This window comes from Paraeggerthella sp. Marseille-Q4926, from assembly GCF_916618935.1.
GTDB lineage: Bacteria > Actinomycetota > Coriobacteriia > Coriobacteriales > Eggerthellaceae > Paraeggerthella > Paraeggerthella hominis.
In genome coordinates, this window is record NZ_CAKAKF010000004.1 from 56,870 (window position 1) to 114,540 (window position 57,671).

A 57,671-nucleotide genomic window follows, 5' to 3' on the forward strand; every position below is an offset into this window, starting at 1 on the left:
AAGTGCAGATGCCTTTCGCCAAATACGGTACTGCTTTTTACAAAGGTAAGCGTTTGGTTTCCGTTTCCGGCCCCGAACGCAAGGCGGCCGGCGTTTCGCCGGCCAACCAGGTGATGCTCATCAAGCGCGTTATTCCGCGATGTTCAGGCGAATCTCGCTGGTCACGCCCGGGTCGATAGCCTGTGCGGGCGCAGGTACGGGACGCATGGGCGAAGACCCGGCAGCGCTGGCGTTCAGCTGGCGCTGCGCAGACGATTGCAGCAGCGCGGTGCGCAGGATCTGGTCGTTTTCCATGCGCGCCATAAGCTCCGGCCACACGAACTGGAACTCGAAGTACTTCGCGCAATTGCGCTGAGCGTACGTGGTGGCTTCGCCGGTCGCGGCACGAGCGGCCTTGCGATACGCGCGCTTGTCGGGCCGAGCAAGGCTGCGCAGAAACGCCGTCAGGCGAATGCGATTCGTGATGCCCGGCTCCAGGAAGGGACCCGGATACGGCTCGAGCGACGAAGGCTTCACTTGCAGCAGGTCGATCTGCGTGCGGCTGTACTCCATCTTGCGATACTCGTAAAGCCAACGGAAGATGTCCTGGCGAAAACGCGTGCCCTCGCTTTCGGTCTCAGGGGGAAGGTGACGCAAACTCCACTGGTTGTCGAACCAGATGTCCGACCCGTACATGCGCAGGTTCAGCATGTAATCCAGGTCTTCGCCGCGCGCGATCCACGGATCGAACGACAAGCGGCGAAACGCCTCTTTATGCAGCGCCAGGCACCCGCCGCACACATGGTTCGAGCGCGACAAGCGAGGACCGCGCATGGCTTTGGTAATCCACTTGTTGAACGCCTTGCCCTGCTGCCAGAAATGGTTGTACCACTTGTCCTGGCTCTTGGACAGGTACGACCCTTCGGAATTGAAGTAGAAACCGGTTTTGGCCAAAATGGGAATGCCCTTTTTCGTAAGCTTGCCCAGGCCGTACATGGCTTTTTGGAGGAAGTCGGCGTCGTCGACCACTTCGTCATCGTCTAGGAACACAACCGAATCGTAGCCGAGCACGTTGGCCATCACCAAGCCGAGGTTGCGCATAGCACCGTAACCCGCAAGCCCAATTTCCTTTTGCAGCTTGCCCAAGCCCAACTGCTCCATGCGCTGCTGGATAAGCGCCAGCTCAGGCGCGCCGATGACCACGATGTTAAGGGACGAGAAGCGCGAAGCCGTGGCCTGCACTTTTTCGGCAGCTTGGTTTTCGATGGACGGCTCGCTAACAACCAGCAAGACGATCTGCCCAAGACCGCGCACCTTTTGAAGCGAAGCAAGCAGGCGAGGCAGCTCGCCAGGCGCCGAAACCGGCGTCGCGTGATCGTACGTGGTAAGCACGCTGCCGCCGTCTTTTCGGCGGCGGGCTGATATGAAAACTGGAACGACGATAACGGGATTCATGCACGTCCTTCATTCGACCGACACTTTGCAGATTCGCACGCGCACCTCCAAAAGCGTCCGAGGGCACGTTCGTTGCGAGTCTAACCTCCCTATTGTAGCTATTTTCAACCAACCCGCTGTCCAATTCACCGAAACAGTGAAGCGCCTGGTGAGCACCTATAGAACATACAGAAAGGACGCCGATAGTCCGACGCCCCCGTAAGCTGAAACATAGTATGCGATGCGAAGATCCGCGCCCGGCACGCCGCAGGCTCGCCGGAGTGCGAACTCGCCAGATGCGCTTACGCGTCGGGCTGCTTCACCACGCCAAAGCGCCTGAGCGCCGTCAACAGAGGAAGACCCAGCACATACATGACCAGCGCCTCGCCCAAACCGGTCGCCACCACGCCGAACAGGTACATGGGAAGATACATGCCATCAAGCGCAATGCTGGTGAACGGAATGGTATAGTAACCCAAACCCTGCAGGATCAAGGGCAGGTACGCCGGCACGATGAGCGCGTTCGCTATCACCGGGCCAAGCAGCGCCAGCTTCGGCTTTTCGCGCATCTTCCAACACCAGAGCGCCCCTACAAACGTGGCCAAACTGCCGAACACCACGTCAAGCATGCCGAGCGCGCCCGTACCGTTGACGGCCAGCGCAATCAGGTTCGCAATGATGCAGCCGACGGTCAAACCGGGAACGGCCGCAGGCGTGAGCACCGCCAGCACGCACACCGCTTCCGAGATGCGAAACTGCACCGGGCCCCAAGCTAAGCCTTGCAGCAGCATGAGGGTCACCAGCGTCGCCGCAGCATACACGGCTGCGATCATGCCCGCTTGGGCGACATACGTCGTCTTCTTGTTCATGGATATCTCCTTGTCTCCGCACGGCAAGCGCCGCGGGCTTTGGGCAACTATAGGTCGCAAGTGCAGGGCCCAACGATGCAAATGCGAGACCTTCCGATGCGGGCGTGAAATCCGCAGCGCAAAGCCAGAAGGCAGTATAGCAGAGAAGCGGGCCTTGAGCGCGCCGCGCGACACGGCGCACAGCAAAGCCGAGGGCGCCAGGGGCGAGGGCGCTGTTCGCTTGGCGCTCGTTCGCACGCGGGCGTCTGCGCCGTCGTTCTGCGCGCAAGGACGCAGGAGGTTGAACGCGCAGGGAACCGATGACCGAACGCGCGGCTCGGTGCCTTTCCTGCGATTTTTTGGGCACGAAATCGCGGGCCTGCGCTCCTTGCGCGGCTTGTCGAGCGCGGTCGTTTTGTGCGCCCGCATCAACGAACCAGCTCACCGAGACGCAGCGGATTCGACGGCTGTCGAGAGCCCTTGTCCAGCAGCGCAGACCGGGGATTTTGCGCCACGAACGGATCGAACGATCCCACCAACAGATCTTCGCCCTGCCGCCAGACCATCGGGCTGGGAGCGCAACGCGCGCAGCCCAGCCGCAACTCGTCGGGTAGAATACGACAGAAAGAACATCGCGCGTCCGCGCCCGAAGAGAAAGCCGGAACTGCATGAAAACCTTGCAAGCGATACAGCAGCGCAGAAGCGTGCGCGCCTTCACAGACGAGCCGGTGGAAACCAGCGTGCTTGAAGAACTGGTGGAAGCGGGAGCTTGGGCGCCGTCGGGCAGCAACGTGCAGGCATGGAAATTCGGCATCTTGACCGATCCGCAGCTAGTGCGCAAAATCGACCTGTTCTCGCCGGGCATGAGCGGCAACCCGCCTGCGCTCATCGTCGCGTGCTCCGACCGCGCGTACGCGCAAAGGCGGGGTGGCGCGAAAGGCGCGGACGAGTTCGCAACGCTTGACTGTGCGTACGCCTCGCAGAACATCATGCTGGCGGCAGCCGATCGGGGGCTGGGCACCTGCGCTATCAAGTCCTACAACGACACGGCGCTGCGACGCATCCTCAACCTGCCCGACAACATAGTCATCGAGCTGGTAATCGCGATAGGCCATCCAGCACACAAGCCGAAAGCGCCCGCGCGCAAGCCCCTGGCCGAGATCGCCTTCTACAACACCTGGAATTAGGAGCACAGCATGAACGCGAACAACGCAATGGAATTGCTAGTGTACATGGTAACGTCAGCTGCGGGATTGCAGGGAGAGCCGGAAGCTTACGGACCCTTGCGTTTGATCGAGGCGTCCAAGCGCCTTGCCCTCATGCTAGCCGAAGAGGACGCCGATCGCGCAGCAGCCTTGCAAGAGCTGGCCGAGCTCATCGACGCCCGGAAAAACGATTGCATGACCGACGAAGATTCGTTCTACGCCATGCTCAATGACGCAGCCGCCAAACTAGTGGAATGCGTGTAAGGAGAACTCGCCGCGCAATCGGATGCGTGTAAGGAGAACTCGCCGCGCAGCCGGATGCGCGGCGGACGGCAAGCAGGCGATTCCTCGGTGACGTGCCGGCGCGCTGCCCGCTTGTTGCCGCCGCTTCCCGCCGCCATAGGGGAAACATGCGCACGAAAAACCGCCCTGCGTGGCAGTTTCTTGCGGTTTGAGGTCGTCATGTTGAGCGCTCTCTTCGCCATGGCGCTGCCCGCGTTTAGTTTTGCCTGGTCACAGCTCTGGAGTGTCGTATCGCGCTTTCGAGGGCGCTCGTCCGGCCAAGCCAAACGACCCCTAAACGTGAAAACCTGCCAGCGAAGGCGATTTTTCGTGCGCGGATGCGCCAGCGGCGGGCCGCCGGCGCATCCGGCCCAGGCGCGCGCCCCGTCGACGGCTCGCCACCGCAGCCGACCCAGGCACAATCCGCCGGCCCAACCCGGTCGCGCTGCCGCTATGCGGCCTTTCGATCGATCATCGCGCGTCGAACGCGCAAAAGAGCATAAGCGGCAAACAACACCGAGTACACCGCCACGCTGACCTGCGCCGCTGCGCCTCCATGCAAGGCGGGCGGCAGCAACATGAGCATCAGATGCAGGTACACCAAACCGAAAAACGGGTACGCCAGCATCTGCACGCGCTTCCACGTGTCTTTCTTCATGCGCTTCTTGACCACGTTGAACGACGTGACCCCTAAGACCAGCAGAAGAGCGAACAGCACCAAGGCAACCACGAACGAGATCATCACGGCTCCCTTGTTCACGCCGCCCAATCGAGGCAGGTACGAGACAAGGTACACGGCCATGTGCCCCAACGACAGAATCCAGGCGATAATGGACAGCTCCGCGCGAATGGGACGAAGCCAACGGCCTGCTCGAGAATCGCGCGAGAACACGCCGATGAACATCACCACGGCGAACAAAGCCAAGGCCAGCATGCATTTTTGAACGAGCAGGAACAAAGCGCTCCACACTGCACGCGGCATTGGAAAAAACTCCGCCGCAATGAACAGCACGCTCACCGCCACGGCCAAAATATAGAAAGCCACCGGTGCCTTCTTTATGGGATTGCGCAACGCAAACGCCGCCGCAACGGCGCAAATAAAGACCAGCAGGAAATCCATACGTTCCCCTATTCTTCGTCAGGCAAGGACGTCAAGACGGCGGAAGCGTACAAGGCGAGCGCGGCGTACGGCCCGTCGGTCAAGTCGCAGGTTTGCTCCATGAATCGGGGGAGCCAGGCAAGCGCGTGGCTTCGAAGAAACGCTTGAGTTTGCTCGTTTAGACTGGTCAGCGTTTCTTTATTCTCGGTGCGAACAGCCTCGGCCTGCTGAGCGAACAGGTACGAAAGAAACTCGAACTCCTCCTGAACGCTGTCGCACGGCTCTTTGCGCCCGTTCTTCGCCATCACTCCGGCTTCGCGCATGCAGCGCTCGACGTCAAGCGTGACGGGCGTGCGGAACAACGAGGGAACACCCGGAGCGCCCATGGAAACATGCAGGAAAGCACTTTCGTAAGGGAAAATCGGCGTGTGCCCGCCCGGCGCAAGGTACAAGCGCGAGTACGTTTTCCTCATCTCCGACAAAACGTCCGCAACGGACGATTCCGCCCATGCCCGCAGCCCCGTTGCCAAATCATCAGCAACGGAAGCCGACATACCCATGTCCAACAGGCAAGACCGAGCATCGTCGGCCAGAGCACCTTCGACGAGCGCAGTTGCAAACACGTCGTCAGGATATGAAAACGCGCGCGAAAGAAGCTCACACGCGTCGGCCCTCCCCACGGCCCTTTTCAAAGCGTCGTATTGCTCCATGCTTCCTCCCCCTTTTTGAAAAGGGGCGGCGGTTGCTGCAAAAACCGCCGCCCCGCGTAAAGCTATTGCAGGTAGTACACGCTCGGCTCAGTGCCGGCATCTTCCTGCAAGAGCAGGACTTCGCGGCCCTCGATAGCCTTGGACACCGCGGACTCGGGGTCGTCCAGATCGCCCCAGTAGCGCGCACGGCCCGGGCACAGCTGCATGCAAGCGGGCACCTCGTCACGGTCGATGAGGTTCTTGCAGAACGTGCACTTCTCCACCGTACCGGCCTTATGAGGCGGCGCGTCATACTCGCCTACCACCACGTCAAGGTAGTACTCGGGACTCTTGATGAGCGTGCGCACGCCCTCGTACGGGCACGCCTTGATGCACGACTCGCACCCGATGCACAGCTCGCTGTCCACCGATACGATGCCGGTCTCCTCATCCTTGACGGTAGCGCCCGTCGGGCACACGTCGAGGCACGCAGGCTTCTTGCAGTGTTGGCACTGCATAGGGAAAAAGGACAGCACCGGGTCATCGTGCGTCCCGCCAGCACAGTCATTGGAAACGGCACCGGTCGCAACTGCCAGACCAAGCGTATCAAGACTCTTATCCGACTTGGTGTACACAATGTTGTAGTTAACATCCTTTGGCATATTGTTCGCGATCTTACACGCAGCGGCACACGCTTGGCAGCCGAAGCAACGATTCAGGTCGATCGCCATTCCGTAACGGGTCATTCCTCACCACTCCCTTACAGTTTCTCGATCATGACCGCAACATCATTGAAAGCCTGGTTTGCAATCATGGAGTTGTAGTCCTTCGAAGACAGGTTTGCAAAATGACCATCGATGAAATCGTCTTTCTGCCAGCTGCGTCCCGACGAGATCATCTTGCGCGGCAAACCAGCGCTGATAGCCGCCTTCATGACCACATACCCGTTATCGTTGGATAAGCGTACGGTATCGCCCTCTGCAATGCCCAGCTCAGCCGCGTCATCGGGGTTGATACGCACCACCGGCTCGCGCTCGAACTCGCGCACGTAGCCGCATTCCCACCATTGCGTATGGGTATGAGTGCGCATGTGCTCGGACAGCAAGCTAAACGGATACGTCTTCCGATACTCGCGGTCCTCGCCAACGTAGACGGGAGTCTCCCAATGCAAACCGCGCTCTTTCGAGATGTCGAAATCGGTCGTAGCAACGTTGTTGGGAACGGCAACCTCCTGGTACAGCTGAATGCGCCCAGTTTCCGTAGGCAGCGGATCGGCGGAGCCCAGCTTGTCGCCTTCCGGATAGATGCGAACAGCGCCCTTCGCCTTGATGTTCTCAAGCGTGCAGTCCAAAGACTTCCAATACTCGGAATCCAGAATGGTCTCGGCATACTCGTCTTCCGTGCACCAGAACTCGCCCAAACCAAGGCGATCCAGAATATCGCCAAAGATTTGGAAGTCAGGCTTCGATTCGCCCTGCGGCTCGACGCACTTTTCCTGCCACAAAAGATACGGGTGAGAAGAGAACAAGAAGCCGATGTCCTGCTGCTCGAACCAATGAGCGGCGGGCAGCACGATATCCGCGTACTTGCACGTTTCGGTCATGCACATGTCGGCCACCACGACGAACTCGAGAGCATCGATCCAGCGTGACGTATAATCGTTGCTGCACATGGTCACAAGCGGGTTCGAGCAATGGATGTACGCGCTTTTCACCACGTAGTCCTCGCCCTTGAACTTGCCCGTAGTGAACACCTCTTCGAACACCGTCGTATCCAGATGTCCCGAAATGCCCGGAGCCGCCTCTCCTGCGGAATTAACCGGATAGCAGGCACCTTTGATGTTGGAGAACAGCATCTGAGGCAGGTATTCCTCGCTCTGGCCGATCGCAGCACCAGGCTTGCCAGCATTGCCAGTCAGCAATCCGACCAAATATACCGGCCAACCAGTGTAGTGTGCGTTGCGATAATGGTTCAAGCCTTGCATGATTTCGGTCGTCACCGGACCGTCCTCGTGATACACGCGTGCCAGCTCTTGAATGTCCTCTACGGAAACGCCGCACACAGCAGATGCCGCTTCGGGCGTCCAAGCGGAAATGTAACTCATAGCATTCTCGTACACCGTTTGAACCACAATGCCCTCGATGGGAGCCACGTTCTTGAGCGCCGGATTCTGAGCCTCGCTGAACGCAACGGCCTTGCTCGCAGCTTCGTCCCATACGGCAGGCGGGCTGATAACCTTCGGCTTGCCCGTAAGCGGGTCAACGTCGCCCTCGGTCGGCTCAACGCCCAGATCGCTCATGCGTAGGTACATGCCATCTTCCTTGATGAGCAGGCCACAGTTGGTCTTGCTGCGCAGCGTATCCTCATCCACCCAACCGTTCCCGATCAGCACGTTCAAAACACCTAACGCGAGCGCACCGTCCGTACCGGGCTTGACGGGTATCCACCAATCGGCCTTGGCCGTGTTCGGGTTGTACACCGGATCGATCACGATAAGGCGCGTCCCGTTTTCCTTTGCCTCCATCATGAAGTGCAGGGTATGAGGGAGCGAAATAGCAGGGTTGTTGCCCCAAAGAATCTGCGTTTTTGCATTCTTACGATCAGTAAGCTCATTGCCCAGATCAGCTCCACCATGAGCACGCGACGCGCCGTATCCCGTTCCTACGTCAACATCTAGGCCGGCGTCGGTGCATCCAAGAATGTTCTCGAACCGCACAACCGCACCTGCCGCGTTGCAACTACCGCTATACAAAGCATAGTTTCCCGATCCGTAAAAAAACATGATGGACTTCGGGCCGAATTGCTCGCGATAGCTCTTCCACTTCTCAGCTATGGTATCGAGCGCCTCGTCCCAGCTAATGCGCTCAAAATCGTTCGAACCACGCTCTCCCACGCGTTTCATGGGATACAGCACGCGCTCCGAACTGTACATACGACCCACGTGCGTCAAGCCACGAGGACAGATGCGGTTGTACTCCGTGTTCGGCATATCGCGCGCCGACGTACGCACCACTTGCCCGTCGCGCACGTGCACATTCAAAAAGCAGCCGCCGCCGCAGTTACCACGGCAGACACCCGGGTAAAGCTGCGTCTCGGGGGCTTCCTGCTTCTTGTCCGTTTCCTCCAGATTCTTGGCCTGCGGGCTGCAGCCAACCAGCGCGCCCGTTGCAGTGAGCGCCGCCGCGCCCTTGATGAAGCTTCTGCGGGTGAAACCATGCGTTGCATTTTCAGCCATGCTTGCTCCTCTCGTTCTCTCCCCACGACCTCTCGGCCGCACCGTTCTTGTGCTGCGAACAGCAGGGAGGGAGGCCGTCCTCAGCACAAGATGGAAAGTCTCGCTTCCCCCGACTTTCCCTTGCTATGCACTCTACGGATCATTGAAAATTATTGCGATAAACCGAAAATAAGTTTTGCGTTAAGAAGATATTAACCGGATATTAATGACTAGATTAATAAGATTAAATGGTGCATCGAGGATGCGAAAAGGTGCCGGACAATCTCGCCAAGCAAGAAAATCCGCCTAAGACCTGGCCAGATCGTACTCATAGCCAGCGGGGCGGTAGACTTCGCAGAACTGCTGAGGGGTCATAGCGGCAACGGGAGATCCGACAAAGTCCCGCACGTTTCGAGTCACAATGAGATCGACTCCATGTCGAAAAGCAGCCCAGGCGACCATTGCATCTTCAAAATCGCCCAGAGGATCGACCAACGCGTGACGAAGGTCAACCTCCGTCACATCAAGGACGCTTACGACGTCAACTAAATTCTGGAGCGCCGAAATGGCTCCCGGCTTTGAAGCGTATTTACGAGCAGAAAGAACGTACTGAACCGTGGGCGCCATCGACGCGGTCATGAATGGCTCGAACCGCTTCAGCAACATCACGTCCAACGCCTGGAACGAATAAAGCACGTCTTCGGTCGCTCCTAAAATGTCAACTATGACATTAACGTCAAGAAGCACTTTCATGAGCGCAACCCCGGTCCGTGCTTTTCTACCAGGTAGTCGCGATATTCCTGCCGTGCGTCAACTCCACGAGGCAAGTCGACCACCCCCACCAGCGAACGAAGCTTCTCGCGGCGCTTGGACACTTCGTCGCATGCACCCGCATCGCCACGCATCCACTCAGGCACACGTTGCTCTCGCTCCAAATACTCATAGAGGCATCGAACGGCTTGCGTCGTCGACACCCCTTCGCGCGCCAAAACTTGACCTCCGCGACGCTTCAGGTCTTCCGGCAACCGCGCATTAATCGTTCCCGCAACAGCCATTTTCGCCTCCTTTGCTCTGCACGATCTTAACAAATTGCATTATGTAATGCAATTTGTTAAGACATAATGCCTTGCTTGATGCAGGAAACAAGCGGAGTAACGAATCTTTGGCTTCCCGCGAGCCCTTAACCCTCCACTCGATCAGCCATCTTGTAACCCACGCGCTGAACCGTTAGCAGGTACCGTGGCTCGGAAGGGTTCTCTTCGATCTTCTCGCGAATCTTGCGCACGAACACCGTTATGTTGTTGGTCGGTTTGCAGTTGGCATCGGACTCGCCCCAGATGTATTCCTGAATTTGACTGCGCGTGAACACCTTGCCCGGGTGCGCCGCCAAAAACGCCACGATCTCGAACTCCTTCGTGGTCAGTTGCACCGGCTTTCCCTTGATGCGCACCTGGTACTCTCCAAAATGCACTTCAAGATCGCCAATCTGAGCAACCCCCTCCCGATTTCTCGAGCGCGCAAAATCTATCGTGTCCTTATGACGGCGGATGTTCGCCTCGATGCGCAGCAGCAACTCCATGGCATCGAACGGCTTGGTCACATAATCGTCCCCACCCGACCGAAAGCCGATACTCTTGTCGACAATATCGCATTTCGCAGAAAGGAAAATGACCGGAATGCGGCGGCCTTCTTCGCGGATGCGCGCACACAAATCGAACCCGTTCGTTCCCGGCAGCATCACGTCGAGCAACAGCAGGTCGGGCTTTTCATGCAGAAGCATCTCCATGCCCGATTCGGCGTCTTTCGCGCCACAGAATGCGTACCCGTTCGACGTTAGAAGCTGCTCGATCGCCTGTCGCAAATTATCCTCATCGTCGATGAGCATCACCTTATACATCGTCTTCCCCCACTATCAGCCTCTTCGGCACCGTAATAACGAAAGCGCTGCCCTTCCCCACTTCGCTCTCCACCGAAATGGCGAACCCTTGCATGTCAGCGTATTCGCGCACAAGGGCAAGGCCCAGGCCGCTGCCATTGTACTTTCGCGTCGACGTGCTATCCACCTGGAAGAACCGCTCGAAAATGCGCTCCTGATCTTCGGGGGCAATACCGATACCGGTATCGATCGTCGACAGCGTTACCACTTGGCGATTTTCGTCGTACGCCACGCGCAGCTCCACCGACCCGCCGTCGGGTGTGAACTTGATGGCGTTGCTGGCCAGGTTTTCAAGCATGCGCAACGTCTTCTCGTAATCGCCGTTCACCAGGGGCACGTCCGAAGCAACCCTCGTGCGGAACGAAACCTCGTACTTGCGCGCGAGCGGAGCCATGGTGCCCTTGACCGACGCCGCCACGTCGCCCAAATCCATCGGCTCGCATGTAGACTTGATGCTGCCCGCGTCGGATCGCGCGATGTCCAGCATGTTGTTGATCATGTTGAGCAAGATCTGGCTGTTCTTCTCGATTTCCTCCCAAGACCGTCGATCGCTTTCACGCCCTGGATCGCATGTTTCGCGCGAAATCTGCGCGAACGTAATGATGGACGTCAACGGAGTGCGCAGCTCGTGGTTCACCATAGACAAAAGATCGGACTTGAAACGAGTCTCCTGCTCAAGGCTTTCGTTCAGCTTTTCCAACTTGTCGCGCTGATGCTCGAGCAGCGCATTGGCTTCCTGCAAATCAATCGTGCGAGCCTCAACCTGCGACTCCAAGTGCTCGTACATATCGCGCAGATCGCCCGCCATGTCGTTGAACCCGCCAACAAGCTGCTGCACCTCTTTCGCCGCATGCCCGCCGCCCAGTTCTGCATCCATACGGCCGCGCTTCAGCTTTCCGAACGCCGCATGCAACCCCCCTATCGGGCGCAGCACGAAGAAGGTTGTCACCACGTAGATCACCGCGCCAATGAACACGGTGATCCCCAGGAAGAACACGACGTCGCGAATCACGTTGTCGCGCAGCGTTTGCTGTTGCTGATCGATGGGAATGACAATGCTGATAGCGCCCCCAACGGAATCGAGCGTCCATCCTTCTTTTTCCTTGCCGGTAACGTCAAGCTCGCCTGCCGGTTCGCCGTGACAGGACAGACAGCTGTTATCAACCTCAAGTGCTTGCAGGTACCGGAAACGCTCTTCCCCCTGATACTCGGCAATGCCGTAATGTTCTTTCACCGACGAGTTGGCGTTGAAGCGTTCGAGCGCTTCCGCCTCGAATTCATCGGGTATGTCCTGCTCGCTGCGCGGGTTGAAATTGGTGTAGCGAATAGCGTAGTCGCTGCCGGCCGAGAATAAGCGCCCGACGCTCTTTCCAACCAATGAGCAGTGCAAACCCTTGAATTCGTACGTCCCGTCAGAAGTGTTGTTGATCACGCTTTGCGAGTTGTCCATAAACTGCCACACGGCGTCCATTTCGCGAGCAAACGTGCGGGCCTCTTCCAGCAAAGCCGCCTCGGTCTGGCGCTGCTGCGAGTAGAAATCGAACACGGCAAACGCAAGAAACGACACGCCGAACACCGCCGTCAACGCAGTTAGATAAATAGTTTTCAGACTGAAAGAGTGCTTCCCCATGCGCGTCCCCGCCCCCGTATTCGCAACGCCCCCTCGCATTGCGATGTAAACCCTAGCACAAGACTAAGAGCCACGTAAAGCAGTGCGCATCGGGCGCATGGCCGAAAACGGAAGCAGGGGAACGTGCGAACGGCCCTCGCGCGATTCGCGGCGGCACCGCAATCGAACAGCCCCGTACGTTCGTCGACATCAGCGATAAGCAGGCGATTCCTCGGTGACGTGCCGGCGCGCTGCCCGCTTGCCGCCGCTTGCCGCCGCCGCAGGGGAAGCATGCGCACGAAAAACCGCCTTCGCTGGCAGGTTTTGACGGTTTGAGGTCGTCATGTTGAGCGCTCTCTTCGCCATGGCGCTGCCCGCGTTTAGTTTTGCCTGGTCACAGCTTTGGAGTGTCGCATCGCGCTTTCGAGGGCGCTCGTCCGGCCAAGCAAAACGACCCCTAAACGTGAAAACCTGCCAGCGAAGGCGGTTTTTCGTGCGCGGATGCGCCAGCGGCGGGCCGCCGGTGCAGCCGGCCCAGGCGCGACCCCCCGTCGGCGGCTCGTCGGCGCATCCGACCCTCACGTGCAACCCCTCCAGCGGCCACCGGCGCAGTCAACCCGCAGACGCGGCACTCGACGCTACCGCTTCCTGCGCGCGCGTCCCTTTCCGCCCTTGCGATCGGATGCCTTCTCGCCGCGCATGCGACGAGCCTCCTCGCGACGTTCGCGCAGGTCAGCGGTTTCCTGCTTGAGCACTCGATAGGACGCGAACCGCTCCTTGCTGATCTCGCCAGCCTCCACCGCAGCACGCACGGCGCACCCAGGCTCGTCAACATGGCGGCAATCGCGGAATCGGCAGCCCTCGGCAATCTCTTCCACGTCCGAGAACGCGGCGCCGATGCCCGCATCGGCCTCCCACAAGCCCAGGCCGCGCACGCCGGGCATGTCCACCATGAACCCGCCGCCGGGAATGGGGACCATCTCGCGACTCACCGTGGTATGACGGCCCTTCCCGTCGTCGCGCACGGGCGTCGTTTCTTGAATATCGCTTCCCACCAGCATGTTCACCAGACTCGACTTCCCCACGCCGCTCTTTCCCAGCAGCACGGCAGTCGTATTTCGGGGCACCAGATCACGCACGGCCTCCACACTGACGGGATCGTTTTCGGAAACCACCAGCGTCTGCACGTCGGGACCCACCAGCGCGCGCACGCGATCGCGCACCTCGGCCACATGCGCTTCGTCCTCGGCAAGATCCGCCTTAGTCAGCACAACGGTCACCAAGGCACCCGTTTCGTAAGCCAGCACCAGCTCGCGCTCAAGCCGACGAGCGTTCACGTCGGCAAGGGGCTGCGCCACGAACACGCGGTCGAAGTTCGCGGCAAGCACCTGCGGAAGCGCCCGTTCGGTCGGATCTTTGCGCACGAACGCGCGCGTGCGCGGAAGAATACTGGCTATGATGCCCTTGTCATGCCCCTCCGGCACGTCCACTTCAACGAAATCGCCGATCACGGCGCGCACTTCCTCGCCCTTGACCAGCGCCGTTGCATGTTCGCATCGCACAAGCGTCCCATCGTCGCATCGCACAAGCGGATATCCACGATCAAGCTTGACTACCTGGGCCCTTTGCAAGCGTCCTCCTCTGCTCCAATCGGCACAACCGCACCCTCACCATCAAAAAAGCGCTAGCGCTGGCGCTCCCTCAACCAATAGAATACGCCCGTCATGGCAAGGCCGATGGCCACGGCCACGATACCGGGGACGAACGTTCCGAACACGAACGGATCCTGCTTTCGCTCGCCGGGCTCGATAACGGTCACAACTTCGGCATGCAAGTCCGACAGACCCTCGTGCTCCGGGCACACCAGGTGAAACGTTCCTCGCACCTGCACGATGGAGCCTTTTCTGTCGTACGCGCCGAACGTGTCTATTTTCGCCGCCGCCTCGCTCGACATGTACACCGTAATGGTTGCCGAATCGCCCGGCGACGAAAGCGTGATCCAGCGATGCCTTCCATCCAAGCCCTCTTTGATGCTATCGCCAATGGCCTCGCCCGTTACTTGCACGGTTTGGTTATCGTAATACGCGTCGGCCTCGCTCAAGTCGGCAATGGACGTATCGTAGATGAACGAGCTATCGGGAAGCTGCTGCGGATTCACCGCATTCCCGCCTTCGGCCTCTTCGGCATACGCCGTTGCAGCGGCACCGCTCGACGCAAAGCTCCCGATCAGAATGCACGCCATCAAGACCGCCGCCATCGTCCACCACGTTCTTTTCCTGTTGCACCACGGCACGTTCACGACCGATGCACCAACCTTCGGGGATCAAGCGACACGACAATTTCAACGATAAGCGCCAGAAGCGTCACGAACTCAAGACGGCCGGCCCACATTTGAAGGATGTAGAACAGCTCGAGGGTGACCGGCATACCCGGAGCCGCAAGCCCCGAAGAAATGCCGCCGTTGCTGGCCATAGCCACCGATTCGAAAATAGCCTGCGTCGCGTCGTAACCATGGGCAATGCCCACCAGCGAGCCAATCGCATACGTGACCACGTACAGCACGAACACCGTCATAGCCTCTTTCACCACTTCGGGCGAGAGAATGCGGCGACCAACGTGATTGTAGTCAACCACCACGCGCGCGGAGTCGGGCGCAAGTGCTTCCTTGATAGTTGCCACCAACGATTTCATGATAACGCCCATGCGGCTGAACTTGAAACCGCCCGAAGTGGACCCGCCGCTGCCTCCGACGGCCATCAGAATGGCCACCACCAAAAACGCGCCCGACGAAAGGGCCGTGGTCAGCTGATTTGTAGTGACGTTCTGAAATCCCGTAGTCGAGAAGGCCGAGATCACCGTGAACAAGCCGCGCCGCAGCATGGCCGGCAGGTTGGAAAACTCGGCGCTCGCGCTCAACGAAGCTGCAAAAACACAGGTCATGACCGCAATCCACAAAACCATCGTGCGAATTTCCAAGTCTTTGAAGAACACTTCGACATGGCCCTTCCACACCTCGGAATGAAGCACGAAGTTGATGGATCCCAGCAGCATAAGCAGCATGAGCACCAGCTCGATGGGCAGGGAATGATAGTACATAACGCTTTGGCTCATGGGCGCGAATCCGCCGGTCATAAAGCCGGAAATCGACAGCCACAGCGACTGCAAAAGCGCGCGCGACGGCTCCATCCCTATGAACAGGCACATGCCCGTCAAGATAACCGTTGCAATGAGGATGATGCCGACGGCGATCTTCGCAATGAACTGCGTGGTTTGGACCACGTTGGGAACCACGTGCTCGCTTCGGCCCTCGGACATATACAGGCTGGCACCCGCGCGCTTGCCGAACAGGCCGAACGACAACGCCACAACGATGAGTCCCAAGCCTCCGATCAGGTGCATCATGAAGCGCCACATGTTGTCGGCGTTCGACAGGTGATCCAGATCGGTGATGATGCTTGCGCCGGTGGTGGTAATGCCCGACACGCCGTCGAACAACGCGTCAAGGTACGTTTCGTAGTGGCCCGACAGGTGGAGGGGAATCGTGGCAACCATAGCCAGCACGATCCAAGCCAGACCGGTGACAACAAGGGCTTGCTGGCGGTTGAGCCGTCCGGGCTCTATGCGCAAAAAGCGCAGGCCAGACCCTATGATAAGAGAAACGCCAATGGTCAGCAGATAGTTGGCCGCAGGAATCCATTCCTGAAACGCAAGAGCCGTCGCAAACGGCACCAGCAGCGCCAAGGACGAGAACAGCACGAGCACGCCCAGGTAGTGGCCGATGACCCGGACATCGTATAAGGTGAACCGCTGCCACATGGTGCGCTCTAACCTCGCTTTATTCCGCAGACGCGCGGTGTTATCTCGAAGCCGATCAATCCAGCACGACCCTTACGACAATGATAAGCGTCCACAGCGCAAGCAAAAAGCAAAGCAACGCCAACATCACAACGCCGAACCCCAGGGCTGGCGTCTCGATAGCTTGGCGGATGTCCTGTTTTCTTTTGCGCATGCAGGTATTCTAGTACAAATATGCGCAACACGACACGCCAGCTCGGCAACAGCGCACAACCCAGAAAAGACGCCGAAGCGCCAGCTTTGCATATTCGCAGCCCGTTCGCAAGGGCGTTCAGCAAAGAAATCGACACCTAATCGTTAAACTTTTCACCTGCGGGGCTTGCGCAAGGGGTGTCAAGGTATAATTTCCGAATCTTTTAATCGCCCGCACAAATTTACAACCATTCGTGCGGACATGGGGTTTCCCGTCGCAAAAGCGCGCGGGACGGAAAGGAACAGTAATGGCAACGGAAGAAGACATCGACTACTCGTTGTCGCGCGTTCCTGACGAAGCGAAACAGCCGTTTTGGCGGATTCTCTTCATCAGGATCGGCGCGATCTGCTGCGTGTCGCAGCTCATGTTGGGAGCCGCACTCGGCTTCGGCTTGACCTTTTGGGACGCGTTCCTGGCAACCATGCTGGGATCGGTGCTGCTGCAGGTAGTCAGCTGGGCGCTTGGCACCGCCGCTGCCCACGAGGGCTTGTCCACCAGCTTGCTTTCGCGCTGGGCGGGCTTCGGCAAGGGCGGCTCTGCCCTGTTCGGCGGCGTTGTGGCCATCTCGATGGTCGGCTGGTTCGGCGTGCAGAACTCCGTGTTCGGCGAAGGCATGGCCAGCATCGTCACGCTGACCGACTTCCTGGGCGGCATGGAGTACCCGATTTGGGCCATCGTCACCGGCCTGGGCATCACGCTCCTGGTCGTGTTCGGCATCAAGGCCATCGCGAACTTCGCGGCTATATTCGTGCCCTTGTTCGTGATCGTGGTCATTGTGGCCGCAGCCATCATCCTGCAGAACCACTCGCTCACCGAGCTTCTGACCACCGCGCCTCCGGGACCGGCCCTTACCCTGGGCGCCGCCACCACCATGGTTGCGGGCGGCTTCATTGCAGGCGCCATCTGCACCCCCGACTACGCGCGCTTCCTGAAGAACGGCAACCAGGTGTTCTGGATGACGCTCATCGGCACGTTCGTGGGCGAACTGGGCATGAACCTTCTGGCCGTTCTGCTGGCGCACGCCATGGGAACCGAGAACGTCGTCGACATCATGATGGGCACTTCGGGCATCATCGGCGTCATCATCGTTGTGGCCTCTACGGTCAAGCTCAACGACATCAACCTGTACTCGTCCAGCTTGGGCCTGGCCACCATGCTGAACGCCCTGTTCAACAAGAAGCTCAGCCGCAACGCGCTGGTGTGGATGCTGGGCATCGTGGGCACCGCGCTGTCGGTTATCGGCATCATCAACTACTTCACCGACTTCCTGGTGCTGCTGGGCGTGGCTATTCCGCCCGTCGCCGGCATCATGGTCATCGACTACTTCGTGCTGCGCCGCAGCCGCAAGACGCTCGACGAGTCGCGCGCCAAGGGCCAGCTGCCCGCGAAGGTTGAGAACTGGAACCCCATCGCAATCGTGTGCTGGATCGCCGGCTTCGCCGTGGGCGAAATCACCAGCATCATGGCAATCGGCATTTCGGGTCTGAACTCGCTTGTTCTGGCCGGTGTGCTGTACTGGGCCATCATGAAGGCTTACGCCAGCATCAAGAAGCAGGACGTGATCACGTTCGCGGAAACGGATCAGGTCCTGTAAGCAAAGAGCATACCTCCTTGCAGGTGAAAGCCCCGCTCGCGCGCACTGCGCCGGCGGGGCTTTTCGTTTGTGCGCAAATCAGCCTGCTTGCGCGAGTCAGCCTGGAAGCACATTGTCGCCCGAAACGTACGTTTTTCGGGCTGAAAACGTACGTTTCGGGCGACAATGCAGGCGGCGCTAGCTCTCGGCGCAATGGGAAATGCCGGCGATAGTGGCAGGCCCAGCGAAAGCGCAGTTCAACCAGACTTCCCCTTACGGCAGCAGCACCAAATCGTACAAGTCGGGACGGCGATCGCGCAGATAAGGGCTGCGCTCGCGGAAGCCGTCGATCTCGTTCAAATCGATATCCGCGTACAGCACGCCTTCGGCAGGATCCTCCAGCTGCGCCACCACATGGCCGCGCGGGTTGCACACCAGCGAACGACCTGGCATCGACAAGCCGTCCTCTTCGCCGAAGCGGTTCACAGCCGCCAAGAACACCGTGTTCTCCAATGCGCGGGCAGGGGCGTTCACGTCCCACACGTCCATGTCCTCGGCGCACCACGCACTGGGGCACACCACCAGGTCGGCGCCTTGCAAAGTCAACATGCGCGCCACCTCCGGGTAGCCCATGTCGTAGCAGATCATCACGCCAACGCGCCCGAAATCAGTCTCGAACACCGGGCAGTCGCAGCCGGAACGGAAGTAGAAACGCTCCAAAGCCCACAGGTGCTGCTTGTCGTACGTACCCATGAGGTTGCCGCCGCGGTCAATGAACACGGAGCTGTTGTACACCACGCCGGTCAAATCGTACGTCAGCGCAAGACCGGCAACCACGTAGCAATTCGCAGCGCGAGCAGCTTCGCACAAAGCCGTAACCGTAGGGCCTTCCACCGGTTCGGCGAGTTCGACAATGCGAGGTCCCACGATGTTCAGCTGGTACCCCGTAGAGAACAACTCGGGGAAAATCACCAGGTCGGCGCCTTGTGCCCCAGCCTCGGCTATCATGCGGCAAGCTTTTTCGGTATTGGCGGCCGGATCGCACAGGGCGCTTTCAAACTGGACGAGCGCCAAACGCGCCGTGCGCTTCGCTTCGGTCATGAACAACTCCTTTATTGGGTGCAGATTTCGTCTTGACGGCATTATCTCATGACGAACGCAGAACGCCAAAGAACAAGCAGCCGAATGTCGGGAAGATGGACGCAGCAGGGCGAAAGCCGCAGCAAACGCGCCGCGTTATCAGCAAAAAGCTCGGAACAGACCGTCAAACGCGCGTTGGACGGCCGTACGAATTCGCGAATTCCAACACCTTGTCGAGCGACGCCATAAGATCCTCGATCTCGTCCACGCCAATCGTGTTGCAGAATTCCGTGATAAGCGCGTGCATCTCGTACTGGCACCCTTCTGCCAGCTCCCATCCACGCTCCGTCAGCTCAATCGACACGGTTCTCGCATCATCGCGCAGCCGCTCCCGCTTCACGTACCCTTTGTCTTCAAGCGGCTTGAGCGCTTGCGACAGCGAACTGGCGGGCATGCGGAGCAATCGGGCGAGCGACCCGGGACGGATCGTCTCGCCTTTCTTCTGATGGCCTGACAAAACCATCAGGACATCGGCTTCGAGTTGCGAAAGGCCCATGCGCGCCATATACGGCTGCGAACACGTCCGGTTGACCTCTTTCACCAACCGGAAAAGTTCGGTCACGATCGCTATTTCTTGAAGGGAAGCCTTCATCGGGGCCTTTCGCTTGCTCGAATCCACATACTTTGTCTAGGATAGCGGAATCCTAGCCGAAGCGGTACTCCACGCCCATGGTGGGCTGGGGGTTCTCCCACTTCTTGACGATGGTCGACCCGCAGGCTATGCGGCAGGTGCCGCACTCCAGGCAGCCGGCGTAGTCGAACGACTTCGCGCCCGACTCGTCGACCTTGTAGAGGGCCGCCGGGCACACGCGCACCAGCTTGAGGAATTCCTCGTCGTCCGGGTCGTCCACCAGCTCGATGTGGGCGCTCTCCTCGTCCACCTCGTACTTGTCCAACGCCAGGAACTCGTCGACGTTGACCGTGATCTCGCATACCTTGCTCACAGCGCCTTCACCGCCTTTCGCACCTCGCCTGCGAGCTTGAACAGCCCGCGCTTCTTCACGATGGGCATCATGCGCTTCGCGAGCGGCTTCTGGGGCTGCCCGTCCACGCTGAACATGGCGTTGAAGATCTCCCTCGCCATGGCGGGGTACTCGCCGAACATGCGGTCCCAGCCTTCCATGACGTGGGGCCACTTGCGGAAGGTCTCGAGGTCCTTGATGACGAACGAGTCCTCCATGGCCTGCTTGTACGAAGCCAGGCCCGCCGCGCTCGTGTCGCCCGCGTCCAGCGCCTTGACGGCCGCCTGCCCCGCCATCTGGCCCGACGCCACGGCGAAGTCCATGCCGCGCACCTGGTAGCCCATGTTCATGCACAGGCCCGCCGTCTCGCCGGCGATGACGCAGCCGTCGAAGACGTACTGCGGGATCATGTCGTAGCCGCCCTCGGGCACCATGTGGCCGGAGTGCTCCACCAGCTTCGCGCCGCGGATGATGGGCGCCACGGCCGGGTGGCTCTTGAAGTCCTCGAGCATCTGGTACACCGGGTACGGGTTCGACGCGTCGGCCGCCGTGGAGACGGTGGCCACGAGGCCGAGCGAGATCGAGTCCTTGTTGGTGTACAGGAAGCCGCCGCCCACATTTCCGTGCGTGCAGTCGCCCACGAACAGCATCGCCGCGCCCTCGCCCTCCGGGCACAGGAAGCGGTCCTCGATCTGGGAGGCCGGCAGCTCGAGCACCTGCTTGATGCCCACGGCCATCTGCGAGGCCTTGGGGCGCGGGTTGCCCAGGCAGCGCTCGGCGAGCACGGTGTTGCAGCCCTCGGCCAGGACGACCACCTGCGCGGTGATCTCGTCCTCGCCCGCGCGCACGCCACAGACCTTGCCGGAATCATCCTTCAAGAGCTCCTCCACGGCGATGCCGCAGATGTACTCGGCGCCCGCGTCCTCGGCCTTCGAGGCGAGCCACTGGTCGAACGGCGCGCGCAGGACGCTGTAGGAGTCCTTGCCCTCCTCCGCCAGCTCGGGGCTCGAGAAGTCCACCGCCAGCTGCGCAGAGGGATCCATGAACGCCATGCGCTCGTGGGTTATCTTGCGCTCGAGGGGTGCTTCCTGCTCGAAGTCCGGGAACACCTTCTTGAGCGAATGCGAGTAGATCCGTCCGCCCGTCATGTTCTTGGCGCCGGCGAAGTTGCCGCGCTCGACCACGAGGACCGACTTGCCGGCGCGCGCCAGCTCGTAGGCCGCCACGGCCCCAGCGCAGCCGGACCCGACGACGATCGCGTCGAAATCAGCCATGTCCTATCCTTTCTCGTCTCAGGGGGAAGGGGCCGCTTCCCGCAGCCCCTTTCGCGCCGGCTCCCTACAGGGCTGCCGCCAGCGCGGGGAGGACCGTTTTGAGGTCGCCCACGATGCCGTAATCGCACTGCTTGAAGATGGGAGCGTTCTTGTCCTTGTTGATGGCGAACATGGTTCCGGCGCGGTTCACGCCCACCATGTGCTGCATCTGACCAGAAATGCCCACGCCCACGTACACCTTCGGCGCCAGCATCACGCCGGACACGCCGATGTAGGCTTCCTTCGGCATCCAGTCCACGCCCTCGGCCAAGGGGCGCGAGCATCCGCACTCGCCCCCGATCTTGGCGGCCAGGGCGCGCATGAGCTCGAGGTCGGCCTCCTCGGCGAAGCCGCGGCCGCCGGCCACGACCACGTCGGCGGCAGGCAGGTCAACGTCGCTGGCGGGCAGGTCCTTCTCGCCCGTGACGCGCAGGGCGCGCTCGGGGGCCTCAAACGCTGCCTCCTCGACGGCGTCGGTGCCCGTGGCGGCGGACTCGTCGAACACGCCCGCGCCCACCGTGTAGACGGCCAGGCTGCCGGCCGGCTTGCTCTTGCGCTGGCCCACGCCGCCGAAGTACATGGTGGTGGCCAGGCCGTCGGCGAACTCGATGACGTCGGTGACGGCGGCGGTCCCGGCGTGCGCGGCCAAGCGGCCCGCGAGCACCTTGCAGCGGCGCGTGGGCTCGACCAGCGCCACGGACGGGGCCTCGGCGTCGGCGATCGCGTTCACGGTCGCGTACGCGTCGTCGATCGCGGAGCCGGCGGGGACGTCGACGTGGACGACCTTGTCGGCGACGCCGGTCGTCGGCTCGACGCCGGGGGCTACCAGGACGACCTCGTCGGCCATCGTGCGGGCGCCCGCGCACAGGGCGCGCGCGGCGAGCGGGGTTTCGGCTATAACGAGTGCTTTCATTGCTGCACCAACCTTTCCTACAGGGCCGCTTTGAGGGCGGCTGCGAACTTTTCGATGTCGCCGTCGACGGAGGCGTCGAGGATCTCGAGCTTGCGCTCGGCCTGCTGGGAGGCCTTCGTCTCGACGATCTCGACGACGGCCGGGGCGGCCTCGGAGGCGGCTTCGACCGTGGAGGGCTTCTTGCCGGCGGCCAGGATGTCCTTCATGCCCGGGATGCGCGGCAGCGCGACGTCGGGGACGACGGACACGACGGCGGGCAGGTCGACCTGGACGGTCTGGACCTGGGACTCGAGCATGCGGTCGCACGTCGCGACGCCGCCTTCGACGGAGATGGCGCACACCGCCGTGACGACCGGCAGGCCCAGCGCGTCGGCCAGCTGCACGTCGACCTGCTGCGCGTAGTTGTCGGCGGAGCCGTCTCCGCACACGACCAGGTCGAACCCGCCCTGCGCGCCGACCAGCTTCGCGAGCATGGCGGCGGTGGCGTGCGCGTCCAGGTCGGCGCAGGCGTCGTCGGCGACCATGGCCAGCTCGTCGACGCCGCGGGCCAGGATGCCCTTCTTCAGCTTCGAGTCGTCGGCCTTCGCGTCGGCGACCGACACGGCGACGACCTTCGAGCCGTCGTGCGCGGCGGCCAGCTGGGCCGCGGCCTCCAGCGCGTTCAGGTCGTAGGTGGAGACGATGCGATGGGCCTTGGAGTCGTCCAGGCTCCTATCGGCAGCGACGACGATGTCCTGATCGTCGGCCAGAACTTTGATGGGAACGATGATGTTCATGGTATGACTATCCTTTCTAACTTATCGTCAGCATGCCGCGCGTGCGACATGGACGCTTCGACCAAACGGTTGGGTACCGCACAAAGCGGCTAGGCGATACGCAGCGGTTGGACCAAGCGTCCATGTCCGCAGGCGATACCGTGGCCGGCCGGGAAGGTCGGCCACGGTGCGCAGCGTTGCTGTTACTGCTGATGCTTGGCAGCGGCTTCCTCGAACTGCTTCTCGAAGAAGATCTTCTTGGCCAGGACCAGGTGATACTCGCCGGTCTGGAGAACGTCGCCGTTCTGGTCGATCATCGACATCTGGATGATGATGACGCCGCGCTCGGGCTTGTTGTCGTCCTTCGCAACAATCTCGGACGTGGTGTAGACGGTGTCGCCCACGGCCGGCATCTTCAGGAACTTCCAGTTCTTCGTGCCCTTGGTGGCAAGAATGGAGTTGTTCATCTTGGCCATCATGGGATCGGAGGGGTTGATGGAGGGCGTGAACGTGTAGATCAGCATGTGCTGAGCCAGCACGGTGTCATGGCCATGGGCCTTGCAGTACTCGAGGTCCATGTGAATGGGAGCCCACTCGCCGGAGATGCCGGCGAAGTTCAGGATGTCAGCCTCGGTGATGGTGCGACCCGTGGTAGCCGGCGTCTTGTGGTTCAGGGGCACGTCCTCGAAGAACCAGGTGTCCTTGAACTTGGCGTCGAAAGCTGCCTGCAGTTGCTCGTTCATAATGAGATCCTCCTCAGATGGTTGCTTGTGTTAGTTCTTCTTGGCGATGGAGTAGTAGCGCACGTTGTCGAGGCAGGTCGTGCCTTCCTGGTTGATGCCCAGGATGGAGATCTCGATGGTGCCCGTGCCGTCGCCGTTGTCCTCTTTGCCCACGATCTCGCACTCCAGGTGAATCGTGTCGTCGAAGAACACCGGGTTGAAGAACTTCACATGCTTGAAGCCCGTCAGATCGCCCAGAGTCTCGGCCGTAGCCGTCCAGAACTCCGTGCGCTTGAGCATGCCGCCCACCAGCGTCAGCGTGAGCGCGCCGTGAGCAACGTTCTTGCCGTACATGCCGGTCTTAGCAAACTCCTTGTCCAAGTGGACCAGGTTGTAGTCGCCCGTGATCTGCGCGAAGTTCACCACTTCAGCGTTGGTGATGGTGCGGCCACCGGGAGACTGGAACTTGTAACCAACCTCAACGTCCTCGAAGTACATCGGTGCTTGCAGCATTCTGACTCCTCCTTAATAGGTAGTGCTTCTTTGTATCGAATGCCCGCCGTCGGCGGCGGCGGGGTAATACCGTTGTTCGCGCCTACGCGCAAGGCTCATGCTCTGACAGCCCTTGCAGGCGCTGATCGATGAGCTCTTTTCTTCTAATCTTGCCGAAATCGGTGCGGGGCATGCACTCGATGATCTCGAACGTCTTCGGGCACTTGTACCCGCTGATCTTCGTACGAAGAAACGCGCTCAAGTCATCAAACGATATCGACGACGCATCCGCTCCTGCTTCCAGCTCCAGGATGGCATGCACGCGCCGACCCCACTCCTCATCGGGAATGCCGATCACCACGGCATCTTGAATGCCCGGGTAATCGAACAGGGCGTTCTCCACCTCGGCCGTGTACACGTTCTTCCCGCCGGTGACGATCATGTCCACCCGGCGGTCGGATATGTACAGATAGCCGTCGGCATCAAGCCAGCCCATGTCCCCCACGCTGCAGTAGCCCTCGTCATCGGCCGCTATGGACGGCGCCCCCACGTAATGCGTTATCAGGCCAGGAACCGGCTTGCCAAAGATCTCGCCAACCTGTCCGGCCGGCAGAACCTCGCCCTCCTCGCTCCTGATCTGGAACGCGCACCCCACGGGTCGTCCCACGCTGCCGCGATGCTCAAGCCACTCGTCGCCTCGAATGACGGCGGAACCCACCATCTCGGTTGCCGCGTACATTTCGTACACGCGATCCGCGCCCAAACGATCGATCCAGCCAAGCTTCACGCGGTCCGGGCAAGGCCCGCCGCTGTGGAACACCGCCTTCAAGCTGCTCAGATTGCGCGTCGTAAATGACGGCTCGGCCATCATGCGCTCCATCATGGTGGGCACCAAACCAATGCAATCGATCTGGTGCTTCTCAATCAGCTCAAGCGCACGTGCAGCGTTGAACCGCTCCATCAAGTACACGGTCTGCCCGAAGAACAAGCCAATGTAGGTGGTGTTGTTGTACAGGTTGTGGAACAACGCGCCCGGCACCAGCTGTCGACCCCATGCAATCTGGCCGGTCATAGCCGTCCAGCTTTCCAGGTCGGCACCGCAGTACGCGGGTTTGATCCCCTGCACCACCAGCTTCGGCTTCCCGGACGACCCGCCCGTTGCCACCGCGCGCATCGGCGTGCAGGCGAAGAAGGGCAGGTTTTCGGAACCCTCCGGGAAGTCTCCGGCCATCCATTCACGCACGTCCTCTCGCGTAGCCGCACCGTGAGATCCTTCGAAATCCCAGTCCGACACAAGAAGACGGCAGTCGATCAAACCAAGCAGATCGCGCTTTTCAGAAGCGGTTCCCTTGGGGGGCATGAACACACAGCAGGCTCCCAGCTGCCAAGCCGCGATGGTGACCACCGCATGCTCGAGGCAGTTAGGCAAGGCAACAGCTACGAAGTCTCCTTCGGCCACGCCCTGGGCATGCAGGTGGCTGGCCACCTTCTCCACCGCCTCGAACAACTCTTTGCGCGACATGCTGCGCTCGGATCCGTTGTTGGCGACTTCGACCAGCGCCGTCTCATCTCCCCATGCTTCAGCAAGCCTTCTAAGCTGCTGGGCAAGATCGATGGACTTCTGCGGAATGCCTTCATGCCGTGAGCTCATAAACGTCAACCCCCCCTTCGAACCGTACCCTCCTGCAATGCGACTATCAGACTAGCGGTACTGCTTGAGAATTTGCGGAGCGGTGTTGAACACCATAACCTGATCGGAACCGCCCGCGATGCGGCAGCTGCGGATGTCAACGTAGTAGCGACCCACGCGATGGTCGCCCACCACGCCGATGCCAGCCAGGATCTGCACGGCGTCGTCGACCACTTCGCAAGTGGTCTTGGAGCAGTAGTACTTCGCCATGCCGGCCAGGATGCGCACGTCTTCGCCGTTGTCGGTCTTCCAGCACAGCTTGTACAGCATGTTCATCATGTTCTCGATCTTGCAGGCCATGTTCATGACCATTTCCTGCACCAGCTGATAACGACCGATCTGCTGACCGAACTGCTCGCGCTGGTTAGCGTAGGCGCAAGCGTCCTCGAACGCGTTCACAGCCGTAGCGATAACGCCGGACACGTTGGCAATGCGCTCGCGGGTGAAGTTGTGCATGGTCTGCATGAAGCCGTTGTGCTCCTGGCCCAAGATGGCAGAGCGAGGCAGGCGCACGTCGTTCAGGAACACTTCGCAGATGCTGGTGGGAGCATCCTCGTGGCCCATCTTCGGAAGCTTGTTGATGGTCACGCCCGGAGTGTCGCGGTCGACCAGGAACATCGTAGCGCCGCGGTGCACGTTGTCCACGGTGGGGTCCTTGGCGATAACGATGATGGCCGGAGCCTCCATGCCGCACGTGGTGTAGTGCTTGCCGCCGTTGATGACCGCGGTGTCGCCGTCCCACGTGTAGGACGTCTGCATGCCGGCAACGTCGGAACCCGTCGAAGGCTCGGAGATCCCCAGAGCCAAGGGGGCGCCGCCCTCGATGTAGGGCTTGACGTACTTCTCGATCTGCTCGGGCGTTCCGAAGGCGCACACGTCGAACATCGTGGGCATGCCCATGGAGTAGAACGCGGACAGCGGGCCGCCGTAGCGAGCGATGGTGAAGTTGGCCAGAGCAACCGTCATCAGGTCGACATCGGTGCCGCCAACCTCCTCGGGCAGACCAAGACCCGTAAAGCCAGCCTCAGCCATGGCCTTCCAGGCGTCCCAGGGGAACTCGGCGTTGCGGTAGCACTCGCGCTCCTTCTCGGGCGGGAACTCGCGCTCGAGAAGCTCCTTGATGCTCTCAAGAAGCAGTTCCTGCTCCTCGGTCTTGGAAAAATCGATCATTGGTGGTGCCTCCTTGGGCATGTTGTTGCTCCGTGCGGGGGCGCGGGGAGCGCACCCCCGCACGGATCGGAAACGGTATTTCTTCGAACCGGCGTGCAGCCGCCGATCGTTCTTGCTTTGCTGCTATTCAGCGGCCTTCTTCTTGGCGGCAGCGGCGGCAGCCATCATCTTCTCCATGTTGTACTGGTCTTTGTTCCACTGGTCCTCTTCGGTCACGATGCCGCGCTCGCGCAGGTCGTCGATCTTGGCGTCGTCGAAGCCGTACTCCTTGAGGACTTCGCGGGTGAACTCGCCCGGATAGCCGCTGGCCACGAACTCAGCCTCGCCCGAAGAGAAGATGGCGGGAGCCTTGACGATGCCGATGTGCTTGCCAGAGGGATAGTCGATGCCCTGGAAGAAGCCGGCGTCCCAAGCCTGCTGGTCGTCCTGCAGGTCGGAGAAGTGCTGGCACAGGTCGAACGGGATGTCGGTGGTCATGAGCTTTTCGATAGCCTCGTCGCGCGTCACGCCGGCAAGAACCTCGGTGATGATCGGGGTGATCTCGGCGGAAGCGGCAAGCGCGGTCTGGTAGTCAGGCCACTTGGCGATGTAGCCCTCGTCCATGCCGAACGCATGCACGAACTCCGGCCAGGAGTTGTGCCACTGCAGGCCCATGAGCGCGATGGCCTTCTCGTCGGAGCACATGTACGGACGAGCCAGCGGCAGCACCGAGTTCGGATCCGTGGGATACTCGTCGCCGTAGGCAGCGGTCACGATGGGCACGCCCACGCTCCACATGCCGGCATGCATGAGCGCCACGTTGACGTCCTGGCCCTTGCCCGTGCGCTGCTGCTCGACGTACGCAGCCAGCACGGCCATCGCCAGGTAGGTGCCCGTGGGGATGTCGCCGAAGCCGAAGTACGGGATCATGGGGTTGTCGCCCTTGATGGGGCAGTCCAGGTCGTAGCCAGCGCGCGCCGCGTACGAAGCAGCGTCGAAGCCGCCGCGCGGAGCCCACTCGCCCTTGGTGCCGTAGCCCGAAGTGGAACCGCAGATGATCTTCGGGTTGATGGCCGACAAGCTCTCGTAGTCAAGACCGAGCTTCTTGGAGTCCTTCGGGCGCAGGTGCGACAGGAACACGTCGCAGTCCTTCAGCATTTCCTTCAGGATGGCCAGACCCTCGGGGTTGCGGGTGTCCAGCGTGATGCAGCGCTTGCTGGCGTTGATGGAGTCCCAACCAGCCTGGTCGCCGTTGTAAATATGACGTGCAAGACCGATACCGCGGTTGCTGTCGCCAGTGGGCGGCTCAACTTTGATGACGTCGGCACCCCACTCGCCCAGGATGCGGCCGCCCATGGGAGCTGCCATGAACGCGGCGATCTCGATAACCTTCATGCCTTCCAGTAGTTTCAGGGCCATGATGCTTCCTCCTCTTTCTCAGGATGGATGTTTCGGCGATACCCCGACCGTTCGGGGTCGTCATGCACGGGGCAATGCCCCGCAGAAACCAAAGGGTGGTGGCGCGCTTCGGATGTGCGGTGCCGGATCGCGCGCCCGGATCCAGCACCGCAGGGGCGATGCGGTTACGCCTTCGGCATCCACATGGCCTGGACCTTCTTGCCGGTCTTGAAAGCCATGATCATGGAGATGGCGCAGACAACGATGAAGCCAAGGATCAAGATGAGGGCCGGAGTGAAGCTGCCCGTGGCGTCGTAGATGAAGCCATACGCCGGGATCAGGATCATGGAGCCGATGCCCGTGGCCATCATGACGATGCCGTAGATGGAGCCGAACTCTTTCTGACCGAACAGCGTGCCCAGAACCAGCGGGCCGATAACGCCCAGGGTGGCGGACAGGCAGCCGTAGAAGAACAGCGAGCCGAAGAACATGTACAGGTTCGTGCGGAAGAAGATCAAGCCGACCAGCGCGATGATGCCGCAGGCGCACGCAACCATCGTAGCCTTCAGGGGGCCCAGCTTGTCGGAGATCGTACCGAACACGATAGCAGCGATAGCCGTGCCGATCATGTACGCCGTCATGGCGAAGCCGCTGGTCACGGTGTCGAAGCCGGCCTCAATGGCAAGCGTGGGAACGATGGAGGCGAACGCCAGCGTGCCGGTGAGCAGCACCATGAAGATGAAGAAGAACCAGAACGTCGGGGTCTTCAGGGCTTCCTTCGAGGTCAAACCAGGCAGATTCTTGGCGGCAGCAGCAGCGGCGGCCGGGTCGGCAGCCTGAGCCTTCGCATCCTCTTCGGTAGCGCCCAGGGGCAGCGTGTTCTTCTGCTCGGGAGTGCGGAACAAGAACAGCGCAGCCGGGATGACAACCACCAGGGCAAGCACGCCCAGCACGATGTAGCCCATGCGCCAACCGGACGAAGCGATGATGGAGGAAACGACCGGCGAAAGGACGGCGGAGCAGATGGCAACGAAGCTCATCATGATGCCCATGGCCAGGCCGTTCTTGTCCTTGAACCAACGGTTGATCATCATCGGGCCCACCAGCTGGGTCACGAACACCGAGCCGAACGCCATGAGCGCGGCCAGCGCATAGAAGCCCCACACGGCGTCGACCAGGGACAATGCAGCGAAGCAGCCCGCTTGCACGATAACGCCCACGATGGTGACGATGCGGATGTCGAACTTGTCGAGCAAACGACCCGCGAACGGGCTCCAGAACATGGTGACGAGAGCGGAAATGGACGACATCATCGCCACTTCGCCCACGCCGATATGCATATCAGCGCTGATGGGCTGGAAGAACAGGCCCATGCCGCTGTTGATGCCGCCACGGCACAGACCCATCATCAGCAAAACGCCGACGAGGACGAACCATGCGAAGTGAATCCCCTTTTTCTTGGCTGTATTGGTAGCCATCGATTACCTCCTGTTGTGCGGACGCGTCCCCCTCCGGGTTCGTGTCCAACAATTGCTTCCAACGTTGTAGTACGTTTTCCACTCTGCGAATAAAGCTGCACGTCGATGCGGTTTCGAAGGATCGCTCGATGCGAAGCTTGATGCGCAGACGACACCGTGACATGCCCTATGCACGGTGGCCGGCCTTCCAGGAGCGTATGGCTGAGGTCCCTGACTATGAGTAGGATGGTCAAAACACGCGAAGTGACCTGCCAGTCGCCGAAAACGGCGGCATCTGAACAAGTTTCGTCTATACTTTGCGGTATCGATTCCTATGGCTTGGATCGGTCAGGGGGTAAGCCGGTTCGTCTCCGGGAAGGTGTGGCGCTGCTACGCCATGCCTTCAACCCCTTTCTCTAGGCAGTCCGAATACAACATGACCGGGGCCCTGCAAGGGCGCACGCGACCAAGGCATGCCTTCTCAAGCTATAAAAATGAAGAGTTTCGTTGCGGATGCTTCGCCGTAGTTAGCGGACGAGCAAGAAACGCGATGGGTTTGCAGAAGCGGAGCGAACAAAGCGGTTTCCTTCGGAAGCGTGAAACGCGAGAAGAACGCTTTGAACTGGCGGGGGCAACCTTTACGGTTCCAGGCCCATTTGCTCATGAGCATGCCCATCTTGGCTTGCCGTAAGCGATGGTTACGCTTGATATGCGACTTGACATCAAGAACAAACATATCAGTCCCCTAGAACGTTGCCCAGAGTCGAGGCCCGTTGCCTCGATCGATGGGTCATATAGTATCTTCCGACACATAATACGTCAACGCAGAATTTTATGTTCTTAAAAATATGTAGTAACTAAAGTATCGGCAGAATGCAGGGTGCGGGAACGGGCGATAAACGCAGGGACGGGGTCGATGCGCCCTTTGACCCGGCTCCGATTCTCCCTGCTTGCGCCGCTTCGTCGAGGTTCTGTCAAAACGAACGAGTTTTGCTGGTCCTCAAATCAGGATAAATACAGCAAGCAGCGTTCTGACCAGGCATGATGAAAAACACCCCTTGGCAACCTGCCCGCGAGAGGCGGAAAATCGCCGCAAAACTCGTCCGTTTTGACAGAATTGAAAAGCCCTGCGGCCAGATCGTCTCTGGCGTGCGACCGGCAAGGCCGACGAGGCTGGCCGAGCTGCCGTTTCAGACGGGCGCCTTAACCGGTGCCGCAGTGCAAGCGTCGATAAACGCAGGGGCGGGGCCGATGCGTCACCGGTCCCGCCCCTGCGCTTGAGAAGGCTCCGCGCAGGGGCGGCGGAGTCTTCTTCGATATGAAAAGAGCCTACAGCATCAAGTCGCCGACAGCCTTCACGCGGATGCACAGCGCATCGCCCAGGTACGCCATGGGAATGTCCTCCACGTCGACCACTTCCACGGTGCTGGGGTTGGCGCCCGCCTCGATGGCTTCGTCGCATGCACGCTGCTTCGATTCGGCAATCGCCTGGTCGCGCGGCGTTTCGGACAGCGAGAACACCTTGGCTATCTGGCCAGACACCTGCGCGATGGCCGAGCCCACGGCATTCGCCACGCCGAAGTTCTCCGGACGCAGCACCTGGCCCGCGCCCTCAAGCTCTTCGGGCGAAAGAATGGAGCCGCCGCCCACCAGGATGACGGTCACGTCGCCGGCAGAGGTCTTCATGGCGTCCACGGCGTCTTCGATGATGCGCTTGATCTCCACGTACGCCGCATCCACCAACGCGGCATCCAAGTGCGCCACCTTCGCAGGGTCGCCCACGCCATCAGCCAGCCCCTTGGCCACCACGATGTCGGTAGCGGTCAGCGTCTGCCCGCCGAAGCACAGCGCCTCGCGCGTCACCTTGTAGCCCACGCTGTCGGGGCCCACGGTCACGCGGCCGTCGTCCAGCTGTCGCACCAGCGAGCCGCCGCCCAGGCCCACGGACACCAGATCGGGCATGCGGAAGTTCGTGCGCACGTCGCCAATCTCCACGGCCACCATGCTTTCGCGAGGAAAGCCATGCGCCAGCACGCCCACATCGGTGGTGGTGCCGCCGATGTCCACCACTACGGCGTCCTTCTCCTGCGTCAGGAAGGATGCGCCGCGAATGGAGTTCGTGGGACCGCAGGCAATCGTGAAGATGGGATAGCGCTTGGCGTAGTCCACGGACATGAGCGTGCCGTCGTTCTGCCCCAGGTACACCGCCACGTCGGCCAAACCCTCGGAAGCCAGCGCGGCCTCGAAGCTGTCGGCCGTCGTGCGCGCCACGTCGTAGAGCGCGGCGTTCAGGATGGATGCGTTCTCGCGCTCCAAGAAGCCGAGCGAGCCGATTTCGGAAGACAGCGTAACAGGGAATTCCTCGCCCAGCTCCTCGCGCAGCACCGCCGCGGCGCGCTTCTCGTGCGCGTCGGAAACGGGAGAGAACACGCTGGTCACCGCAACGGACTCGAAGCCTTCTTCGCGGACGACGCGCGCAACCTCGCGAATCTCGTCCTCGTTGAGGGGGCTGATCTCGCGACCGTCGAACTCGTTGCCGCCGTGCACCAAGAAGTCGCGCACGCGCATGGCGTTCTTCAGCTCGTCGGGCCAGTCGGCCATGCAGCTGATGGCCGTGGTGGCCGGCGCACCCACGCGCAAAGCGGCAACCTTGTTGAGGCGCTTGCGCTCGACGATGGCGTTCGTGCAATGCGTGGTGCCCAGCATGGCGAAGCCGATGTTCTGAGCGGCCTCCATGCCAACCTGCGAGATCACTTCGTGCATGGCCGCAACGATGCCGCTCATGACGTCTTCGGTGGTGGGGCTTTTGGTGGCAGCGACCAGCTTCAGGTCGCCGTCGATGATAACCGCGTCGGTGTTCGTGCCGCCGACGTCGATGCCCAAGCGCCACGTGCGCAACTGACCTGCCATTATGCCTGCATCTCCTGGATTTTCGTTGCCTGAGCCGCCGCTACGCGCTCCTCAAGCGGCACGTAGTCGATGTCGTAGCCGAACGCGCGCGGACCCACTACGGCCAGGCCTTCGGGCGTGCGCCACTGCGGAGCGCACGGCATGCCCACCACAACCACGCGAGCGCCGTACTTGAGGCCTTCCGTGGTGACGGGCGCGCCGGACTCCATGTCCAGCGACATGATAAGGTCGGGCGACGTGGTGACCGGCTGGCCGTCGCACAACGCAATAAGGTTCTCGTTTTGGAACTCGATGATCAGCTGGCTGCCCTTGTCCTCGTCCAGGCCGTCCACGATGGCGCGCCCGCGCACGAACATGCCGTCGGTCTTGCGCTCCACATCCACCACTTTGCCGCGGAACAGGCGGAAGCCCTTGGTCACGCGCAACACGGCGTCGATGGGATCGGCGTGCTGCTCGCGCGCTTCGCGCATGGTGCGGCCGATTTCCTCGCACAGCGTAGGGGTGTCGGGAATGCAGAAGTCTTTGAGCTGCTTGCCCGTGCACGGGTACGAGGCCAAGATGGTGTAGCCGCCCATGACCGACGTGGCCTGGCGCGCGATGCGCTCGAGCCAGCGATCGTCGATGCCGCGCACCGTAACGGTGTTACCCTTCTCGTCGGCGAGCACCGCCGGCTGGCCTTTCACGCCGTTGATGCCCAGCGTGGTCATTTGCAGTTCGGGAAACGCGCGCCCCATGAGGTCGCAGTCCACCACGGGAATCTGACGCGTCGCGCCCAGGATGAACGGGATGGTCGAGTTCACGCCGCCCGCTTCGACGGCATAGATGGCGTAAGGCTCTTGCCCCAGCTCGTTGACCAGCTCGTCGTAGGTGGCCATGGGCTCGGCGCCGCTGCAAATCTTCTCCACCATGATGGTGGGCGCACCCATCATCTGCGAAACGCACACCACTGCGTCATCGGGAACCTCGTCAGGCGAGATAAGCTCCACCTCGCCGTACTTCTTGATAGCTTCGATGGCCATAAGCTTGCCAACATAGGGGTCGCCGCCCCCGCCAGCGCCAAGGACGGTTGCGCCAAGCGCCATGTCCTCGATCTCTTTGATGCCGATCTTCCTTCTCATGGTGCGTGAGCCCTTTCTCCACGTAGCGTTGACATGACCAGTCTGTCATTCGGATTGTAATAGAGCAAGCCGGCAACGAACGCGTCGAACTTGCAAAGTGCCCAACAAAGCATCCGAACAAGCTGCGTCTTGCGCTTCATGCTAGGGTTTCGCACACGGCGATGACCTCCCCGGTTTGGCCCGGGTTTGCTTTTGTGCTTCCATTTTCGGCCAGCTCCTTGCAAGTTGCCCGCATTGCTTCCATACTTGCTGCATGCAACTTCGAGTACACCGTTCTTGCGCAGCCCACAAGCGCGATACCGCCAGCTCAAAGGGAATCGAGGGCTCGTCACGGCTGCTGTGCGGCATCGTGCCCACACACCAACAACCAGACCTAACAGGGCCCCGGCGACGACCGCGCCGGACGGCGGCCGCAGGAAACAGTACCGATTGACGCGCAGCCAACGCCAATCGGTATGCACCACAGTTTGCCAGACCAAGAAAACAAGGAGACGCCATGATCCTGAAGCAGCTGATAGAGCTCTACGACATACTGGACTCGCCTACCGCAAGCGGGCAAGCCGCCGTCGAGTACCTGCGCAGCATCGATCCCGCTTGCGATGCGGAAACCTACGTGCTGGAAGGCTCCAAAGGCGCAACCGACATGGTACGCGTGCGCATTCCAGGCTCGCAGGGACGCGCCGCGGGCAGCGACGCCCCCACCATCGGACTGCTGGGCCGCCTGGGCGGGCTGGGCGCGCGACCGGAGCGCATCGGCTTCGTGTCGGACGGCGACGGCGCGCTGACGGCGCTGGCCTGCGCGGCGAAGCTGCTGTCCATGCATGCGCGCGGCGACGTGCTGCCCGGCGACGTGTTCGTATCGACCCACGTGTGCCCGCATGCTCCCACGTTCCCGCACGAGCCGGTGGCGTTCATGGGCTCGCCCGTGGCAACCGCCGACGTCAACCGCGAGGAAGTGGGCGGCGCCGACGCGCTGGACGCCGTGCTGGTGGTGGACACCACGAAGGGCAACCGCATCATGAACGATCGCGGGTTCATGATCTCCCCCACCGTCAAGCAGGGTTGCATCCTGCGCGTAAGCGAAGATCTGGTGTCGCTTGTCGAGATAGCAACCGGACGACGCGCCCGCACGTTCCCGCTGACCATGGCCGACATCACGCCGTACGGCAACGGGCTGTACCACCTGAACTCCATCCTGCAGCCGTGCACGGCAACCGATGCGCCCGTCGTAGGCGTTGCCATCACCACCGAAACGGCGGTGCCCGGTTGCGCGACCGGGGCCACGCACCTGACCGATCTGGACGAAGCGGGTTCGTTCATGATCGAGGCGGCCAAGGCCTTCGGCGCGGGCAAATGCTCCTTCTACGACGCCGACGAGTACGCCCGGTTCGTAGAACGCTACGGATCGATGGCGCACCTGCAGGGAATGGGCGCGCTGCCTGCCGTAGACCCGCAGGCGTAAACTCGCTGCAGCTAAAACGGATGCCCGCGAACGACAGCGCTTTCGAGCAAAGTCGCTTCGCGGGCATCGCCGCTTGCAAGCATCTTCGCCCGAAACGTACGCTTTCAGGCGTCAAACCGTACGTTTCGGGCGAAGATGCGAACGAACAGAGACGCATCAACTCGAAAGGCTGCTTATGAACCTGCAAGAACGCGCACAAACGATACTTTCGACGAACCTCGCGCTGGGCGAGGACGAAACGCTGCTGGTGGTGACCGACGACCCCACGCGTGAAGTGGGGCAGCTGTTCTACGACGCCGCCCGCGCGCTCGGCCGCCGCGCGCTGCTCATGGTGATGCCCGAAGGACGCGTGACCGGCGAAGAGCCGCCCGCTGCCGTGGCCGCGGCAATGAAGACGGCAGACGTGGCGCTGTGCCCCACCGCGAAGTCGATCACCCACACCACGGCGCGCATCGAAGCAGCTGCCGCAGGAACGCGCGTGGTAACCATGCCCGGCGTCACCATGGACATGCTGCGCGACGGGGCCGCATGCGCCGACTACGCTGAAGTGGAGCGTCGGACGATGGCGCTGACCGAACGGTTGACGCATGCGAAAACGGCGCGCATCGAGAAGGACGGACACGTTCTGACCATGGACCTGAACGGGCGCAACGGCGTAGCCAGCCCCGGCGTGTACCGCACGCCGGGCGCAAGCGGCAACTTCCCCTCCGGCGAGGCGTACATCGCGCCGCTCGAAGGCGGCGCGAACGGCAGCGTGGTTATCGACGGGTCGATGGTGGGCATCGGCACGCTGGCCGAACCGCTGGTGGTGACCCTGGAGAACGGGCGGTTGGTGCAGGCGGAAGGCGGCGACGCAAACGGCGCCTACGCCGAGCAACTGAGCATCCTGTTCGCGCGCCCGGAGAACGGCACCATCGCCGAGCTGGGCATTGGCACGAACGAGCGCGCCAAACTCTGCGGCATCATTCTGGAGGATGAAAAGCTGTACGGCACCGTGCACGTCGCATTCGGCACGAACGCATCGTTTGGCGGCGTGACCAAGGCAGACTGCCATTACGACGGCATCGTGCTTCGCCCGACTCTGTACCTGGACGACGAGTGCGTCATCCGCGACGGCGAATTCTGCGAAATCATCTGATTCTTGCGATGCCCGTCGGGCGCGGTTTCGGGACAATGCGGCAAACCGGAGACATCCGTCTGGCGAAAGGAACCGTACATGCTCGTTGAATTCAAGGGGATGGCCCCTGACGTAAGCCAAGCCTCCTACATCGCGCCGAACGCTGCGATCTGCGGAGACGTGACGCTCGGCGAAGGAAGCTCGGTGTGGTTCGGTGCGGCGATTCGCGGCGAGGTTGCCCCTATCCGTATCGGGAAGAACAGCAACGTGCAGGACAACGCCACGCTGCACAGCGACCACGACTGCCCCATCGTGCTGGGAGAACGCGTTTCAGTGGGACACAATGCCGTGGTTCACGGCGCCGTCATCGAAAACGACGTGACCGTGGGCATGCACGCAACGGTGCTGAACGGCGCCGTTATCGGGGCGGGATCGATGATCGCAGCCGGCGCGCTTGTGAAAGAACGTCAGGTTATCCCACCGTGCTCTTTGGTAGTGGGCGTTCCCGGCAAAGTGGTGCGCACGCTCGATGCCGAGGCGGTGGCGCGCAACGTAGCCCACTCGCAAGAGGCGTACATCGCAGATGCGCAGGAATACGCGCGCTCGCGCGTGGTGGAATAAACCGCTGCAGTCCCGTTCGGCCGCGCAGCCGAACGGGACAAGCGACCAGGGTCGAGGAGCAGTCGGTCGAGGAGCGGAAGGCCGATCCTTCGCCCTCGCCCTCGCCCTCCCGTTCCTCGACCGACTGCAGCGCCGTGCGACGGCGCTAGCTCAACCAGTGAACGCGAGACTCCTCGTAACGGTCGGCACCCTTCGCTGTGGGCGGTGCCGCAGGATGCCCCAGCGCAACAAGGGCAAACGGCTGAATGCCCTCCGGTGCACCCACGATGTCCGCAACAGCCTTCATGGGCTCTTCATCAGGCGCAATACCCATCCATACCGCTCCTAGATCCATGTCGGCCACAGCAAGCAGCAAATTCTCAACCGCGGCGCCCATGTCCTGCACAGCCAGGTTAGGGAAGCGCAAGCCTTCGGTGCGCATGCAGGCAACAATGACGCACGGCGCCGCATCAGCCGGCTTCGCATACTTCGTGACCTGGGACAACCGAGAACGATGCTCGGCATCTCGCACCACGAAAAACTCCCAAGGCTGCTGGTTTCCGCCCGAGGGAGCGGCCATGGCAGCACGCAGGGCCGCCCGCACCTGATCGTCGGTCACCGCTTCGTCCGTAAATGCACGAACGCTCGCTCGCTTGTAAATCGCTTCAACCATAAGAGCCTCCCTTTCCAGGAATCGCTGATCGTTTCTGCTTCATACCCGCAGTATACTTACTCGCAGCGTTTTGGAGAACACGCGCTTCTCATGAATAGGGGGCACCATGGCCTATCCAATGACCCGTCGATCGTTCTGCGCTCTATCCGCCGTCGCACTTGCAACGCTGGGAATTCCCGGACGCGCGCTCGCCGACGAGATCGAAGCCGCCGCGGCACCCGGCCCCATCGTCATCGTCCATACGAACGACGTGCATTGCGCCGTGGACGAGAATCTGGGCTACGCGAAGCTGGCCGACTACGTGAAAACCGCACGCTCGACCTACGGAGGCGACAACGTCACGCTGGTCGACGCGGGCGATGCCGTGCAGGGCAAGGCCATGGGCACGCTCTCGAAGGGCGAGTACCTGATCGACATCATGAAACAGTGTCGCTACGATATGGCCATCCCCGGCAATCACGAGTTCGACTACGGAATGGACCAGTTCAACGTGCTGGTTTCGCGCGCAAAGGACGCATCGGACCCGCAGGCCGGGCCAATCCAGTACCTGTCGTGCAACTTCACCGACCTGCGCACCGGCAACCTCATGCTCGACCCGTATGCCATGCGCACGTACGAAACGTCCGCCGGGCAGAAGCGCGTGGCGTTCGTGGGCATCTGCACGCCCGAGTCGCTGACGAAATCTTCGCCTGCGCATTTCCAGGACCAAAGCGGCGCGTACGTCTACGGGTTTTGCGAAGACGACTCGGGCTCCAAGCTGTACGCAGCCGTGCAGAACGCCGTCGATGCAGCGCGCGAGGCCGGCGCGGACTACGTGGTTGCCATGGGGCACCTGGGACGCTCCGGCGTGACCCCGCGTTGGAGCAGCAGCAGCGTGGTGGCGAACACCTCCGGTATCGACGTGATGATCGACGGGCACTCTCACGAAGAGTACGTGGACACGCTGCTCAACAAGGGCGGCGTTCCAGTGCTGGTCACGCAAACGGGAACCCAGCTTGAAAGCATCGGGCGAGTCACCATCGATCCCGCCGCCAACAGGATTGCAGCAAGCGCGGGCGCCTGCGCAGGCGAGCTGATAACGGCGTGGGACGGCATCGACGCAGCAACGGCGGCGGTCGTCAACAACAAGAAAGCCCAGATAGAAGCGATAACGGGGCAGAAGGTAGGCTATTCGGACGTACGGCTTATCGCAACCGAAAGCGACAACTACACCTGGGCCGTTCGTCAGCGCGAGACGAACCTAGGCGATTTCGTGGCGGACGCGTACCTGGCCCTCGCCTGGCATGGCGGCATAATGGCCGAGGTGGCGCTTGTCAACGGCGGCGGCATCCGCGCGAACATCGAACCGGGAACGATCACGTACGGAGACGTTATCGACGTGCAGCCCTACAGCAACCAGCTCTGCTACATAGAAACCAAGGGCCAGAACATTCTGGATGCACTTGAAATGGGCGCGAGCAAGCTACCCGAAGGAAGCGGCGGATTCATGCAGACGTCTGGCGTAACCTACGCCGTGCGCACCGACGTGCCCTCGTCCATCGAGATTGACGACAAGGGAAGCTTCGTGCGCGTGGCCGGAGAATACCGCGTGCGAGACGTGCTGGTGGACGGACGGCCGCTCGATACGGAAAGAACGTACAAGATGGTGTCGCACACCTATATGATCATGGAGGGCGGCGACGGCATGACCATGTTCAAGGCAGACGATCCCGTGCTGCTCGACGTGGACAACGCCGCGTTGATCGAGTACCTGAAGTACGACTTGAAAGGCGTCATCGGCAGCGAATACGCAAGCGAAGGCGGTCAGGGGCGCATTGCCATCAAGAACGGTCCCGATCCTGCGCCCGAGCCAGAGCCCCAGCCCCAGCCCGAACCGGCGCCAGCGCCGGCGCCGACGGCCAAGCCCGATCCCAAGCCGCTCGCACGCACTGGCGACTCTGCCGAAGCCGTGGTCATTGGAGCTGCCGTGACGGCCGTTGCAGCAGGCGCCGTCGCCGTGAGCGCACGGGACAAGCTGGACGCACATCAGGAGCTGTAACGAGCGCGCCCTCGTTAACGCAGCACGCCGCACGGGCCGCCGCAGCGTCCCTGATTCGCACGTTCACGAGCCCCGAATGCGAACTGCCCCGCCGATTCGGCGGGGCAGTTTCAACGTGCAGGTTGCATGCGAGCTTCCTTGACCTGTCGTCCTGGCCCGCGCAGTGCGTCGCGTGGGCCATAGCGTCAGCATGTTTCGGCGGTCGTCAACCGCCGAAACAAGTTAGGCCATCAGCTTCGTTACTGCGTTTGCGTAAGCCACGGGATCGTCGATGGGCATGCCCTCCACGATCAGCGCCTGGTTGTACAGAATGTCGGCGTAGAGCTTCACCTTATCGGCATCGCCGCCCGCCTGCGCTTCTTTCAGCACCTCGAACACGGGGTGCTTCGCGTTGATCTCCAGCACGCGCTCGGATTTCGGGCCTTCGGCCCCATCGGGCATCTGAGCCATGATGCGCTCCATCTCAAGCGACACCGGACCCGCCGCCGTAATGCACGCGGGCGCATCACTCAAGCGCGACGACACGCTCACCTTCGTCACGGCATCGCCCAGAGCATCCTTCATGGCCGCGAGCAGGGTCTCGTTCTCCTTGGCGGTTTCTTCGGCTTCCTTCTTCTCTTCCTCGGAGGCCAGATCCAAATCGCCCGAAGCCACGTTCTTGAGCTCCTTGGGGCCGGTGCCCTCGATGGGCTTGTCGTCGGCGTCAAGCTCGGGCTCGGGACCGTACGCCATCATCGACTGGAAGCAGAACTCGTCCACGTCGCGCGTGCACAGCAGCACGTCGTAGCCCTTCTCGAGCACCGTCTTCACGATGGGCATCTTGCCCAAGCGCTCGATGCTCTCGCCCGCAGCGTAGTAGATAGCCTTCTGATCAGCCGGTGCGGCTTCCAGGTACTCGTCAAGCGTGACCAGTTTCTGCTGCTTGGCGGAGTAGAACAGCAGCAGCTCGGCCAGCTCGTCCTTCAACATGCCGTAGCTCGTGTAAATGCCGAATTCCAAGCCGCGACCGAAATCCTCGAAGAACTTCTCGTACGCCTCGCGGTCGTTGTCGCGCATCTTCTTGAGCTCGGAGGTGATCTTCTTCTCGATCTTCTTGGCAATGGCGCGCAGCTGGCTGTTGTGCTGCAACGTCTCGCGCGAAATGTTGAGCGTCAGGTCCTGGCTGTCCACCACGCCGCGCACGAAGTTGTAATGGTCGGGCAAAAGCTCCTCGCACTTCTCCATGATGAGCACGTTGGAGCTGTACAGGGCCAGGCCCTTCTTGAAGTCCTTGCTGTACAGGTCGTACGGAGCGCGGCCCGGAATGAACAGCAGCGCGTCGTAGCTGAGCGCGCCCTCGGCATGAATGCTGAACGTATGCGCCGGGTCGGAGAAGTCGTGGAAGTCGGTCTTGTAGAACTCGTTGTACTCCTCGTCGGTAACTTCGGAGGCGCGGCGCTTCCAAATGGGAATCATCGAGTTGATGGTTTCGACCTCGGTGTAATCCTCGTACTCGGGCGTGTAGTCGTCACCCGCATCCTCGGGCTTCGGCTTCTCGCGCGTCTTGGAAACTTCCATCTGCACGGGGTAGCGCACGTAATTGCTGTAGCGCTTGATCAGGTTCTTCAAGCCGTACTCGGACAGGAACGTATCGTAGTTGTCGTCGTCGGTGTTGTCCTTGAGCGTAAGGATGACGTCGGTGCCGTGCCCGTCGCGCTGCGCCTCGGAAATGCTGTAGCCCTCAACGCCGTCGCTTTCCCAAGCCCACGCTTCGTCGCTGCCGTACGCTTTCGAAACCACGCGCACGCTCTTGGCCACCATGAAAGCGGAGTAGAAACCCACGCCGAACTGGCCGATGATGTCCACATCCTCGCCCTGCACCTCGGCATTATCGGCCTTGAAGGCCATGCTGTCGGAATGAGCGATAGTGCCCAGATTGAGATCCAGGTCGTCCTTGGTCATGCCCAAGCCGCTGTCGCTGACGGTAACGGTGCGCGCATCCTTGTCGAACGACACCTGAATGCGCAGCTCGTCCTTGCTCAGCTGGATATCTTTGTCGGTAAGGCTTTTGAAGTACAGCTTATCCACCGCGTCGGACGCATTCGAGATAAGCTCGCGAAGGAATATCTCGCGGTTCGTGTAAATGGAGTTAATCATGAGGTCGAGCAGTTTCTTGCTCTCTGTCTTGAACTTGCGCATGGTCGGCATCGCTCCCTTTCGTTTCGTCGTCTGTCATGCAAAGGGCCAAGCTGCCAACCGTCTTCGCGCATGGAAGCATCCTGATTTAGCAGTCTCAGCCTTCGAGTGCTAAATCAGGATTGTAAACCGACCTCGAAAGATGTCAAGCGCATCGCACAATACTCCGCAGTTGCTCCTCGATCATTCGGCAAGTTCGCAACGGATGCTTTTCATATCGGGCGAATACCCCGCACATGAGCGCTTTCCGTTCATCTTGGCCGAGAACAGCGCCTCATCGGCCTTCCGATACAGCTCGTCGAACGAAGCGCCCTCCTGCGGCGCCAAAACATACCCCGCCGAAGCCGAGAACAAGAAGGTGCGGCCATCCGTCACGCGACGAACCTCCATCGCGCGCAAAGCCCGGTCAAGGGCGTTCTCGAGCGACGCAACGTCAACGTCCTCGCACCACACCAAGAACTCATCGCCGCCCATGCGGCACACGATGTTATCGGGGAACACGGCTTGCAACGATTTGGCCACGTGCGTGATGACTTCGTCTCCGTAAGCGTGGCCGAACACGTCGTTGGCCAGCTTGAAGGAATCCAAATCCAGCATGACCAGCGCGCACGGCAGCTCGTTCAACGACCCTTCGCGCACAGCACGCAGACGACCCTCTATCTTGGGAATGGCGGACTGCCGATTGCGCAGCCCCGTCAGCGCATCCGTTTCCGCCATCTTAGCCAATTGCCCGCTCTGCTCCTTCAGCTGCCGCAGCGCCTCGACGTTCGCCTCGCTGCGCAAGGACTCGTTTCGACGGTCGGTCACGTCAAGGTAGTACCCCACAGCGCGAATGGGCCGACCTCGGTCGTCGCGCACGGTCTCGCACGCGGTCTCCAGCCAGATGGTGGTTTCGTCATCAAGCTCGAACGGCGCCTCGAACGACAAGCGGGCATGATCCCGCGCAGCGTAAACGCGGCGGAAAAAGTTGGTGAACACCTGCCGATATCCAGGAGGAACGTAACGGAACGGAAGGTCTTCAAGGTCGAACCCTTCGACTATCATCAGGTTCTCCTCTATGCGACCGACATGGCCCAACACCCGATCGACCACCTCGCTTCGAGAAAGCACCAGTCGATTGTTCTCCATATCCCAATCCCAAATTTTCACGCCAGCCTGGCTCAAAACGCCCTCGAGCTTTCGTTGGGCAAGCCAAAGCTCTTGCTGGCGGTCTTTGATTTCGGTCACATCGGTGCACAAGCACAAGGCCGTATGCTTCGCCGGCAACATCTCGACCCGGCGCGCTTCAATGTGCATCCAAACGTCTTCCTGCCCTGAGAATCGGGCTTTCGTAACGACAACAGCCTCTTCCCCGCATTCGATTTTATCAGCAATCAGGTCGACAAGGCGACGCTCGCCTTCCTCGGACCGAGCATACAGATGATCCAAGACAACCTTCTCGTACTGCTCGCAGGAAAGACCGTGCTTCCCCGACACCCCGCACGCCACCACGTGCGCGCGCACGCGTTCGCGGTCGGACCACGACAGTAGCACGATGTCGTTGGGCGTATGCTCCATCAAAATGCGCATCATGTTGCGAAGCTCAACCGTTTCGGTCACGTCGACCACAACGCCCTGCAAAAACGACGTTCCCTCGTACTCCAAAAAGCGGCTTTGGTCAACCACCCAACGATACCCGCTTTTTGCTCGCATGCGATACTCCAAGGGGAACGGCTGCGCATCGCCCTCCTTCAAGGAGGCCACCCCCTTCAGAACGCGCTCGCGATCTTCGGGGTGAATCATATTCATGTACTTGTCATCGAACAGCTCCTTGATCTCTTCGTGCGTATAGCCGAACATCTCAAGAAAGCGATCGCTTATATACAAGAAGTCATGCGTGGGACCGTCGAGGCAGCGATGGTATCCTCCGGGCATGTCTTCGTTCAAAAACGCCAGCTCGTCGTTGCGGCTCAGCAAAAATCGGTTGCGCTCCGCAAGATGCTGCTGAACCATCATCACTTCGGTGATGTCCGTGCACGCGCTGACAATGGCCATCCGCCCGTCCTCGGCCTCCACGACGCGCCCCTTGTCGATGGTCCAGAACCACGTTCCGTCCTTTTTGGTCATGCGATACGTTGTGGTGTACTCAAGGCCCACGTAGTATTCGGGGCCGATGTCGGCCACAACCGAGTCGAAATCGTCGGGATGGATGGTGTTGCCAACCTGCCAGTCAATGGATTCCGCCAGCTCTTCGTAGGAATCGTACCCCAGAAGGTCCACCATGGCCGCATTGGCGAAATACAGAGGGAAGCCCGGCTCGCAGTACCCGCCGATCAAGCCGCCCGGCGACATTTGAGCGGAAATGGACAAGGCGGTCTTGCGATTTTCTTCGGTCAGGTTCATCAGCGAGAAATCCGGCGAATTCGCGCCCGCCACCGCAGAAAGCGCGCGACGCGAGGTTTCCAGCTGGCGCGCCTGCTGCTGCTCTTGAGTCACGTCCCTCAAAGACCCCAGGTAAAGCGCATGTCCGTCGCGCTCGCGCAAAAAAACTAGGCGCATTTGCAAATGAACGGTCTTTTCGCCGGCGCGCATGCGTCGCACCACGGCGGTAGCACCGTTCGGAACGCTTTGGCGAGCGCTTTCGAATGCCGCCACAATTTCGTCCCAATCGGCCTCGTACGCCTGACGTGCGAAGCTATACCGCTGTTCGTGCAGGTCAACGGGGTCAATGCCCGTAAGCTGGCAATAGTGCTCGTTGGCGCTCAGCAATTCCACTTCGCCATCATGGAAGTCGTACAGCACCAAGGCGCCCATGATGTCGTCGAACATGGTTTTGCTCAGCATTTTGCTCTCAATCAAATCTCGAATGCTGAACTGGTCGATCGAATCGGCCTGCATACCGCGGAAATCGACGTTTCTCCGAGCAGCGATAAGCGGCTCGAACTCCTCTTTCGACATGGGACGGTAGAAGAAGTACCCCTGTCCGTACAAGCATCCCATCTGCGCAAGCAACGCGCGTTGAGACTCGGTTTCGACCCCTTCCGCAATGACCTGCATATCCAGGAGCCTTGCCATGCCGATGATCGATTCCAGAATGCCGCGCCCCTTGCGGCTGCGCGCGTCCACAGCCGCAAGCAACTTCATGTCCAGTTTCAGAACATCGACGCTTACGTCTTTCAGCATGTTGAGCGACGAGTACCCGCTGCCAAAATCGTCCATGTGCACCGAAAGACCCAGATCGTGCAACCCATCGACGATAACCGCCATCAGATCGCAGTCTTCAACGTAGGCGCTTTCGGTAATTTCAACCGCTAGCAAGCGAGGGTCGATGCCGTATTTGCGGATCAGCTCCTCGAACGTGGCAAGAACGTCCAACGCGTACAAATCCCGGCGCGACACATTGACGGAAATGGGAACGGGCGCGTGTCCCTTTTTCATCCATTCGCGAAGAGAGCAGCACACTTCTTCCCAAATGTGCAGGTCAAGAGTGGTAATTAGCCCATTTCGCTCCAACATGGGAATAAATCGATCAGGAGGAATCAGCCCCCGCTCGGGATGATCCCAGCGCACGAGCGCCTCAAGGCCCACGATCTTTCCCGTAGTGATGTTGCACTTCGGCTGCGCGTAGAACGTGATCTCCCCGTTCGACAAGGCACGCTGAACCTCCAGCAAAAGGGAGTGATCGTCCTCGATCTCTCGCAGCATGCCCTCGTCGTACCATCGCGAGCGCTGCGCGTAGTCGCCTTTGACCGAAGCCAGCGCCAGCAACGCTCGATCGTACATCGTGCTTACGGGAAGCGACCGATCGTCAACAAGATACAAGCCGAAGGCCGGCAAAAACCCCATGCCCCGCCCATGCCGTAGCGTGCTTTGCGAAATACGGCCTTGCAAACCCTCGATCGCCTTGGGCGAACAGGGAATCAGCATGCAGAAATCGTCGCCGCGCAAGTATCCCGCCACGCCGTTTTGCTGCACCGACGCCTCCCTGAGCAACCTTCCCACTTCTTCGAGAAATCGGTCCCCGGCCTCTTCTCCATGCCATTCGTTGAACAGCTTGAAGTGCTCGATGTCGATGGCCATCAGGCAGTACGAGCGATTCGGGTGGGCGGCAAGGGCGTCGGCGACGGCGCGGAAAAATGCTGCGCGCGTGTACAAGCCGGTCAAAGAATCGATCGGCGGAGAATCGGGCACCCCTAAATCAGGCTTGTCGGTTTTGCGGCTCAAGAATATATGGCAATCGCCCGCACCGGGCCATTCGATATCGCTGACTTCCGTTTCCACCCAGCTTTGAAGCACCTGATTGTACAGAAGGCCCTTGTTGCTGTGATCGAGCAGCAACGGGCAATCGTGGCACGGCGCCGATTCGCCGCGCAAAGCGTGATAGCAGCACATTCCCCATTGCAAGCCAGGAAAAGACTCCGCAGCCTTATCGTTGAAATAGACGATGCGATAGTCGCCGTCGATTACATAGGCACTGGTTTCGACCTCTCCGAACGCTGCCCCCATGGGCGCACCACCTTTATCCAAGGAACGGGTGCCGGCCTTTGTCGGCTCCTGGTCTTTGCCTTCACGTGAGAATTATTGTACGACATATTCACACATAATAACAAAGCAGCCGAGAACCTTTGCCGCTACCGCACCGGCGCGACCTGCAAAACCGTGTCCATGGCGTAGCGCAGCACGTCAGAACGGTTGACGGTTCCCACCACAAGGCCCTCGCTTACCACCGGGACCTTCTTCAATCGGCGCGACGCCAGCAACGAACATGCCTCTTCGAGCGTGGCGTCGGCATCAAGCGCGATCAGCTTCTCCGTGGCTATCGTGCGCGCCGGCAGCAGCATGAGCTCGCGCAAGCGTTCGTCGATGCCCTGGTCGTTGGCTGCCTTCATAAGCGAGTACGCGCCCGTGACCACCGGATGACGGTCGGCAAGATAGCGCATGACGTCGCCGTCGGACACGAAGCCCACCGGATGCCCCGCCGCATCCACAAGAGGCAAGCCGCTCACTTTAAGATCCACGAACGCGCGCATGACCTGGCTTACCGTCGAATCGGCAGGCATCGTGTACGGATCGGGCTCCATCAGCAGGGCCAGGCACGGCACGGAATGCCCGATGCGCTCGGCAGTTCGCTTTCGCGCGGCGCGGGCGTACAGAAACGACAGCACGAACCCGGCTGCGGCCACCCCGCTTGCCACCAACATGGCCAGCGAAAACCCTTCGGCCGCAGCCTGGGACGCGCTCGCTCCCTGAGCGACGGCCGCAATCTGTCCCGTCGACATGATGCCAATGTAAAGGGACGGGCCAACGCATGCCGCAATTTGAACAACCGTGGTCATAAGAGCCACGCCGAACGGATTTTGCTGCGGCGGCAGCGTGCGCAAGCCCGCTGTTTGAGAAGGCGAGAACACGAAGCCAACCGCCACGTACATGAGCAGCGCGGCCGCGAACACAACGGGAATAGACAGCGTAGGCCCGGCCAGCGCCAAGGCGATGAACCCGAGGGCGATGGCACCGAAGCCTAACGGCAACAGGGGCCATTCGCCGCGCTTGTCCATAATGCGTCCGCCAAGCAGCGTCGTGCCCGCATTCGCCAGCACGGGAACCAGAATGACCAACCCCGCGGAAAGAGCAGTCATGCCGGCGGCGCCCTCGAAATACAGCGGAAGCAGCACGCTCATGGAGAACATGCTGATCATCGAGACGGTTGCCAGCAACAACGCGGGCCAGAAGGCTCGGTTTCTCAGCGGCTCAAGATCGATGAGCGGATGGCTGCAACGCAGCTGACGCACGACGAACGCCACCGACAGAAGAGCCGAAGCCGCCAGAGAGCCAAGCGCCAAAGGCACGTCGATAGTCAATTGCACCAACCCAAGCGAAAGCGCGGTTAGCAGCACGGCCGCAAGGACGACGGAAAGAACGTCAAGGTGAGCTTCGCTGGTTTCCAGGTTCTTCACGAAGCGAAGCCCTAGGCCGAACAGGATCGCCATCGCAACCATGGGAACCACGAAAATGCTGTGCCAGCCGAACGTCGTCACCAAAGCCCCGCATACCACCGGAGCCAAGGCAGGACCGAACGTGATGGTGCAGCCACCAATGGACAAATAGGTGCCCAGTTTGTTTTTGGGCGTAACGGTCACGATCGTGTTCATCATAAGAGGGATGAATATGCCCGTGCCCACCGCTTGCACCAAGCGCGCTGCGAACAGCATCTCGAACCCGTTCGCAACAAGCCCCATCGCAGAACCAGCGAAGCTCAAAGCCGATGCAGCGAAAAACAGCGTGCGCAAGTGGAAGCGTCGGTATAGAAACGCCATGCACATGACCACCACGGTGGCAACGATCATGTATCCCGTCACCAACCACTGGGCCGTCACGGAATCCACTCCGTAATCGGCCATGATGGATACGAGAGCCATGTTTACGAGGTTTTCATTGAACCCCGCAAGAAATGCTGCTCCGTATAAAACCAGCAGCAATAGAACAAGAGGTTTCCCTTGCATGAAGGAATATCCTTTCACTTTTTTGTTGTGAGGCGCGCCGCGAGCCGGACGCGTGCGCCGGGCAGCTCTATTCGCTGCGCGCTTCGTCGTCCCTTCGGCACACGCAAAGCCACTTGTTTCCCGTAGCTCCGGCGTATGTGCAACCGACGCAAGCGGGCTTCCGGCACGTCTCGAACGAGCGAGGAGCGCTGCCGAACGCGTCATCGACAAGAAGGCTCGAAGCGCGGCCTTCGAGCGAGCCGCCATCGCATGCTGCCATCGCATGCAAGACCATAAGGGCAAACTGCGCCATGCCGCGCTTTGTCGGGTGGGTCCCCTCAAGAGCTTCGTAATCGCGGCCCAAAGCGCGAACGTCGGCAACGCAGCATCCGTTCGATTCGGCGGCCAGGCGAATAGCGTCGTTATAGCGATCGAAATGAACGCCCCGCAACCGGTACGCGAACGTCGAATGGACAGAGCCCTCCATGCGACCGGGGCACAGCGTGCAGCACCACACTTTGGCCTGCGGATACGCAGCGCGCATACGAGCGAGCATCGCACTATACGCCTGGCCGAACCGCTCGGCCGCATCGGCAGAAGCCAGGCCCGCCTCGGCTTCCGGAATGGCGGACAGATCAAGCGTTGCTGGCAGGGCGTTTCCGCGGCCCGCAGCTTGGGCGGCCGGGCCGCCCCACCCGTAATCGTTGATGCCTATGAACACAAGGATCTCATCGGGCGCAACGCCGTCTTTCGCCAGCGCCGCAATGCGCTCAGCACTGTTTGCCGCAGGAAAACCCGCGCCCTCCACCATGCTTCCAGAGAACGAACCGTTGCTCAACAGCTCGCCGCCGCATTGCTCGATAACCTGCGCCCACCAGGTGTCCTCCACAAGGCGAACGCCGGTTGCGTCGCGACGCTCGTTCTCGTAGAACACGTCGAATCCTTCGGGGTTGCACCCCTCGAACGTGCTGATGGAGTCGCCCAGTACCGAAAACCGCTTCATATCACCCGCCATCTTTCCATGATCTCGTCTGGCGACCATGATACCGCAAGGCTCTTCGCCAAGCGCGAAAGGCAGGCGAACGAACCTGCAGCACATATATGCTGCAAGCCGAAAGCCACAAGCCGGTGCGAGCCGGATTGCCGTCGGGCCGCCGCGAGATCGGGTCGCGGCGGCGCGCGGGCTGCGGGATCGGGTTGCGAGGTCGGGTCGCAGCGTGCGCTGGCTGCGGGATCGGGTCGCGGCGACGCGCGGGCGAACGCGCAGCCGGGAAGCGCAGCAACGGGCGCCGAGCGAACGGCCTCAACGGGCGCCCGGACGAGCCCCGGACGCGTGGCACGCAGCCGGGGAGCGGGAGCGCGGCCCCAACAGGCGCCCGAACGCGCGGCCTCTCCAAACGCGCCCCAACGCACGGCTTCCCAGGCCGCGTCCCAACGTGCGACCCCAGCACGCGGCCTCTCCAGACGCGCCCAGGCCGGCTGCCTTTCGCTTTCGCGCGCACGCGCATCGCTCGGCGCCTTCTCCCAGCAAGCTTGCGCACGAAAAACCTCCATCGCTGGCAGGTTTTCACGGTTTGAGGTCGTTGAACCCCGCCGGACGGGCGCTCGCAAAAGAGCAGTGCAATAGCCCAAGGCCGCGACCAGGCAAAATAAAAAGCAAGCCTCATGACAGCAAGAACGACGCACCGCCCGACAACCCCTAAACGTCAAAACCTGCCAGCGATGGCGGTTTTTCGTGCGCACATCCCTTCGCGAGCGAACGCGAGACCCCGCAAGCGGAGCGCTACCTTCATCGACGGCAACCCCGCAGCCGAATTGCAGGCGCGTCGCTACAGCGCCACGCCCAACCGAGCGAACGCCTCGTCAGAAAGCGTTGCACCCTCAACCGAGCATACGCCAGACGCCACCTTGTTCGCAAGCTCAAGCGATTCCTTCCACGAACGGCCCGCAGCGCGCGCAGCCGCAAGCGCGCCCAGATGAGCATCGCCCGCTCCCACGGTATCGGCCACGCGAACCGCCTCCGTTGCAACGTTGGCAAAACAAGCGTCCGGCCCTTCAAGCACAAAGGAGCCGGCAGCACCCGCCGTGATGACCACGGCGTTTTCGCAAGCTGCAGCCAGAACGCGAGCCGCATCTTCAAGCGTCGAGCAACCGGTGTACGCAAGGGCCTCCTGATCGTTCAGGTGCCAAATGGGGCGAAGCGCGTTGATGCGCGCGTGCTTCTCCGGCCCCACGCCCAAAATGCGCGGACCGGGCGCATAGAAGAACTGGATTTCGGGATGTTCTTCAAAGAACTCGATGATAGCGTTGCCGCCGGAACCCTCTATCTCGTATCCGCTGGCAAGACCGCACGAAACATGCGCAGCGTCGATGGCGTCGAACCACGACCGCTCGAAGTAGCGCTCGACGCCCGGCGAAGTGATCATCGTGCGCTGTCCATCAGGCTCGACCAAGCACGTGCAAGATCCGTTGTCGCGGCCTTTCACGCGCAACGGCGCCTGCAAGCCGCGCTGCGCAAGCGCACCTTCTACAAACCCTGCGTAGATACCCTCGCCCACGGGCGCAAACAAGGTGCAGTCGGCCCCCAACTGGCGCGCAGCGTTCGCAGAGTTGAACGCGCAGCCTCCCACGACGGCGCGCGACGACTCGACCACCACGCCTTCGCCCGAGGCCGGCAGCGCCGGTACGCAGCACACCACGTCCACCATAATGGCCCCCACCGCCAGAACCGCATTGCGAGCTTTCGAAGCCCCCATCGCTCCCCCTTCGCGTAGATCCGCCTTGATCAGCATAGTATACCGACACCCGCGCGAGCCGCTGCGCAGGCAAACGCAAAGCGCCGTCGCGCGCCAAGCGAACGCACCAACCCGAACGGCAAAGCGGGCGACCCGAAGGCCGCCCGCTCAACAATCAATCGCCTGTGCGCTACACTTCCAGATGCCTGAACGCCTCCGGAACCTCCTTGTAGCCCTTCGATTTCACCGCGCCGATAATCAGGCCGATGACCATCCAGGAAATGCCCACCGCATAAGTCTGCAAATCAAACCCGGTGAACACGTACACCAGAATGAATATGCCAAGCCAAGGGCAAATCAGGTACTTCACCACGTCGCCGAACGAAGAGCGCTTCTTTTCCTTCACGAAGAAGAACAAGAACACGGCAAAGTTCAACAGCACGAACGACGACAGCGCGCCGAAGTTCACGAATGCCACCAGCGTGGTCATATCCAAGAACATGGGCAGAATCAAGGACACAACGCCCAATGCAATAGACGCAATGTAGGGCGTCTGGAACTTCGGGTGAACCTTGCCGAAGATGCGCGGGATCACGCCGTCGCGGCCCATGGAGTACAGCAGGCGAGAAGAAGCAAGCTGCGCGTTCATGATGTTGGCGATACCAACAGCCACGATATTCACAACGAGCAGCAGCTTGTACAGAACGGGACCGCCCGCCATAAGCGCTGCGTTAAAGAATCCCATTTCGGGATCAACCTGCGAAACGTCGGGCTGAATGAGCGCGGCGACGTAGGTCTGCGCCACGAACACGACCACCATGATGCACAAAGCGATGAGGATGCCCTTGCCGATGGTCTTTTCGGGCTTCACGGTTTCCTCGGCCAACGTGGACATGCCGTCGAAGCCAAGGAACGACAGGCATGCAATGGAAACCGCCGTCGCTATAAAGTGCGCATCAACCTTACCCGGCTGATAGATGGGGTCGATCGTCAGCTGACCAGCACCGCCGCCGCCCAAAACGAAGCTCGTGCCAATAGCGATGAACGCGATAACGGCCAGGATCTCAACAACGAAAATAACCCAGTCCACGCCCTTCGTCATCTGAATGCCGCGAATGTTCACGAACGTGTTGAACACCACAAACACAACAACCCACAGATACCACGGGCTTCCCGGAACAAGCGCAACGCCCCAGTTCGCCACCATAACCAGCAGCAACGACGGAACGAACACGTAGTCCAACAAAATGAGCCAACCAGCCATGAAGCCTACGTGGGGATTGATGCCGCGCTGCACATACGAATACACCGATCCCGCAATGGGAAAGCGCTTCGACATGCGCATGTAGCTCATGGCCGTAAAGCTGATAGCCACGAAGCCTACGATGTACACGAGCGGCGTCATGCCGCCGCTGGCGATTTGGATTTCGCCGTAGATGGACTGCGGAGCAATGATAACCATGAACAACACGCCGTACAAAACGACGTCGCGCAAAGTCATGCCCCTTCGCAGTTCTTGCTTGTAGCCGAACTGCTCGATGCTCTCTCCGGACGCTTTCGCCGGAGAATCGGTTTGAGCCGACATAGTCGGTCCCCCTTACTAACGTGCAGCCGAAGCCGCCTCTTCCTTCGCCGCTCCGCTGCACTAAAGCGCTGCAACCCAGCGCGCTTGCGCAGCAAAGCGCATCCTCGAATTATCGCGCTACCTTGTCATCGAATCCACAACTTTTTTGTAAACGGACGCTTACATAATTAGAGCCGGGAATTCACCCGGCTCCAACAGCGCCCTTCCCGGTAAAACTCGCTTACGGCTGGGGAACCAGCGGCGGGAACTGCGGCAACTTCGGCGTCCCAACGCGCAGGCTCAGCTGAACCTCGCAGGGCTTGCACGCCTGAGACAACTCTACGTCGCTTTGCACCGACATGTACATGTAGGCGTCGATAGCGTCCCAACCCGTAATGCGCATGAGCAAACGCTGCATCTCCTTGGAGCCGTTCATCAGGGCCTCGTCAAACTCCTGAGCGCTCGCGTTCACGTACCACTTGCCGTGCGGGCCAAACGTCTCGAGCACGGGCCAGTTCAACTCGAAATCCTTCACCAGCGACACCTTCACTGTAATGTCGGCAGCAATCTCGATGCCCGTGCCGCACAGTTCGGCGTCGCCCATGGTTGCGTGCACGTCGCCCATTTGGAGCAGCGCGCCCGGCACGCGCACGGGGAAGTACATGCGAGTTCCCTTGGTGATCAGTTTGTTGTCAAGATTGCCCCCATGAGCACCCACGAAACCGTCGATGACATCCTCGCCGTCGGGCGCGGTTCCTATAACCCCGATCATGGGGTCGATGGGGAATTTAACGCCGTTGAACTCGGCCATGCCGTCTTTGATGGGGATGATCTTGCTGCGGTAGTCGGTCGATTCGAACAACGGTCCGCAGTGGTCATCGGTTGCGATAACGCCCTGGTCAGCAACCTGCACGTCGTAAATGTCAACCACCAGCACGTCACCTGGCTGAGCACCTTCCACGTACACGGGACCAGCAGCCGGATTGGTGAACCCGTACGAGAAGTTCAAGTCCTTCATGGTGACGTCTTCGGTAGGAATGCGTCCGGCAAAGCAATCCTGCGTCTTGAACAGCAAAACCTCGCCCGGCTGCGCAGTGTAGCAAGGCGCATTGTCCTTGGAAAACTTAATGACCTGATCTTCGATGACCTGCATGATGCCTTCATCCTCCTTGGGTTGACGATTCGTCCAGTATATTCCTTCAGCGTTCCGCTACGCCATACCCAGCCATACCGCCACTTTCGGTGCATACCCCATAACGAAAATGATCAGAATCAGCGAGGGGATGCCGAACTTCAACCACGGAAGCGACCATGCCGGGAACTTCAGCCCCTTGCCCGTGTCGGCTTCGGCCAGGAAGTTCTCCCAACCCCACCCGCTTTTCGTGACGCAGAACAGCACGAAGAACAGGCTGCCCAGCGGCAGCAGGTTGTTCGACACAATGAAGTCCTCGATAGACTGGATGTCGCCGATAGCCGGAATGGTGACGCCCGCGAGCACGTTGAATCCAAGAGCGCACGGAAGACTGAGCACCGTCACCAGAATAGCCGTGCGAGCAACGGCCACCTTGCGACTCCAACCCCACTTGTCCATAGACCAGCTGATCAGGTTTTCGAACACCGCAATGATGGTGGACAGGGCGGCAAAGCTCATGAACACGAAGAACAGCGCGCCCCATAGCTGACCCATGGGCATTTGATTGAACACGCTAGGAAGCGTAGCGAACACCAAGCCCGGACCGCTGCCCGGCTCAACCGCAAACGCGAAGCATGCAGGAAAGATGATGAGACCGGCCATAAGGGCAACCGCCGTATCCAAGCCGCAGATGCGCAGGGCCTCGCCCGTGAGCGAGCGCTCTTTGCCGATGTAGCTGCCGAAGATCTCCATGGCGGCGATGCCCAGCGAAAGCGTGAAGAACGCCTGGCCCATAGCCGCGTACACGGCGTCGCCGAACGTAGCCCATTGCTCCGCAGGCGTTGCCCCGGCGAACAGCTTGCCAAAGTCGGGGATCAGGTAGAACTCGAGGCCCTCCAAGCCGCCCGGCAGGGTAACGGCGCGCGCCACCAACACCACCATGATGCCCAGAAGGCACACCATCATCACCTTGGTGATACGCTCGACGCCTTTCTGCAAGCCCAGGCTGCATACCAAGAAGCCTAAAACGATGACCACCAGCATCCAGCCCACCAATTCGGTGGGGTTCGCCAGCATGTCGTTGAACACCTGGCCGACACCCGCGCTATCAAGGCCGTTGAACGCGCCGGTTCCCATTTTCACCACGAAGGACAGCATCCAGCCGCCCACGGTGGTGTAGAACATCATGAGCACCATGCACCCGATGTAGCCCCACCACGAGAACCAATGCCACTTCCGCGAAGGCTGCAGCGTATCGAACGCAAGCGCCGCGCTTTTTTGGCTGGCGCGGCCCACGGCGAACTCCATGACCATGACAGGCAGACCCAGAATGATCAAAAAGACCAGGTACATAAGCACGAAGGCCGCGCCGCCGTACTCGCCCACGATGTAGGGGAAACGCCACACGTTTCCCAAGCCGATAGCGCATCCGGCGCTGATCAGGATAAAGCCCAACCGCGACGCGAATCGCTCACGGTCGGCGGTTTGCACGCCGCCCGTCCCCTTGCCCTCGCTCATACCACGCTCCTCTTGCAGATATTTGCACGCAACTGCCTGTTAGCAAAACGCTGCAATTGTAGCGCAAAAAGGTGGGAGAACCCGGCTGCGAGCCGCAATGTGCCTGTTCGATCGGGCGAAACGACCGACGCAGCCTACGCAATCGGGAGAGCGGCGGGCCGGGGCGACCGGGGCTGGAAACAGGGCTACAGCCGAAGGCGGAGGCGGGGCTGCAGCCGAAGGCGGAGGCGGGGCTGCAGCCGAAGGCGGAGGCGGGGCTGCAGCCGAAGGCGGAGGCGGGGCTGCAGCCGAAGGCGGAGGCGGGGCGTGGCCACAATCGAGGGCGGAGACGCGGTTGAAAGCGAGGCGTGCTCTAGCGTAGGTCTTTCGAGGCTTGTGCGAGCCTGCGCTCGATGACCAGGTCGCCAACGCCCTTCACGATAAGCAGCACGCCAAGCATCAGGACGAATGCCGCCGTGGTTTCGAAGGGATTGATCACGATAACCACGCCGCCGATGGCCACGGCGGCGCTTATCACTAGCGAAGCGATCCACGTGCTGCCCTGATACGCGCGCAGCTCGATGGAACGGATCGCGTTCACAACACCGCCGACAAGCAGCAGAACACCCAGAATCAACGAGAAAAACCCGGCGACGGCCTGCGGAAACAAAAACACGAGCAACGCCAGCACCAGCAGCACGACCGCGCTGGTAAGCACTCCGGCAGACCGGTAACGACCGCTCGAAGAGCGAAAGTAGGAGAACAGCGACGCCGCACCGGAAACGGCAAGGTACAAAGCCAGCAGATAGACCACGGTGAGCACCGTCGCTCCCGGCCAAAATGCCAAAAGCAAGCCCAGCGCAATAGACAGAACGGCCTGCACCAAAATATTGGAACGGATTACGTCGATGAACGACTTCATAACTTGCCTCCATTTGCTTGGCGATTTGTCGAGCTACCTGCATAATACTCCCGAATGAACGCACGACACAAAACTGATGAACGGCGGTTTTCTTCACGCAACGCGCCGCAGCAAGCAGAACCTTGCCGAAGAACGCCCCGCACCAAACCGGATGCGTCGCACCAACGCTTAACGCGAAGAAGCCGAAGGAGCACCGCCCGACTAAACTGAGGCGGCTTGGCTGCTTGAGGCCATTTGCCCGCTGCGCATTAAGCCGAAGCCATGCGCCCAGGCGCAGCGGGCATCGCGTTAATCCAGTCGAAGCTGTATCTAATTATGAACATTCTATGAATTGCCAGAAATCGTTTGCTTCTTATACTGAATGCTAGTAATATTCATTTTCGCCGCTTTTCCTGTTTGAAGGCACTTCGGGCAGGAAGGGTAGGCGCAACACAATGTTGCGGGGTGGAGCAGTCTGGTAGCTCGCCGGGCTCATAACCCGGAGGCCGTAGGTTCAAATCCTGCCCCCGCGACCATAAAACTTGTAGCAGGTCAACCAAAGAAAACGGTTGACCTGCTTTTTTATTGGTCGAAACCGCCAGCGGCAACCCCGGACCCGACTCCTTGACTCGGAACTTCCCCTTGCCTCTCCTGCACGAATAGCCGGACAGCACCTGCAAACGCGCTCTTGGCGCAGACCCGCTCCCGCGCATATCGCCTCGGCATGTCGCATCCGATGCAACGCGAGCACGTGCTCGTGCAAGACTTTCGTCGCTTGCAGGCAAGCCCGCGCACGAAAAACCGCTCTCGCTGGCAGGTTTTGACGGTTAGAGGTCGTTTGGTTCAGCAAGACAAGGGCCAACGGAAGCGCGATGCGACGTCCCGGCTCTGTGACCAGGGGAAACAAAATACGAGCGGAGCAGCAGCGGAAACAGCGCCCGGTCCGACGACCCCTAAACGTCAAAACCTGCCAGCGGGAGCGATTTTTCGTGCGCAAACGGGTCGCGGCGGGGTAATTCCAGGGATGCATCACAGGAACCTGGGCGAATCGCCCGAATCCGAATCCGCGGCCGAATCCGTGCCCACGCCCGTGCCCGCGGCCGAGATCGGATTCAGCCGCACACCGTACGCCGAGTGGCGCACACCGTGCGGCACGTGCTGCACGCCACGCGCAACAGCCTCCGCAGCCGTGCCCGGCGCCCCTTCCCCGGCCGGCCCCCCACGCCTCCTGCTCCATACATGCAAAAAGGCCCCTGGAACCAGGGGCCTTGCAATTCAAATGGTGCGGGCGAGAGGACTTGAACCTCCATGGGGTTGCCCCCATACGGACCTGAACCGTACGCGTCTGCCAATTCCGCCACGCCCGCACAAATCGTGCTTCTTC

Annotated in this window: 46 protein-coding genes and 2 tRNA genes; 8 read left to right on the forward strand and 40 right to left on the reverse strand. The window is 60.8% G+C overall.

Annotated elements, in window-relative coordinates:
• Window positions 1-129: 129 nt before the first annotated feature.
• Window positions 130-1,434: a glycosyltransferase family 2 protein gene (locus tag LG373_RS08840; RefSeq protein WP_216529178.1), complete on the reverse strand. Its 1,305-nt coding sequence runs from the start codon at window positions 1,432-1,434 to the stop codon at window positions 130-132.
• Between the two features lie 281 nt (window positions 1,435-1,715).
• Complete coding sequence (locus LG373_RS08845) at window positions 1,716-2,282, reverse strand: QueT transporter family protein (protein WP_114566651.1); 567 nt, start codon at window positions 2,280-2,282, stop codon at window positions 1,716-1,718.
• A gap of 647 nt (window positions 2,283-2,929) precedes the next feature.
• Between LG373_RS08845 and LG373_RS08850 the strand changes: the two genes are divergently transcribed.
• Window positions 2,930-3,448, forward strand: coding sequence for a nitroreductase family protein (locus LG373_RS08850; RefSeq protein ID WP_225749591.1), 519 nt, complete (start codon window positions 2,930-2,932; stop codon window positions 3,446-3,448).
• 9 nt (window positions 3,449-3,457) lie between these two features.
• Window positions 3,458-3,730 carry a DUF6092 family protein gene (locus LG373_RS08855; protein ID WP_225749592.1) on the forward strand — a complete coding sequence of 91 codons (273 nt, stop codon included), beginning with the start codon at window positions 3,458-3,460 and terminating at the stop codon, window positions 3,728-3,730.
• A 469-nt stretch (window positions 3,731-4,199) separates the two neighbouring features.
• Here LG373_RS08855 and LG373_RS08860 read toward each other — a convergent pair whose 3' ends face one another.
• From LG373_RS08860 to LG373_RS08915, 12 genes are all read right to left on the reverse strand, one after another.
• Window positions 4,200-4,868 (reverse strand): ferric reductase-like transmembrane domain-containing protein, encoded by a 669-nt coding sequence (locus tag LG373_RS08860; protein WP_225749593.1) that lies wholly within the window; start codon window positions 4,866-4,868, stop codon window positions 4,200-4,202.
• Window positions 4,869-4,876: 8 nt separating this feature from the next.
• Window positions 4,877-5,557: a molecular chaperone gene (locus LG373_RS08865; RefSeq protein WP_114566655.1), complete on the reverse strand. Its 681-nt coding sequence runs from the start codon at window positions 5,555-5,557 to the stop codon at window positions 4,877-4,879.
• Window positions 5,558-5,619: 62 nt separating this feature from the next.
• A complete protein-coding gene (locus tag LG373_RS08870; RefSeq protein WP_114566656.1) occupies window positions 5,620-6,282 on the reverse strand; it encodes a 4Fe-4S dicluster domain-containing protein in 663 nt (220 codons plus the stop codon).
• Window positions 6,283-6,296: 14 nt separating this feature from the next.
• Window positions 6,297-8,771 carry a molybdopterin-dependent oxidoreductase gene (locus LG373_RS08875; RefSeq protein WP_225749594.1) on the reverse strand — a complete coding sequence of 825 codons (2,475 nt, stop codon included), beginning with the start codon at window positions 8,769-8,771 and terminating at the stop codon, window positions 6,297-6,299.
• 285 nt (window positions 8,772-9,056) lie between these two features.
• Window positions 9,057-9,503 carry a PIN domain-containing protein gene (locus LG373_RS08880; RefSeq protein ID WP_216529172.1) on the reverse strand — a complete coding sequence of 149 codons (447 nt, stop codon included), beginning with the start codon at window positions 9,501-9,503 and terminating at the stop codon, window positions 9,057-9,059.
• Window positions 9,500-9,805: a type II toxin-antitoxin system RelB/DinJ family antitoxin gene (locus LG373_RS08885; RefSeq protein ID WP_216529171.1), complete on the reverse strand. Its 306-nt coding sequence runs from the start codon at window positions 9,803-9,805 to the stop codon at window positions 9,500-9,502. Before LG373_RS08885 ends, LG373_RS08880 begins: the two co-directional genes overlap by 4 nt.
• Window positions 9,806-9,930: 125 nt before the next feature.
• The gene (locus LG373_RS08890; protein ID WP_114566660.1) at window positions 9,931-10,647 is read right to left on the reverse strand and encodes a response regulator transcription factor; all 717 of its coding nucleotides are present in this window, start codon (window positions 10,645-10,647) and stop codon (window positions 9,931-9,933) included.
• Window positions 10,640-12,316: a DUF3365 domain-containing protein gene (locus tag LG373_RS08895; RefSeq protein WP_225749595.1), complete on the reverse strand. Its 1,677-nt coding sequence runs from the start codon at window positions 12,314-12,316 to the stop codon at window positions 10,640-10,642. Before LG373_RS08895 ends, LG373_RS08890 begins: the two co-directional genes overlap by 8 nt.
• Window positions 12,317-12,933: 617 nt before the next feature.
• Window positions 12,934-13,926 (reverse strand): ribosome small subunit-dependent GTPase A, encoded by a 993-nt coding sequence (rsgA, locus tag LG373_RS08900; protein ID WP_114566662.1) that lies wholly within the window; start codon window positions 13,924-13,926, stop codon window positions 12,934-12,936.
• Window positions 13,927-13,979: 53 nt separating this feature from the next.
• Complete coding sequence (locus tag LG373_RS08905; protein WP_225749597.1) at window positions 13,980-14,552, reverse strand: hydrolase; 573 nt, start codon at window positions 14,550-14,552, stop codon at window positions 13,980-13,982.
• 38 nt (window positions 14,553-14,590) lie between these two features.
• On the reverse strand, window positions 14,591-16,111 hold the full coding sequence (locus tag LG373_RS08910; RefSeq protein WP_114566663.1) for a TrkH family potassium uptake protein: 1,521 nt from the start codon (window positions 16,109-16,111) through the stop codon (window positions 14,591-14,593).
• 55 nt (window positions 16,112-16,166) lie between these two features.
• Window positions 16,167-16,304 carry a hypothetical protein gene (locus tag LG373_RS08915; protein ID WP_216529169.1) on the reverse strand — a complete coding sequence of 46 codons (138 nt, stop codon included), beginning with the start codon at window positions 16,302-16,304 and terminating at the stop codon, window positions 16,167-16,169.
• 286 nt (window positions 16,305-16,590) lie between these two features.
• On the opposite strand from LG373_RS08915, the gene LG373_RS08920 reads away from it, so the two are divergent.
• Window positions 16,591-17,937, forward strand: a complete 1,347-nt coding sequence (locus tag LG373_RS08920) for a cytosine permease (protein WP_225749598.1) — start codon at window positions 16,591-16,593, stop codon at window positions 17,935-17,937.
• 252 nt (window positions 17,938-18,189) lie between these two features.
• Here LG373_RS08920 and LG373_RS08925 read toward each other — a convergent pair whose 3' ends face one another.
• The 15 genes from LG373_RS08925 to LG373_RS08995 all read right to left on the reverse strand — a co-directional run bounded on the left by LG373_RS08925 (window position 18,190) and on the right by LG373_RS08995 (window position 33,935).
• Window positions 18,190-19,017: a nitrilase-related carbon-nitrogen hydrolase gene (locus LG373_RS08925; protein WP_114566673.1), complete on the reverse strand. Its 828-nt coding sequence runs from the start codon at window positions 19,015-19,017 to the stop codon at window positions 18,190-18,192.
• Window positions 19,018-19,180: 163 nt separating this feature from the next.
• Complete coding sequence (locus tag LG373_RS08930) at window positions 19,181-19,618, reverse strand: MarR family winged helix-turn-helix transcriptional regulator (protein ID WP_181792544.1); 438 nt, start codon at window positions 19,616-19,618, stop codon at window positions 19,181-19,183.
• A gap of 82 nt (window positions 19,619-19,700) precedes the next feature.
• The gene (locus tag LG373_RS08935) at window positions 19,701-20,000 is read right to left on the reverse strand and encodes a ferredoxin family protein (protein ID WP_114566675.1); all 300 of its coding nucleotides are present in this window, start codon (window positions 19,998-20,000) and stop codon (window positions 19,701-19,703) included.
• Window positions 19,997-21,292 carry an FAD-dependent oxidoreductase gene (locus LG373_RS08940; protein WP_225749599.1) on the reverse strand — a complete coding sequence of 432 codons (1,296 nt, stop codon included), beginning with the start codon at window positions 21,290-21,292 and terminating at the stop codon, window positions 19,997-19,999. Before LG373_RS08940 ends, LG373_RS08935 begins: the two co-directional genes overlap by 4 nt.
• Before the next feature lie 64 nt (window positions 21,293-21,356).
• On the reverse strand, window positions 21,357-22,244 hold the full coding sequence (locus LG373_RS08945) for an electron transfer flavoprotein subunit alpha/FixB family protein (RefSeq protein WP_225749600.1): 888 nt from the start codon (window positions 22,242-22,244) through the stop codon (window positions 21,357-21,359).
• A 17-nt stretch (window positions 22,245-22,261) separates the two neighbouring features.
• Window positions 22,262-23,020: an electron transfer flavoprotein gene (locus LG373_RS08950; RefSeq protein ID WP_225749601.1), complete on the reverse strand. Its 759-nt coding sequence runs from the start codon at window positions 23,018-23,020 to the stop codon at window positions 22,262-22,264.
• A 182-nt stretch (window positions 23,021-23,202) separates the two neighbouring features.
• Complete coding sequence (locus tag LG373_RS08955; RefSeq protein ID WP_114566679.1) at window positions 23,203-23,742, reverse strand: MaoC/PaaZ C-terminal domain-containing protein; 540 nt, start codon at window positions 23,740-23,742, stop codon at window positions 23,203-23,205.
• A 30-nt stretch (window positions 23,743-23,772) separates the two neighbouring features.
• On the reverse strand, window positions 23,773-24,234 hold the full coding sequence (locus LG373_RS08960) for a MaoC/PaaZ C-terminal domain-containing protein (RefSeq protein WP_225749602.1): 462 nt from the start codon (window positions 24,232-24,234) through the stop codon (window positions 23,773-23,775).
• 82 nt (window positions 24,235-24,316) lie between these two features.
• A complete protein-coding gene (locus LG373_RS08965) occupies window positions 24,317-25,864 on the reverse strand; it encodes a class I adenylate-forming enzyme family protein (RefSeq protein WP_225749603.1) in 1,548 nt (515 codons plus the stop codon).
• A gap of 51 nt (window positions 25,865-25,915) precedes the next feature.
• Entirely contained in the window at window positions 25,916-27,073 is a 1,158-nt protein-coding gene (locus tag LG373_RS08970; RefSeq protein ID WP_225749604.1) for an acyl-CoA dehydrogenase family protein, read from the reverse strand.
• A gap of 123 nt (window positions 27,074-27,196) precedes the next feature.
• Window positions 27,197-28,471 (reverse strand): CaiB/BaiF CoA-transferase family protein, encoded by a 1,275-nt coding sequence (locus LG373_RS08975; protein ID WP_114566683.1) that lies wholly within the window; start codon window positions 28,469-28,471, stop codon window positions 27,197-27,199.
• A 164-nt stretch (window positions 28,472-28,635) separates the two neighbouring features.
• The gene (locus tag LG373_RS08980) at window positions 28,636-29,928 is read right to left on the reverse strand and encodes an MFS transporter (protein WP_225749605.1); all 1,293 of its coding nucleotides are present in this window, start codon (window positions 29,926-29,928) and stop codon (window positions 28,636-28,638) included.
• A gap of 460 nt (window positions 29,929-30,388) precedes the next feature.
• Window positions 30,389-30,643, reverse strand: coding sequence for a hypothetical protein (locus LG373_RS08985; RefSeq protein WP_225749606.1), 255 nt, complete (start codon window positions 30,641-30,643; stop codon window positions 30,389-30,391).
• 593 nt (window positions 30,644-31,236) lie between these two features.
• A complete protein-coding gene (locus LG373_RS08990; RefSeq protein ID WP_225749607.1) occupies window positions 31,237-32,817 on the reverse strand; it encodes a hydantoinase/oxoprolinase family protein in 1,581 nt (526 codons plus the stop codon).
• Complete coding sequence (locus tag LG373_RS08995) at window positions 32,817-33,935, reverse strand: DUF917 domain-containing protein (protein ID WP_225749608.1); 1,119 nt, start codon at window positions 33,933-33,935, stop codon at window positions 32,817-32,819. Before LG373_RS08995 ends, LG373_RS08990 begins: the two co-directional genes overlap by 1 nt.
• A 496-nt stretch (window positions 33,936-34,431) precedes the next feature.
• Here LG373_RS08995 and LG373_RS09000 point away from each other — a divergent pair, with 496 nt between their 5' ends.
• From LG373_RS09000 to LG373_RS09010, 3 genes are all read left to right on the forward strand, one after another.
• A complete protein-coding gene (locus LG373_RS09000; protein ID WP_225749609.1) occupies window positions 34,432-35,397 on the forward strand; it encodes a DUF1177 domain-containing protein in 966 nt (321 codons plus the stop codon).
• A gap of 175 nt (window positions 35,398-35,572) precedes the next feature.
• Window positions 35,573-36,535, forward strand: coding sequence for an aminopeptidase (locus tag LG373_RS09005; protein ID WP_225749610.1), 963 nt, complete (start codon window positions 35,573-35,575; stop codon window positions 36,533-36,535).
• A gap of 78 nt (window positions 36,536-36,613) precedes the next feature.
• Window positions 36,614-37,135, forward strand: coding sequence for a gamma carbonic anhydrase family protein (locus LG373_RS09010; RefSeq protein WP_216529156.1), 522 nt, complete (start codon window positions 36,614-36,616; stop codon window positions 37,133-37,135).
• Window positions 37,136-37,280: 145 nt separating this feature from the next.
• Here LG373_RS09010 and LG373_RS09015 read toward each other — a convergent pair whose 3' ends face one another.
• Window positions 37,281-37,787 carry a nitroreductase family protein gene (locus LG373_RS09015; protein WP_225749611.1) on the reverse strand — a complete coding sequence of 169 codons (507 nt, stop codon included), beginning with the start codon at window positions 37,785-37,787 and terminating at the stop codon, window positions 37,281-37,283.
• 106 nt (window positions 37,788-37,893) lie between these two features.
• On the opposite strand from LG373_RS09015, the gene LG373_RS09020 reads away from it, so the two are divergent.
• On the forward strand, window positions 37,894-39,825 hold the full coding sequence (locus tag LG373_RS09020) for a bifunctional UDP-sugar hydrolase/5'-nucleotidase (protein WP_225749612.1): 1,932 nt from the start codon (window positions 37,894-37,896) through the stop codon (window positions 39,823-39,825).
• A 222-nt stretch (window positions 39,826-40,047) separates the two neighbouring features.
• Here the strand turns inward: LG373_RS09020 and htpG are convergent, their stop codons facing one another.
• From htpG to LG373_RS09065, 9 genes are all read right to left on the reverse strand, one after another.
• Window positions 40,048-42,003 carry a molecular chaperone HtpG gene (gene htpG, locus LG373_RS09025; RefSeq protein ID WP_225749613.1) on the reverse strand — a complete coding sequence of 652 codons (1,956 nt, stop codon included), beginning with the start codon at window positions 42,001-42,003 and terminating at the stop codon, window positions 40,048-40,050.
• 180 nt (window positions 42,004-42,183) lie between these two features.
• A complete protein-coding gene (locus LG373_RS09030; RefSeq protein WP_225749614.1) occupies window positions 42,184-46,485 on the reverse strand; it encodes an EAL domain-containing protein in 4,302 nt (1,433 codons plus the stop codon).
• Between the two features lie 125 nt (window positions 46,486-46,610).
• Complete coding sequence (locus tag LG373_RS09035) at window positions 46,611-48,479, reverse strand: MFS transporter (RefSeq protein WP_225749615.1); 1,869 nt, start codon at window positions 48,477-48,479, stop codon at window positions 46,611-46,613.
• A 67-nt stretch (window positions 48,480-48,546) separates the two neighbouring features.
• Window positions 48,547-49,500, reverse strand: a complete 954-nt coding sequence (locus tag LG373_RS09040) for an SGNH/GDSL hydrolase family protein (RefSeq protein WP_225749616.1) — start codon at window positions 49,498-49,500, stop codon at window positions 48,547-48,549.
• 787 nt (window positions 49,501-50,287) lie between these two features.
• Window positions 50,288-51,214, reverse strand: a complete 927-nt coding sequence (locus LG373_RS09045) for a PfkB family carbohydrate kinase (RefSeq protein WP_225749617.1) — start codon at window positions 51,212-51,214, stop codon at window positions 50,288-50,290.
• 169 nt (window positions 51,215-51,383) lie between these two features.
• Window positions 51,384-52,778 carry an APC family permease gene (locus LG373_RS09050; RefSeq protein ID WP_216529150.1) on the reverse strand — a complete coding sequence of 465 codons (1,395 nt, stop codon included), beginning with the start codon at window positions 52,776-52,778 and terminating at the stop codon, window positions 51,384-51,386.
• A 220-nt stretch (window positions 52,779-52,998) separates the two neighbouring features.
• Complete coding sequence (locus LG373_RS09055) at window positions 52,999-53,910, reverse strand: acetamidase/formamidase family protein (protein ID WP_216529149.1); 912 nt, start codon at window positions 53,908-53,910, stop codon at window positions 52,999-53,001.
• A 57-nt stretch (window positions 53,911-53,967) separates the two neighbouring features.
• Window positions 53,968-55,407, reverse strand: coding sequence for a sodium-dependent transporter (locus tag LG373_RS09060; protein ID WP_216529148.1), 1,440 nt, complete (start codon window positions 55,405-55,407; stop codon window positions 53,968-53,970).
• A gap of 352 nt (window positions 55,408-55,759) precedes the next feature.
• Window positions 55,760-56,308 carry a DUF308 domain-containing protein gene (locus tag LG373_RS09065; protein ID WP_225749618.1) on the reverse strand — a complete coding sequence of 183 codons (549 nt, stop codon included), beginning with the start codon at window positions 56,306-56,308 and terminating at the stop codon, window positions 55,760-55,762.
• A gap of 438 nt (window positions 56,309-56,746) precedes the next feature.
• Here LG373_RS09065 and LG373_RS09070 point away from each other — a divergent pair.
• A tRNA-Met gene (locus LG373_RS09070) sits at window positions 56,747-56,823 on the forward strand.
• Window positions 56,824-57,567: 744 nt separating this feature from the next.
• On the opposite strand, the gene LG373_RS09075 is transcribed toward LG373_RS09070, so the two are convergent.
• Window positions 57,568-57,654, reverse strand: a tRNA-Leu gene (locus LG373_RS09075).
• Window positions 57,655-57,671: the final 17 nt, after the last annotated feature.

Bases quoted from the DNA above. Each gene is read 5' to 3' on its own strand.
- LG373_RS08840 (WP_216529178.1), bottom strand. From the start codon at position 1,434: ATGAATCCCGTTATCGTCGTTCCAGTTTTCATATCAGCCCGCCGCCGA.
- LG373_RS08845 (WP_114566651.1), bottom strand. From the start codon at position 2,282: ATGAACAAGAAGACGACGTATGTCGCCCAAGCGGGCATGATCGCAGCC.
- LG373_RS08850 (WP_225749591.1), top strand. From the start codon at position 2,930: ATGAAAACCTTGCAAGCGATACAGCAGCGCAGAAGCGTGCGCGCCTTC.
- LG373_RS08855 (WP_225749592.1), top strand. From the start codon at position 3,458: ATGAACGCGAACAACGCAATGGAATTGCTAGTGTACATGGTAACGTCA.
- LG373_RS08860 (WP_225749593.1), bottom strand. From the start codon at position 4,868: ATGGATTTCCTGCTGGTCTTTATTTGCGCCGTTGCGGCGGCGTTTGCG.
- LG373_RS08865 (WP_114566655.1), bottom strand. From the start codon at position 5,557: ATGGAGCAATACGACGCTTTGAAAAGGGCCGTGGGGAGGGCCGACGCG.
- LG373_RS08870 (WP_114566656.1), bottom strand. From the start codon at position 6,282: ATGACCCGTTACGGAATGGCGATCGACCTGAATCGTTGCTTCGGCTGC.
- LG373_RS08875 (WP_225749594.1), bottom strand. From the start codon at position 8,771: ATGGCTGAAAATGCAACGCATGGTTTCACCCGCAGAAGCTTCATCAAG.
- LG373_RS08880 (WP_216529172.1), bottom strand. From the start codon at position 9,503: ATGAAAGTGCTTCTTGACGTTAATGTCATAGTTGACATTTTAGGAGCG.
- LG373_RS08885 (WP_216529171.1), bottom strand. From the start codon at position 9,805: ATGGCTGTTGCGGGAACGATTAATGCGCGGTTGCCGGAAGACCTGAAG.
- LG373_RS08890 (WP_114566660.1), bottom strand. From the start codon at position 10,647: ATGTATAAGGTGATGCTCATCGACGATGAGGATAATTTGCGACAGGCG.
- LG373_RS08895 (WP_225749595.1), bottom strand. From the start codon at position 12,316: ATGGGGAAGCACTCTTTCAGTCTGAAAACTATTTATCTAACTGCGTTG.
- LG373_RS08905 (WP_225749597.1), bottom strand. From the start codon at position 14,552: ATGGCGGCGGTCTTGATGGCGTGCATTCTGATCGGGAGCTTTGCGTCG.
- LG373_RS08910 (WP_114566663.1), bottom strand. From the start codon at position 16,111: ATGTGGCAGCGGTTCACCTTATACGATGTCCGGGTCATCGGCCACTAC.
- LG373_RS08915 (WP_216529169.1), bottom strand. From the start codon at position 16,304: ATGCGCAAAAGAAAACAGGACATCCGCCAAGCTATCGAGACGCCAGCC.
- LG373_RS08920 (WP_225749598.1), top strand. From the start codon at position 16,591: ATGGCAACGGAAGAAGACATCGACTACTCGTTGTCGCGCGTTCCTGAC.
- LG373_RS08925 (WP_114566673.1), bottom strand. From the start codon at position 19,017: ATGACCGAAGCGAAGCGCACGGCGCGTTTGGCGCTCGTCCAGTTTGAA.
- LG373_RS08940 (WP_225749599.1), bottom strand. From the start codon at position 21,292: ATGGCTGATTTCGACGCGATCGTCGTCGGGTCCGGCTGCGCTGGGGCC.
- LG373_RS08945 (WP_225749600.1), bottom strand. From the start codon at position 22,244: ATGAAAGCACTCGTTATAGCCGAAACCCCGCTCGCCGCGCGCGCCCTG.
- LG373_RS08950 (WP_225749601.1), bottom strand. From the start codon at position 23,020: ATGAACATCATCGTTCCCATCAAAGTTCTGGCCGACGATCAGGACATC.
- LG373_RS08955 (WP_114566679.1), bottom strand. From the start codon at position 23,742: ATGAACGAGCAACTGCAGGCAGCTTTCGACGCCAAGTTCAAGGACACC.
- LG373_RS08960 (WP_225749602.1), bottom strand. From the start codon at position 24,234: ATGCTGCAAGCACCGATGTACTTCGAGGACGTTGAGGTTGGTTACAAG.
- LG373_RS08965 (WP_225749603.1), bottom strand. From the start codon at position 25,864: ATGAGCTCACGGCATGAAGGCATTCCGCAGAAGTCCATCGATCTTGCC.
- LG373_RS08970 (WP_225749604.1), bottom strand. From the start codon at position 27,073: ATGATCGATTTTTCCAAGACCGAGGAGCAGGAACTGCTTCTTGAGAGC.
- LG373_RS08975 (WP_114566683.1), bottom strand. From the start codon at position 28,471: ATGGCCCTGAAACTACTGGAAGGCATGAAGGTTATCGAGATCGCCGCG.
- LG373_RS08980 (WP_225749605.1), bottom strand. From the start codon at position 29,928: ATGGCTACCAATACAGCCAAGAAAAAGGGGATTCACTTCGCATGGTTC.
- LG373_RS08985 (WP_225749606.1), bottom strand. From the start codon at position 30,643: ATGTTTGTTCTTGATGTCAAGTCGCATATCAAGCGTAACCATCGCTTA.
- LG373_RS08990 (WP_225749607.1), bottom strand. From the start codon at position 32,817: ATGGCAGGTCAGTTGCGCACGTGGCGCTTGGGCATCGACGTCGGCGGC.
- LG373_RS08995 (WP_225749608.1), bottom strand. From the start codon at position 33,935: ATGAGAAGGAAGATCGGCATCAAAGAGATCGAGGACATGGCGCTTGGC.
- LG373_RS09000 (WP_225749609.1), top strand. From the start codon at position 34,432: ATGATCCTGAAGCAGCTGATAGAGCTCTACGACATACTGGACTCGCCT.
- LG373_RS09005 (WP_225749610.1), top strand. From the start codon at position 35,573: ATGAACCTGCAAGAACGCGCACAAACGATACTTTCGACGAACCTCGCG.
- LG373_RS09010 (WP_216529156.1), top strand. From the start codon at position 36,614: ATGCTCGTTGAATTCAAGGGGATGGCCCCTGACGTAAGCCAAGCCTCC.
- LG373_RS09015 (WP_225749611.1), bottom strand. From the start codon at position 37,787: ATGGTTGAAGCGATTTACAAGCGAGCGAGCGTTCGTGCATTTACGGAC.
- LG373_RS09020 (WP_225749612.1), top strand. From the start codon at position 37,894: ATGGCCTATCCAATGACCCGTCGATCGTTCTGCGCTCTATCCGCCGTC.
- htpG (WP_225749613.1), bottom strand. From the start codon at position 42,003: ATGCGCAAGTTCAAGACAGAGAGCAAGAAACTGCTCGACCTCATGATT.
- LG373_RS09030 (WP_225749614.1), bottom strand. From the start codon at position 46,485: ATGGGGGCAGCGTTCGGAGAGGTCGAAACCAGTGCCTATGTAATCGAC.
- LG373_RS09035 (WP_225749615.1), bottom strand. From the start codon at position 48,479: ATGCAAGGGAAACCTCTTGTTCTATTGCTGCTGGTTTTATACGGAGCA.
- LG373_RS09040 (WP_225749616.1), bottom strand. From the start codon at position 49,500: ATGGTCGCCAGACGAGATCATGGAAAGATGGCGGGTGATATGAAGCGG.
- LG373_RS09045 (WP_225749617.1), bottom strand. From the start codon at position 51,214: ATGGGGGCTTCGAAAGCTCGCAATGCGGTTCTGGCGGTGGGGGCCATT.
- LG373_RS09050 (WP_216529150.1), bottom strand. From the start codon at position 52,778: ATGTCGGCTCAAACCGATTCTCCGGCGAAAGCGTCCGGAGAGAGCATC.
- LG373_RS09055 (WP_216529149.1), bottom strand. From the start codon at position 53,910: ATGCAGGTCATCGAAGATCAGGTCATTAAGTTTTCCAAGGACAATGCG.
- LG373_RS09060 (WP_216529148.1), bottom strand. From the start codon at position 55,407: ATGAGCGAGGGCAAGGGGACGGGCGGCGTGCAAACCGCCGACCGTGAG.
- LG373_RS09065 (WP_225749618.1), bottom strand. From the start codon at position 56,308: ATGAAGTCGTTCATCGACGTAATCCGTTCCAATATTTTGGTGCAGGCC.